The organism is Rhodobacter viridis (genome assembly GCF_003217355.1).
Classification (GTDB): Bacteria; Pseudomonadota; Alphaproteobacteria; order Rhodobacterales; family Rhodobacteraceae; genus Rhodobacter; species Rhodobacter viridis.
Genome location: NZ_QJTK01000001.1, coordinates 615,677 through 670,083 on the forward strand (window position 1 = coordinate 615,677; position 54,407 = coordinate 670,083).

Sequence of the window (54,407 nt, forward strand, 5' to 3'; positions counted from 1 at the left end):
AAGACGCCAGCCGATCTCTTGCGCGATCCGCCCGGAGGGGGCGATCGCGACCGCAAGGCCCGAGACGGCAAGGCCGAGGAAGGTGAAGCCCGCCAGAAAGACCGCGGCGGCCCGGTTCGAAAACGGTTGGGAAGCAAGGTGTGTCATCGCATCCTCCTGTCGTTTCCACTGATACGCAGAAGGGGGCGATTTCCGTCTATCCCCGCGGGCGGCTGACCTTGCCGCCGCCCACCAGCGCCGCAACGCCGGTCGTCGAGGGCCCTGAAGTCGGCAGGCCGCGGGCGACGCGGACGGCGAGATAGGCGAAGGCCTGCGCCTCGAGCATGTCGCCATCGAGGCCGATGTCTTCGATCGGCGCCACCGGACAGGGCAGCCGCGCGTCCAGTTCCGCCATCAGCGCCGCGTTGAGACGCCCCCCGCCCGAGACCAGAACGCATTCGGGCGGGCTCGGGAAATGCTCGAAACCGCGGGCGACCGCGGCGGCGGCACAGGCGGTGAGCGTTGCCACCGCATCCGCATCATCAAGCCGATCGACAAAGGACAAGGCCGCGCCGAATTCGTTGCGGTCGAGCGATTTCGGCGGCATGCGGAAGAAATGCCGATGACCGAGGAAAGCGGTCACGGCGGCCTCGTCCACCCGCCCTTTCAGCGCCAGCGCGCCGCCGATATCGGCCGCAGCCCCCAGACGATGCCGCATCAGATCGTCGATCGGCGCATTCGCCGGGCCGGTGTCGAAGGCGAGAACGGCCCCCTCGGCCTCGGGCGCCGCGTGGCGCGGATCGAGCCACGTGACGTTGCCGACGCCGCCCAGATTGAGAAAGGCGCAAGGCGTGGTGAGCCCGGCCCATCGCGCGCAGGCGAAGTGGAAGAAGGGCACCAAAGGCGCCCCCTGCCCGCCCATCTCGACATCCATCGAGCGGAAATCCCAGACGACCGGCTGGCCCAAAACCTCGGCCAGAACCGCGCCATCGCCCGCTTGATGCGTGCGCCGTTTCCCGTGCAGGGCGTTCGGATCATGCGCGAGGGTCTGGCCGTGAAAGCCCACCAGCACCTCGCCCGCCGCTTCGGGCAGGTCGGCCAGAAGACCCGAGAGCAGTTCGGCATGCGCGGTCTCGACCACCTCGGCGGCTTCGGCCACGCCATCCTCGCCCTGCCAGCGGCCAAGCGCCTGATGGATGACGCCGCGCTCGGCGGGGGTGTAGGGGCGATAGGCGCTGGGGCCGAAATCGAGGATCGCATGGCCGTCGGTCAAGAGCGCCGCCGCGTCGACCCCGTCAAGCGAGGTTCCCGACATCGTGCCGATGGCCCAGACCGGCCCCGTTTTTGCGCCCGTTTTCAACATCTCTTCCCCTTTTGCGCTTGCGCCGATATACGCATGGGGCCAGCCAAGGGACAAGCACGATGACTTATCATCCGAAATCGGAATTCCTGCGCGTCATTATCGAGCGCGGTTTTCTGGCCGATTGCACCGATCTTCAGGAACTCGACGCCGCTTTGGCGGGGGGGATGGTCACCTGCTATATCGGCTATGATGCCACGGCGGCCTCGCTGCATGTCGGGCATCTTCTGAATATCATGCTGTTGCGCTGGTTCCAGAAGACCGGGCACAAGCCGATCACGCTGATGGGCGGGGGCACGACGAAGGTGGGCGATCCGAGCTTCCGCAGCGAGGAACGGCCGCTGCTGACGCCCGAAAAGATCGACGAGAACATCGCCGGAATGCAGCGGGTCTTTGCGCGCTATCTTGATTACAAGGACGAAGGCAATGGCGCGCTGATGCGCAACAATGCCGAATGGCTTGATGATCTGAACTACCTCGACTTCCTGCGCGATATCGGGCGGCATTTCTCGGTCAACCGGATGCTGAGCTTCGAATCGGTGAAGTCGCGGCTCGATCGCGAGCAGTCGCTGAGCTTCCTCGAATTCAACTACATGATCCTGCAGGCCTATGATTTCCTTGAGCTGAACCGCCGCTATGGCTGTCTGCTGCAGATGGGGGGCTCGGATCAGTGGGGCAATATCGTCAACGGCATCGATCTGACGCGCCGAGTGCTGGATCGCGAGATCTTCGGGCTGACGACGCCGCTGCTGACCACCTCGGACGGGCGCAAGATGGGCAAGTCGCAGGGGGGCGCGGTCTGGCTGAGTGGCGAGATGCTGTCGCCTTACGAGTTCTGGCAGTTCTGGCGCAACACCACCGATGCCGATGTGGGGCGGTTCCTGAAGCTTTACACCGATCTGCCGGTCGCGGAATGCGAGCGTCTGGGCAAGCTCGAGGGCTCGGAAATCAACGGCGCGAAGATCATTCTGGCGAATGAAGTGACGCGGCTTCTGCACGGCGCCGAAGCGGCGGCCGCGGCCGAGGCCACGGCGCGCGAGGTCTTTGAAAAAGGCGGCGTGGGCGAGGATCTGCCGACGCTGAGCCTCGGCGCCGAGGAAGTGGCCGAGGGGATCAGCCTTGCGCAGCTCGTCGTGCGGTCGGGCCTCGCCAAGACCGGCAAGGACGGCAAGCGGCTGATTTCCGAGGGCGGGCTGAAAGTCAATGACGAGATCTGCACCGATGCCGGGCGGATGTTCGCGCCCGCCGATCTGGCCGCACCGGTGAAGCTGAGCGCGGGGAAGAAACGCCATGCGCTGGTGAGCCTGGGCTGAGCAAGGCCGGGGCTCTGCCCCGGACCCCGGGATATTTGAGGCAAGATAAAGGAAAAGGGCGCTCCTGACGGGCGCCCTTTTATCTTGCGTCAAATATCTCGGGGGTCAGGGGGCAGAGCCCCCTGTGCCAGCGTCATTCGATCGTGGCTTTGACGATGTAGTCCGGATCTTCGACGAGACCGTTCATCTCGGGCGCGCCCTTCTTCAGCTTGTCGACCAGATCCATGCCTTCGACCACATGGCCGACGATGGTGTATTGGCCGTCGAGATGCGGCGCAGCGTCGAACATGATGAAGAACTGGCTGTTGGCCGAGTCGGGGCTCGCCGAACGGGCCATGCCGACCATGCCGCGGGTGAAGGAGCGGTTCGAGAATTCCGCCGGAAGGTCGCCGTATTTCGACCCGCCCATGCCCGCCATCGACAGATCGCCGCCGCGCTTGCCGAATTGCACGTCGCCGGTCTGCGCCATGAAGCCCTCGATCACGCGGTGGAAGACCACGTCGTCGTAGGCATGTTCATTGGCAAGCTGGGTGATGCGCTCGACATGTTGCGGCGCGACATCGGGCGACAGGTCGATGACGACCTTGCCCGAAACGCCCCCCCCGATTTCAAGCACGAGGTTCGGACCCGGGCCGTCGGGCGCGGTGGTGCCATCCTGCGCCATCGCCCCCGTGGCCGCGAAGGCCAGTGCCGTGGCGAGAAGCAGCTTACGCATCGGCCGCCACCCGCACGGTGATCATCCGGTCCGGCGACGCCGGCGGCTCGCCGCGGGCGATCTTGTCGACGAATTCCATCCCCGAGATCACCTGACCGTAGACGGTGTATTGGCCGTTCAGGAAATTGTTGTCGGCGAAGTTGATGAAGAACTGGCTGTTGGCCGAATTCGGGTTCATCGAGCGCGCCGCGCCAAGCGAGCCGCGCGCATGCGGGACCTTGGAGAACTCGGCCTTCAGGTCGGGGTATTGCGACCCGCCCGTGCCGGCGCGGCGCGGGTTGTAGTCCTTTTCCATGTTCGCATTTTCGACGTCGCCCGTCTGCGCCATGAAGCCGTCGATCACACGGTGGAAGGCCACGTTGTCATAGGCGCCATCGCGGGCCAGTTGCTTCATCCGCTCGCAGTGCAGCGGCGCCACATCGGTGAGCAGCTCGATCACCACGGGCCCATCCTTGAGGGTGATGATGATGGTGTTTTCGGGATCCTTGATCTCGGCCATGGGGCTCTCCTGAATTTGGTCTGGGCGCAACTTAAGGGCTGGGAGGCGCCAAGGAAAGGGCAAAGCGGTGCGGGAATTTCGTCGCAGCCGGGCGAGTTTTCGGCCCCCAAGGGGGGGAGAGGCGTTGACGCCCCCCACACATCCGGGCAATTTTGCGCGAGCCGCAGGTGGACGGCCCCCACCTCGCGACCCACAACTGGAGAACGGACATGGCTTGGAAAACGCTCGACGAGATGGATCTTGCGGGCAAGGTGGTGCTGGTGCGCGTGGACATCAACGTGCCGGTGGAAAACGGGGTGGTGACCGACGCGACGCGGATCGAGAAGATCGCGCCCACGGTCAAGGACATCCTCGCCAAGGGTGGCAAGCCGGTGTTGCTGGCGCATTTCGGTCGTCCGAAAGGCAAGCCCGTCGCGGAAATGAGCCTGCGTCCGCTGGTGCCGGAACTGGCCAAGGCGCTGGGTGTGACGGTGAAATTCGCCGAGGACTGCATCGGCGCGCCAGCGAAGACCGCCGTGGCGGCGCTGGCCGCGGGCGAGGTTCTGCTCTTGGAAAACACCCGCTTCCACGCCGGTGAGGAAAAGAACGACCCCGAACTGAGCGCCGCGATGGCGGCGCTGGGCGAGATCTATGTGAACGACGCCTTCTCGGCGGCGCACCGCGCGCATTCCTCGACCGAAGGCGTGGCGCATATCCTGCCGTCCGCGGCGGGTCGTCTGATGGAAGCGGAACTGAAGGCGCTGGAAGCGGCGCTGGGCAATCCGGTGCGGCCGGTGACGGCGGTTGTCGGTGGCGCCAAGGTCTCGACCAAGCTTGATCTTCTGGGCAACCTTGTCAGCAAGGTCGACCATCTGGTGATCGGCGGCGGCATGGCGAACACCTTCCTGGTGGCGCAGGGCATCGATGTCGGCAAGTCGCTTGCTGAACGCGAGATGGCCGATACCGCACGCGAGATCCTCGAAAAGGCCAAGGCCGCGGGCTGCGCGATTCACCTGCCCGCCGATGTGGTGGTGGCGCGCGAGTTCAAGGCTGGCGCCGCGAACGAGGTCGTCGGCAATGCCGATTGCCCCTCGGATGCGATGATCCTCGACGCCGGGCCGAAGTCGGTCGAAGAGATCGCCAAGGTGTTCGAAGCCTCGAAAACGCTGATCTGGAACGGTCCGCTCGGCGCCTTTGAAATCGCGCCCTTCGATGCGGCGACGAATGCGGCGGCGCAGAAGGCGGCGGATCTGACCAAGGCGGGCAAGCTGGTGTCGGTGGCGGGCGGTGGCGACACTGTGGCCGCGCTGAACAAGGCGGGTGCTGCGGAAGATTTCAGCTACATCTCGACCGCGGGCGGCGCTTTCCTCGAGTGGATGGAAGGCAAGGAACTGCCCGGCGTTGCGGCGCTGACGAAATAAGCTTGCCCGATTGCGACGGGTTACGGTCGGGGCGCTGCGAAGCGCCCCGATTTTTTCATGACGGCTTCGCTGTTAGCGAAACCGGAATTGCATCCTTTGTCACAAGAGTTTAACCGGGTGCTGCAATTGCAAAGTCGCTGCCCGGAATGGTCCGGGCCCAGGATCGGGGGTCGAATATGGCGAAGACGATGATGGAACACATGCGCAAGGGCGAAGGCTTCATCGCCGCTCTTGACCAGTCGGGCGGCTCGACGCCGAAGGCGCTGCGGCTCTATGGCATCACCGAAGACGCCTATTCGAACGAAACCGAAATGTACGACCTGATCCACGCGATGCGCGCGCGGATCATCAAGTCGTCGGCCTTCACCGGCGACAAGGTGGTCGGTGCGATCCTGTTCGAACAGACGATGGACCGCGACATCGACGGCATCCCGACCGCCACCTATCTGTGGGAAAAGCGCGGCGTCGTGCCCTTCCTGAAGATCGACAAGGGTCTGGAAGAAGAAAAGAACGGCTGCCAGATGCTGAAGGCGATGCCGACGCTGGACGCGCTGTTGGAGCGCGCCGCGGAAGCCGGGATCTTTGGCACGAAAGAGCGTTCGGTGATTTCGGCCGCTGATCCGATGGGCATTGCCTCGGTCGTGGCGCAGCAGTTCGAAGTGGGCGAACAGGTTCTGGGCGCGGGCATGGTTCCGATCCTCGAACCCGAGGTGACGATCTCGATCGCCGACAAGATCGACGCCGAAGCGATGCTGCGCGATGCGCTGCTGGCCGGTCTCGAAACCGTGTCGTCGCCGGTGATGCTGAAGCTCAGCCTGCCGACGATCGACAACTTCTATCTGCCGCTCGTCGAGCATCCGAACGTGATCAAGGTCGTGGCGCTGTCGGGGGGCTATGCCCGCAACGACGCGAATGCGATTCTGGCCCGCAACAAGGGCATGATCGCGTCCTTCAGCCGCGCGCTGACCGAAGGGCTGACCGCGCAGATGACCGATGCGGAATTCGACGCGGCGCTCGGCGAAGCGATCGACAGCATCTACCGCGCCTCGATCGCCGGTTGATCTGCGTATAAGGTAATCCCGCGGGCCCCCATTGGGGGCCCGTTTGCGTTCCGGGCCTTTTCACGCCAGCGCCTTTGTGGCAAGGTTGTGCCAACGTCCGTCAGAGGCCGCATGAGAGGCACAGCATGAATCTTCCGAAAGGCCCAAGGGTCGCCCCCTTCGTCTTCTATTCCGCCGCCACCGTGCTTGGGCTCAAATTCGCCTTTGCCGCGATGCAGGGGCCGAATGGCATCTTCCATCGCGTTCAGGTCGATGCCGAGATCGAGAAACTGACGGTCGAGCGCGACAAGCTGAAAGCCGAGGAAGAGCGGATGGCGAATCTGACGCGGCGGTTGTCGGACGATTATCTCGACCTTGATCTGCTTGATGAACGCGCGCGCGAGGTGCTGGGCACGCTGCGCGGCGATGAAATCGTGATCCGTTAAGCGATCCTAAAGCCTGTTTTTGCGCCCGCACGGCTTCGTGCGGGCGTTTTGCGTTCACGCGATTGCATCTTTTCGTCGCATGCTGTAGAGAATGGTTTAACGTTGAACTATCACGACTTGGGAGGCTGTCCGATGGCGACACGCAAGACCCCCGAGACCGCGGCGCCCACGCGCCCCAATGTCTCGAAGGAAGAATTGCTCACTTATTACCGTGACATGCTGATGATCCGCCGGTTCGAGGAAAAGGCTGGTCAGCTTTATGGCATGGGCCTGATCGGCGGCTTCTGCCACCTTTACATCGGGCAGGAAGCGGTCGTCGTCGGCCTTGAGGCCGCGACGAAGCCGGGCGACAAGCGCATCACCTCGTATCGCGACCACGGCCACATGCTCGCTTGCGGCATGGACCCGAAGGGCGTGATGGCGGAACTGACCGGGCGCGAGGGTGGCTTGTCGAAAGGCAAGGGCGGCTCGATGCACATGTTCTCAAAGGAAAAGCACTTCTATGGCGGGCATGGCATCGTCGGCGCGCAGGTGCCGCTGGGCGCCGGGCTGGCATTCGCCGACAAATATCTCGGCAATGACAATGTGACCTTCGCCTATTTCGGCGATGGCGCGGCGAACCAGGGCCAGGTCTACGAGACCTTCAACATGGCGGCGCTGTGGAAGCTGCCGGTGATCTTCGTGATCGAGAACAACCAATACGCGATGGGGACGGCGCAGAAACGCTCGACCTCGTCGGCGGATATCTACATGCGCGGCGAAGCTTTCGGCATTCCGGGCGAGATCGTCGATGGCATGGATGTGCTGGCGGTGAAGGCGGCGTCGGAAAAGGCGGTTGCGCATTGCCGCTCGGGTGCCGGGCCGTACATTCTGGAAGTGAAGACCTATCGCTACCGCGGCCATTCAATGTCGGATCCGGCGAAATACCGCACCCGCGAGGAAGTGCAGAAGATGCGCGACGAGCGCGATGCGATTGAAAACGTGCGGGAATTGCTGATTTCCTCGGGTCAGGCAACGGATGATGACCTCAAGGCCATCGACCGCGAGATCAAGGCAATCGTGAACGAGGCGGCGGAGTTTTCGAAGGAAAGCCCCGAGCCTGCGCTCACCGAGCTTTGGACCGACATTTACGCCTGAGGAGAGAAGACGATGGCAATTGACGTTCTGATGCCCGCGCTGTCTCCGACGATGGAAGAGGGCACGCTGGCGAAATGGCTGGTGAAGGCGGGCGACGAGGTAAAATCGGGCCAGATCCTTGCCGAGATCGAGACCGACAAGGCGACGATGGAATTCGAGGCGGTGGACGAGGGCACGGTGGTTGAGCTGCTGGTGGCCGAGGGCACCTCGGGGGTGAAGGTGAATACTCCGATCCTGCGGCTGGCGGGCGAAGGTGTGGAAGCCGCCCCCGCGCCGAAAGCGGCGGCCCCGGTTGTGGCGGCCCCTGCCCCGGTCGCAGCGGCGCCAGTCGCGGCGGCTCCGGTGGCGGTGGTGTCGAAAGCCTCGGCGGATTGGCCGGAAGGCACGCCGATGAAGACGATCTCGGTGCGCGAGGCCCTGCGCGAAGCGATGGCCGAAGAGATGCGCGCCGATCAGACGGTGTTCCTGATGGGCGAGGAAGTCGGCGAATATCAGGGCGCCTACAAGGTCAGCCAAGGCTTGCTGGATGAATTCGGCGCGCAGCGCGTGATCGACACGCCGATCACCGAGCATGGTTTCACCGGCATCGCGGTCGGTGCCGCCTTTGGCGGGCTGAAACCGATCGTCGAATTCATGACCTTCAACTTCGCCATGCAGGCAATCGACCAGATCATCAACTCGGCCGCGAAGACGTTGTATATGTCCGGCGGTCAGCTCGGCTGTCCGATCGTGTTCCGGGGGGCAAATGGGGCTGCCGCGCGCGTTGCGGCCCAGCATTCTCAGGATTATGCAGCCTGGTATGCGCAAATTCCGGGTCTGAAGGTGGTGATGCCCTATTCGGCTTCGGACGCGAAGGGCTTGCTGAAATCGGCAATCCGCGATCCGAACCCGGTGATCTTCCTTGAAAACGAAATCCTCTACGGGCGCTCGTTCGAGGTGCCGGTGCTTGACGATTTCACCATCCCCTTCGGCAAGGCGCGGATCTGGCGCGAGGGGACGGATGTGACGCTCGTCAGCTTCGGCATCGGCATGGCGCATGCGCTTGATGCCGCCGACAAGCTGGCGGCCGAGGGCATCAGTGCCGAGGTGATCGACCTGCGCACCCTGCGCCCGATCGATTACGACACGGTTCTGGCTTCGGTGATGAAGACGAACCGCTGCGTCACCGTCGAAGAAGGCTGGCCGGTGGGCTCGATCGGCAACCATCTGTCGGCGACGATCATGGAGCGCGCGTTTGATTATCTCGATGCGCCGGTGATCAACTGCACGGGCAAGGACGTGCCGATGCCCTATGCGGCGAACCTTGAAAAGCTGGCGCTGGTGACCTCGGACGAGGTTGTCGCGGCGGTGAAACGCGTCTGCTATCGGTGAGGGAAAGATGGCTGTGGAAATCCTGATGCCTGCGCTCTCCCCTACGATGGAGGAGGGCACGCTGGCGAAATGGCTGGTCAAGGAAGGCGATGCGGTCAAATCGGGCCAGATCATCGCCGAGATCGAGACCGACAAGGCGACGATGGAATTCGAGGCGGTCGATGAAGGCGTCATCGGCAAGCTGCTGGTCGCCGAAGGGACCGCCGGAGTGAAGGTGAACGCGGCAATCGCGGTGCTGGTGGAAGAGGGCGGCAGTGCCGAGGTCGCACCCGCGCCGAAAGCCGCGACCCCTGCCCCGGTTGCTGTGGCTGCCGTTGCGCCCCTCGTTGCGGCGGTGCAGGTTGTGCCGAAAGCTGCGGGCACGCGGATCTTCGCCTCGCCCTTGGCGCGGCGGATTGCGGCCGACAAGGGGCTCGATCTGGCGACGCTGTCGGGCTCGGGCCCGCATGGGCGGATCATCAAGGCCGATGTCGAAAACGCGACGCCCAAAGCTGCGGCAGCCGCCCCTGTTGCTGCGGTGACGGCGGCCCCCCCTGCCCCCGCACCGGTCTCTGCCGCCGCAGTGGCAAAGCTTTACGAGGGTCGCGCCTATACCGAGGTTCCGCTCGATGGCATGCGCCGGGTGATTGCGGCGCGGCTGACCGAGGCAAAGCAGACGATCCCGCATTTCTATCTGCGCCGCGAGGTGCGTCTGGATGCGCTTTTGTCCTTCCGCGAGGAGCTGAACCGGCAGTTGTCGGCGCGGGGCGTCAAGCTTTCGGTGAATGATTTCATCATCAAGGCCTCGGCGCTGGCACTGCAGGCGGTTCCCGCGGCGAATGCGGTCTGGGCGGGTGATCGGGTGCTGCAGATGAAAGCCTCGGACGTGGCCGTGGCCGTGGCGATCGAGGGCGGGCTGTTCACCCCGGTCCTGCAGGATGCCGACACGAAATCGCTGAGCCAGCTGTCAGCGCAGATGAAGGATCTGGCCAAGCGCGCACGGGATCGGAAACTGGCGCCGCATGAATATCAGGGCGGCTCATTTGCGATCTCGAACCTGGGCATGATGGGGATCGAAAGCTTCGATGCGGTGATCAACCCGCCGCATGGTGCGATTCTGGCCGTGGGCGCGGGGGTGAAGAAGCCGATCGTGAACGCCTCGGGGGAGATCGAGGTGGCGACGATGATGTCGCTCACGCTCTCGGTCGATCACCGGGTGATCGATGGCGCGCTGGGGGCCGAGTTGCTGGCCGCGATCGTGACCAATCTGGAAAACCCGATGGCGATGCTCGCCTGAAAGGGCCGACCAATGTGACAGTGGCAGGGGAAACCCTGCCGCTTTTTCAGTTCAGGGGGTTACCCAGAAGAAGCGGGTCAGGTGATAAAAGATCGGCGCGGCAAAGATCACGCTGTCGAGCCGATCGAGGAAGCCGCCATGCGGCGCGATCAGATGGCCCCAGTCGCGCGTGCCCTTGTCGCGCTTGATCGCCGCCATGACGAGATCCCCGAAGAACCCCATCAGGGCAAGGACAAGGCTCATCCCCATCGCCTGCAATTGCGTGAAGGGCGTGAGCCACGACAGCGCGCCACCGGCCAGCACCGCCACAACGACACCGCCCACCGTGCCCTCCCAAGTCTTCGAGCCCGAAAGCGCCGGCGCAATCAGCCGCCGCCCGATCCCGCGGCTGATCGCATATTGCGCGATGTCGGAGATCTGCACGACAAGGATCAGGAAGCCGATCAGCAGAAGGGTGTGCCCCTCGAACCCCGGGATCTGCAGCCAGAGCAGCGCCGGAATGGAACTGACGCAGTAGATGCTGATCATCACCGCCCATTGCGTTTCGGCGACACGCGCCAGAAATTGCTCGGGCCGCCCCTGCAGCGCAGAAATGACCGGCAGCAGCAGAAAAACATGCACGGGCACGAACAGCGCGGCAAGGCTCGTCCATCCCGCGGCGACGAACGTATACTGCGCCGGCAAGACCAGAAAGAAACTTGCGGCCAGTGTCCAGTGATCGGCGACGCTCTTTGTCGTCAATGTCAGAAATTCCCGAAGCGCCGAAAATGACACGATCACGAAGAGGGCAATCACCCCCGCTTTCCCCGCCAGAAGCGCCAGCGCCATGAGAACGGCAAAGGCCCACCAGGCCGCAATGCGGGCATTCATCGTCTCGATGACCGGGTGCGATCCATCGGGCGCGATCGCCTCGCGCAGCACCTGACCAAGGATCGCCGCCAGAAACAGGACGACCCCAAGACCGAACAACGCGGGGGCAAGGCCGATCATCGGGCCGCCCCCAGATCCGCCAAGGCCGCCGCGGCGCGGGCCAGAAAGATCTCTTTCGGTTCATCGGGCACAATTCGGATCGGCGCCCCGAAAGTCACGGTGCAGATCAGCGGCACCGGGATCACCTTGCCGCGCGGCATGACGTGGTTCAGGTTCGAAATCCAGACCGGAATGAGGTCAACCGCAGGCCGTTGCCGCGCCAGATGAAACAGCCCGGATTTGAACGGCAGCAAAGCGTCATCCGAGGTGTTCCGCCGCCCCTCGGGAAAGATGATCAGCGCCGAACCCGCGTCCAGCGCCGTCAGCATCTGCCCGACCGGATCCTCGGTCCGCGCCTCGGGGCGACGGTCGATCAGCACGGCCCGAAACACGTCGCGCCCGGCAAAGGCACGCAGCGGCGAGGCCAGCCAGTAATCCAGCGCCGCCACCGGCCGGGTCCGCCCGCGCAGCACGGGCGGCAGCACCGTCCAGATCAGCACGAAATCCGCGTTCGAGGTGTGGTTGGAATAATAGACCCGCGGCCCGGGCAGCGGATCCGACCCCGACCAGATCGCCCGCGGCGCGGTCAGGATGCGGGCAAACAGCGAAATCGCGTCGCCCGCAAGTTTGGTGACGATCCGGTAGGGCAGCGCCTTGATCCGCTCAACCCCCGTCATGATCCGGTTCAGCCCTCGCAGTCACAACCGCGCAATTGCTGATCCATGTTGACCGAGGGCTGGGCGCAACCCGCCTCGCCGACGATCTTCGCGGGCACCCCGGCGACGGTCTTGCAGCGCGGCACATCGGCAAGCACCACCGAGCCCGCCGCGATCCGCGAGTTGTCGCCGACATGGATGTTGCCCAGCACCTTCGCGCCCGCGCCGATCAGCACACCATTGCCGATCTTCGGATGGCGGTCCTGTTCTTCCTTGCCGGTGCCGCCCAGCGTCACCGAATGCAGCATCGACACATTGTCGCCCACCACGGCTGTTTCACCGATCACGATCGAATGGGCGTGGTCGATCATCACGCCGCGGCCGATCCGGGCTGCCGGATGGATGTCGACGCCAAAGGCCTCCGAGGTGCGCATCTGCACGAAATAGGCCATGTCCTTGCGCCCTTGCCGCCACAGCCAATGCGCGATGCGATAGCTTTGCAGCGCCTGATAGCCCTTGAAGAACAGGATCGGCTGCAAGAACCGATGGCAGGCCGGGTCGCGGTCGTAAACCGCCACCAAATCCGCCCGTGCCGCCTGTCCAAGATCGGGATCGGCGCCATAAGCCTCGTCGGCGATCTCGCGGAGCAATTGCTCGCTCATCTCGCCCGAGGCCAGCTTGAGCGAAAACCGATAGGCCAGCGCCTTTTCCATCGTCGCATGGTGCAGAAGACCGGCATGGATCAACGCCCCCAGCAGCGGCTCCTGATTGACGGCATCATGCGCTTCCTCACAGATCCGCATCCACACCGGATCGATGGCAGCCACCTTCGCGCGGGTTTTGGACATGGCGCTCTCCTTGACTTTGGGTCAGCCTAACACAGGCTTCGCCCCTCAGATAGGGGAGTTGACCGCCCGTGCAAAGCCCCCGCGCACGCCAATGCTGAACGGCCGCGATCACCTCGGCCAGATGATCGATTTCGGCCTGATCCGGACGGAGCCCCCGCAGAGCCGGTTCCCGCAGCGCCCGCGCCATCAGCGAGCCATTGCCCCAGCGCGGATGCGACCGGGCGAGCCGCTTGCGGTAAAGATCGGCCCAATGCGCCTCGCGCAACCATTGTGCCAACACTGCGGGCCGTGCGGCGACCTCAACCGCCGCGACCGCGTGCGCCGCAATCAGCAGATCATCGATCAGGATCGGCCGCATGGCTCAGGTCGTGACCTCGATCACCGCGGCAAGCCCGGGGCCATAGGTGTCCGAGACCTGCGCAATGCTCACCGAAAAGGGCCCCGTAACGCCATCCGCCACCTGAAGTGCCGCAGGATAGGTCCAACTTGCCGTGCCCACCATCACCTCCCGCTTGACGGCCGTCCCCTCCAGCACCCGGATCAGATACAGCTCCGAGCTCTCGCCAAGCGGCACCTCGTAACCCTGCCAACTGTCGCCATCGATCCGCGTCCGACGTATCCAGCGAAACGTCCAGCCGCTTGCCTCGCGGTTCGCGCGCAGATGACAGGGGCTGAGCGGTCGCAACCCGACGCTGTCGAAAGCCTCGACCCGATGCACGAACGAGGGATCGTCATAAGACCGCGCCGCAGACCCGATCCGGTAATGCCGCGCCAACCCCCGAGACGCGCTCGGCAGGGCGATCTGCTCGGGCGCCCCGTCCAGAGCCACCACCACGCTCCCCTCGGGCCAGACCTCGGGCATCAGCGCATCGGTGCCCAACTGACCGCGCAACCGCAGCGAGATGTCCCAGATCCTGCCGCTCACCAGCGCCGCCTCGACGAACTGGAACACCTCCCACTTGCCCGAACTGCCGTCCCCGATCGCCATAGCATTCGCGCCATTGAGCACCCGCAGCGCCGTCGCCGAGTCCAGCGCCCCGCTCGCCAGCTTCACGCGCAGTGGCGCCCCACGGTCCCAGACCCCGGGCCCGGCCCGGTGCAGCGGCGTCAGCGTCTGCCCGATCACCGCCCGCGTGCCCAGCGTCGCATTCAGCGCATAGCCCGCATCCTCGTCCGCGGACCAGACCGCCACCGTCCCCGGCCAGGGCGTCGCCGTCACCGCCAGATGCGGCGCAATCGGATCCTCGTCGCCCTTCATCAGCGGCAGGTCGAGGAACACCGCCGTCACCGGCACCGGCGCCGCAAAGGGGCGGAGCGTCGCCGGATCCTCGACCTCGTCGGCAGGCGCATAAAGACCGGGTTCGACCCGCACCGCCTCGACCTGCAGCAGCCCGGCCCCTTCGACCCGATCGATCCGATAGCGCCGCTGCCCTTCGGCCAGATCAAGCGCCACCACATCGCCCGTGCCCAGATGCCCAAGCGAGGGCGGCAGCGCGAAGCGGGCACTGTCGCGCGCCACCCGTGCCTCGGCCAGCCAGCGCCCGACGATCCCCTGCGCCTGCGCCCGCGTCAGTGCAAGCGACAGCTCCGATCCCGCCGCAGCCCCCGCCGCCTCGTCGGGAAAGACCGCCTCGACCGCCTTGACTTCGAAATCGCCATCCGCCTCCACATAGGCGAGCCGCACCCGCCCCGCGATCTCCGCCTCGGCTGCGCGCACGGTCTCGACGACCGCATCGCCTTCACCAATGGCCAGATCCGCCGCACTCAGCACCGCATCGACCCGGCCGTCGCGCATCCGGAACACGAGCTTGCCCTCACGCTCGAGCACTTCGAATCCATAGGCCAGCATCAGCGCCTGCAGTCCCGCGCGCCCGGTCTGGTCGCCGGTCATCGTATAGCCGCGCACAAGGCCATATAGCGCGCTCACGTCGATCTCCTCGATCCCGGCCACGCTGCAGATCTCGGCCACGACATTCGCGAGCGGCTGCGACACTGCCCGCCCGGAAATCCAGTGCCCGCGCGGATAATTGTCGCCATCCGACCACAGCGTGGTATTCAGCGGAAACTGCGGCCAGGGCCGGGTATCCCAGGCCCAGACATGCGCCCGGCTCATGTCCAGCATCGGCCCGCCATAGACCTCCGAGACAGGGTTCTTCTCCGCATCCCCCCAATAGCGCGTCATCGCGCGCAGATATTGCATCTGGATCAGCTCGTCGCGCCGCCCGTCCGAATAGTACGGCAGGCTCGATTCCGAGCTTTTCGGATCCAGAAACTTGTTGGGCTGGTTCGTGCCCTTGTCGATCGCCGCGCAGCCCATCTCGGTGAACCACACGGGTTTGGACTGCGGCACCCAAGCCGTCGCCACCTCGGAGCGCAAGCCCCCCACCCGCTCATGGTGGTCACTCAGCCACCAGCTGCGAATGTCCTTCGCCCGCCAGATCCAGGGCTCGCCGTGCTCGCCATCGGTGATCGGCGTGCGGATCTGCGCGTCGCGATGTTCGGGTGCGGCATAATACCAGTCATGAAGCTCGCCGCCCTCGATGTTGGACTGCAGATAGTCCAGCGCATAGATCGCGCCCCAACCGGCATCGAGATGATCCTCGCCTTCGCGCCAATCCGAGAGCGGCATGTAATTGTCGATGCCGATGAAGTCGACATGCGCATCCGCCCAGAGCGGATCAAGGTGGAAAAACCGATCGCCATTGCCGGGCGCGAAACCCCAATATTCCGACCAATCCGCCGCATAGCCGATCTTGCATCCGGTCCCGAGGATCGCCTTGACCTCGGCCGCGAGTTGCTGAAATGCCGCCACCGCCGGAAAGCTGTTTCCCGGCCCCCGGATCTGGTTCAGCGCCACCATTTCGGTGCCGATGCAAAAGGCATCGACGCCCCCCGCCAATTTGCACAGATGCGCATAATGCAGGATGAAGCGACGCATTGACCATTCTTCAGGGCCGGAATAGACGACCTCCCCGCCCGAGATCGCGAAATCACCCGGTTCCGCCGTCCCGAAGAAACCCGCCACCTGCGCCACCGCCGCCGCCGTGCCATCCGGGCTGCCGTCCCGCCCCGGCGCAACCGAAAGCGTGATCCGCCCCCGCCACGGCAAGGTCGGCTGCTCGGCCGCCTCACTCCAAGGATCTGGCAGAGCATTCCCCGCCAGCTGTTCCATCAGGATGAACGGATAGAACATCACCGCCTTGCCTGCCGTGCGCAGGGCCACAATCGCCTCGATTACCGCAGCATCCGCGGGCGTGCCACCATAGACCGAGCTCCCCGACAGCCGCGGCACTTCCTCGGCTGCCGCCCTCGCCACTCCCGAGACCCGCCAGGGCATGTTGCTGCCATCCTCCAGCACCGAGGCAACCTTGGGCTTCACATCACAAGCCCCGCAACGCAGATCATCGCCAAACCAGCTCACCACCAGCGACACCGCCCCGCAGTTCGGCAGCTCCTCCTCCAGCCGCTCGAGCGCGGCGACCAGATCGGTCTGCCCCCCGGGCGCATTCTGGTTCGCCGCCACCTGCGTTGCAGTGACCCCGCTGCCCGTCGTCACATAGACCGGGGTCGTGGCCAGCGCATATTCCCCCGTGCCGGGGATCAGCGCCACCGCCTGCAGTCCCCGCGTCAGATCGGGCTCGGCCTCGGCCAGCGCCCCTTGCGCCGCGCGCACCACCTCGAAGCTGAACTGCGGCACCCGGTTGCCATAGGGGCCAAGCTGCAGATCCTCGATCACCACATAGGCGATGCCGCGATAGGCGGGCGCCGCCTCCGCCCCCTCGACCGCCGCAATCTTCGGGTCGGGCAGCTGATCCTCGGCCCCCTTGTAAACCCGCATGTTCAGGCTCGAGGCATCGATCTCGCTGCCATCCGCCCAAACCCGGCCAACGTGCAGGATCTCGCCCTCGCACAAGGCGAGCGCGAGGCTCAGCGAATAGCTGTAACTCGTGACCGAGGCCCGCGGCGCACCCTTGCCGCTTTTCTCCACCGATTTCGTCTCGAAGAACCGCGTCGCCCAGATCACCTGCCCCGGAACCCGCATCCGCCCCCAAAGCCGCCCGACCGCCTCGCCCTCCGAGGCGCTCGACAGCCGCAGCCGGTCGACCCGTCCGGTCTCGACACTTTGCGACCCCGATCCCAGAAGCCGCTGGTCGATCACCCGCCCCAAAGTGGCCCCCACGGCCCGCCCGATCACCGCCCCCGACAGGCCCAGAACCGTGCCGCCAAAGCCGCCGCCAATCGCGGCCCCCGCCGCCGAAAGCAGAATCGTCGCCATTCACCTGGCCCCCTCAGGAAATTGAAACCGCGCCACGATCCGGCGCGCCCACGGCTCCGACAGCGGGCTCTCGACCACACCATGGCCCGTGTAGGCATGCACGAAGCTCGCCCGCGCCCCGATCTCGGTGGCGATGCCCAGATGCTTGGCGACAGCGCCCGTGCGCATCCGGAACAGCAGCACCTCGCCGGGCGCCTCGGGCACACCGCCCCTCGGCAGGGCCACCAGATGCCGCGCCGCCGCCCGCCAGAGTATTTCCTCGCGCGCGGGCTCGGACCAATCGGCCGTATAGGGCGGCACCAGTTCCGGCTCGGCCCCGTAAAGCGCCCGCCAGACCCCGCGCAACAGCCCCAGACAATCCGTCCCCGCGCCCTGCACCGAGACCTGATGCCGATAGGGCGTACCAATCCACGCCCGCGCGATCGCCACCGCCTGTGGCCCGACCGCGCTCATCGAAACAGGCTCCCGCCGTCATTCGTGCCGCTCTGCACCGGATAGGAGACCAGCCAGTCTTCCCCCGGGATGTGAGGAAATCCGCGGAAATTCAGAAAGTTGTCGAATTTCAGCCGACAGGTCTCGGCACGCTTGTCACAGCCCGGTTCGATCCGCACCAGATCGCCCGCGACCGGATCGGCCCCCAGCCGCTGCCACAGCTCGATCAGCCGCGACCCGTCCGCCTGCAACCGGTCGTTTTTCACCACGCCGATCAGGCCCGCGGCCGCGCCGCCCAGCACGACCAACCGCCCCTTCTCGAACCAGCGATCCTCGAAGCCCGCCCCCTCGGCGATGCGCAGAACCACCGCCTCGTCGACATCGCCCAACGCCGCCTCCAGCGCATAGCCATCCTTCGTCAGATCGAAGCGGCACTTGCCATCGCCCAGAACGGCCGCACAGCGCGGGTGATAGATCCGCCCCCGCTCCAGCCCCAAAGCCTCGGTCAAGCCTCGCAACTCGGCCGTGAACCCGCCCGCGCCCCGCGACACCTCGCCCAATCGGCCGCGAAAGGTCAGCACCCGCGCGCTCGGTTCGGCCCAGTTCACCAGCCAGACCCGGACCTCGGCGCCATCATAGCGCCCGGCCAGAATGTCGGCCTCGGTGATCGCCTCGGAGCTCAGCGCGCCGTAACTCTCGGTATTGTCCACCGACAGCCCCGTACCCTGCATCAGCGCCTTAGCCGTCATGCCGCTGCCCGGCTCGAAGCCGATCCCCGCGAACGCAAGCGCCCGGTCATGATCGGTGAAGCCAAGCACCCGCCCATCCGACCGCGCCAGCGCCCAGGCCCGCGCCACCGTCGTCACGCCCTGCGCGAGATGCGCCTTCAAACTCTCCGGATACGCCATCAGATCCGCACCTCCAGCACCGGCACCTGCGGCAGATCCCCCGCCTGAAACGACTGCACCGAGACCGAGATCCGGTCGGTATCGAACCGCACCGGCACATCGAATTCGAACCCCGCCGTCACCCGCGCCCCCTTTGCCGGCGGCTCGTTGAAGATGACGATCCCGGTGCCATGATCGACGCCGAAATTCACCGCCTCGGCCTGATGATCCCCCGCAATGCCCAGCTTGACCGTGCCCTCGACCGGCTTCGCGATCGGCCGCACATAGCTTTGCCCGCCCGAGACATAGGTCTTGACCAGCTGAAACGCGGCCGTCACGCCATCCCCGATGCCGATCAACTGATCCTCATGCGCCACCGCCTTCGAGGCCGGACAGCTCTTGTAATCGGCCCAGTCCTTCCAGCGAAACCCGTGCAACTGCCCGCCCCGCGCTTCGAAAAACGCGATCAGCCGCTCGACATCATCCAGACTGCGCAACCCCACCCCGGCATCGTAATGCCGCCGCGAATGCGCCCAGGGGCTGTTGCGCTGCTCGAACCCGCTCGAGAGCGTGACGATCTCGGTGCGCCGCTCCGGCCCGCCGACCGAGCCGAAACTCAGATTGGCCGGGAACCGAACTTCATGAAATGCCATGCTTTCCTCCTCAGGCGTTGCGCGATCCCCGCGCGAGCGCGCGGTTCACCTGCGCCGCGATCTGCCCCTGACTGCGGGCAAACCCGGCCGTATCGGGCGTCGTCACGTTCATCACCACATTGACCACCCGCCCGCCCGCGGCCTGCACGCCCAATCGCCCGTCCGCGCCCCGTGCCAGCGGCATGATCGCCTCGGGCCCGGCCTCGCCCATCAGGCCCGTCACGCCCCGCATCGCAAAATGCGTGGGCGAAGAGACGACGCCCCCCTTGGCAAAGGGCAGCACCTGCCCTTGCGAAAAGGCCCCGCCCTTCGCAAAGCCGAAGACCCCGCCCAGCATCCCGCTGAGCGAGGTCGCAATCGCCCCGCCGATCGCATCCTGCACCGGCTTCATCGCCACCGAATAGGCCGCCTGCGCCATCCCCTCGGCCACCGAACTCAGCGCATCCGAAAGCTTCATGCCGTCGAAGATCACGCCATCGAACGCCCGCCGGATCGAGCGCCCAAAGCTTTGCGACAGGCTGCCCACCTCGCGGCTCGTGTAGGTCAGGCTTTCCCGCATCCGCCCAAGTTCATCACTGAAACTCGCGGCCACCCCCTCGGCGCCCCCCAGCGCCTGCTCCAGCTCCGCCGCCTGCTGGCTCAGCGCATCGAGCCCGTTGCCATCGATCATCGCTTATCCTTTCAGTTCGCCGTCGCGCGGCACATCGGGAAACCGCGCCGCAAGCTCCGCAAGCCGTCCGCGCGTCAAGGGCGGCGCCCCCGCCACCTCGCCCAGCATCACGGCCAGCTCCGCCGGCGTCAGCCGCCAGAAATCCCATGGCCGCAGCCCCAGCCCCTTCAGCCCGACCCGCAGCAGACCCGGCCAGTCAAGGCCACCGCTCACGATCCGCCCTGCCCCGGCACGGTGAAGGCGCGCGCCAGCAACTCGGCCGCGATCCGCGCCGCACCGACCGGCCCGCCGCCGATCTCGACCGTGCGCAGATCCTCCGCCCGTCCCTCCCAGCCGCCACCGCGCAGCCCCGCCACGATCAGCGCCAGCACGTCGCGGCTCGAAAACGCCCCCGTCTCGAACCGCCGCACCAGATCCATCAGCGAGACCTCGCCCAGCCCCGTCTCCAGTTCCGCAAGCGCACCCAGCGTCAGCTTCGCCACCCGCCGCTCGGCCCCCAGAACCACCTCGACCTCGCCCGCCCAAGGGTTCGCCATCATCGCCCTCAGATCGCCGTGAAGCTCAGCGCACCCGCCGAGGCCAGCGCGAGCTCGTAAGTCGCCTCGCCATTGTGGCTGCCCGCATAGTCGATCGAGGTGATCATGAACGGCCCCTGCACGATGCCGAAATCGGGGATGATCACCTGAAACTCGGGCACTTCGCCGTCGAAAAAGATCTGCCGCGCCCGCTCGTCGGTATCGGCGTCCTTGAACACCCCCGAGCCGGAAATCGCGGCCGAGCGCACCCCCGCTCCCCCCAGCAATTCCCGCCAGCCGCCCTGGCTTTCCAGCGAGGTCACATCGACCGTTTCCGCATTGAAGCTGATCCGCGTCGCGCGCAGCCCCGCGATGGTCTCGAATTGCCCTGACCCGTTCAGGTCGATCTTGATCAGAAGGTCCTTGCCGTTCTGCGCCGCCATGTCGTCACTCCAGATGTTGAAATTGCATCGCCCGAGCAGGCGTCAGCCCTCGACGCGCGCCCGACCCGAGGGCGTCAGCCCTCGACCCTCGCCCGAAAGGTCAGATCGATCCGCCGCGTGTCGGCCTTTTCCACCCGCCGCGCCTGCGCGCGCAGGAACCACAGCCCGACCAGCCGCCCGCGCGTCAGCATCAGATCGGCGCCGACGAGCGCATCCGAGACCGCCGCCGCCGCCGCCTTCGCCGTCGCAAATCCCGCCTCGTCGGTGATCACGGAAACGACGAAATCATGCGTCGCCCCATCGCCCGTCTTGTCCGAGGCATCGGCCACGTCCTCGGGCCCAAGGCTCACATAGGTGCCGACCAGCGTGCCCGGCGGCATCGCATCGTAAACCGCCGCCCCAACCAGCGCAGCCAAGGGCGCATCCGCCCGCAGATGCTGGTAAATCGCCGCCTGCAGCGCGCCCGCAACCGCATAGCTCATGCCACCACCTCCTCACGGGCAAAGCAGGTCAGGTAATGCCCCTCGCGGTCGCGCTCCGCGACGGCGAGGATGCGAAAGATCCGCGTGCCCTCGCGAAAGCGTTGCTCGGGCTTCGGGCGGCTGGCATGCCCAACAGGGGCCGCCCGCACGACGATGGTCCAGGGCACCGAGGCCAGCGTGACGAATTCTCCCGCCCGTTCGACCCCGCTGCCCGCCGTCACCTCGGCCCAGAGTTCGCCCTTGGCGACCCAGCTCAGCCGATGCCCGCCCGCGCCATCGGCGCCGCGCGTGGCCTCCTCCAGCACCAGCTTGCGGTTCAGCCGCGGCACGGTCATGGCCGCCCCCCCAGCACCCGCACCGTGCGCCAGCGTTCGATCAACGCCATCACGCCAAAAGGCATCGCGCCGCCCTCGGCCGCCCCGTCATGGCGCAACTCGTAATACTGCGCCGCGAGCAGGAACACCGCCTGCGCCAGATCGACCGGCAGCGCGCTCCAGCCCGCCCCGAACCCGGCGATGAAATCGATCTCGGCACGGCCATGCACCGGGATATCGGGCAGCAACGCCCCCAGCGCCTCGACCCGCGGCCGCGCCATGTCCTGCACCAGCCGCCAGCCCCCGGGCACCAACGTCGCGGCGCCCGCGCTGTCGACCAGCCGCAACGCAGTCACCGCACTCACCGGCGCAATCGGCAAGGTCTGCATCTCGCCCCAGCGCCAGCAGGTCAGAGAAAGCCGGAAGTCTCGGGAAATCAGCGCCTTGGCCGTGCGCCCCTCGATCGCGGCCATCGCCGCGCGCAGATAGGCCTGCAACGCCGCATCCTCGGCGCCCACATCGGCAAAGCCGGTGCCCAGCCGCAGATGGTCGCGGAATTCGGCCACCGGCAGCGCCGTCCCGGGCACCGCCGTCAGTTCGTTCAGCATCATGGAAATTCTCCGAAAGGCTGACCGCCCCCGGCGGTCCTGCGATTGGGCAGTCAGGCCCGGCGTTCGGGCGCGGCCCCCGCACCGCCACTCGGACGGAGGGAGCAGCTAGGCAGCGGCTCGAGACCCGCGCCCGCCCGCCGGCGAACCGGTGAGCCGGAGGTCACCCCCCGGCCCCTTCACCGCCCGTTACGAGGCGGCAAACTTCAGAAGCTTGATCGCGGCGAAATCGCTGACATCGCCACCGACGCGCTTGGAGGCATAGAACAGCACATGCGGCTTGGCCGAGAAGGGGTCACGCAGCACCCGCAGATCCGGGCGTTCCGCGATCGTGTAGCCATTGCCGAAATCGCCAAAGGCGATCGCATAGGCATTGGCCGCGATATCGGGCATGTCCTCGGCGATCAGCACCGGATAGCCCATCAGCCGCGCCGGTTCACCCGCCGACAGGCTGTCCGCCCAAAGGAACCGGCCGTCGGCATCCTTCATCTTGCGCACCGCGCCCGCGGTCTTCGAATTCATCACGAAGCTCGCATTGGCGCGGTACTCGGCGCCAAGCGCATAGACCAGATCAACGACCGCATCCGAGGCATTCACCGCCGCGAAATCGCCCGCCGCGCCCGTGGCGACATAGCCAAGGCTGCCCCAGGCCCAGGAGCCATTCGCCACCTTGGTCTTCGTCAGGAACCCGGTCGGCTTGTCCACCCCGTCGCCCGAAATGAAGGCCGCCGCTTCCGCCCGGGCGAATTTGTCGGCGATCCGCCCCGCCAGCCAGGTCTCGATATCAAAGGCGCTGTCATCCAGAAGCCGCTGCGACGCCTTCGGCATCGCCGCCAGCTCGTAAAGCGGAATGGTGATGCGGTCGATTTGCGGCGCGGCAGTCTCGGTCAGCGCCGCCACCTCGGTCGCCCAGCCCGAGCCCAGATCGGTCTTGTCCACCAGCACCTCGAAGGCGGTGGCCTCGACATTCACCACATTGGCGATCTGGCGCAGCGACGCGGTCGAGCGCAACACGCCGCGGATCGTCTCGGCGGTCTGCGGATCGACCAGATAGCCGCCATCGGCCGCCACCGCCGAGGTCATCCCCTTGCCCTCAAGCGTCAGGCCGCGCAGGCCCCCGTCATCGCCCGAGCGCAGATAGGCCGCGAAAGCCTTCTGATGCGGCGCCTCCTCCGAGGCGGCGGCGGCAAGGGCATGACGCCCGGCGAAAGTTCTGGTCTGCAGCATGGTCACACGCTCTTCCTGTTGTTGCAATCTCGTCTTCACGTCGTCCTGAAAGCCTTTGACTTCCTTCAGGAACCCGGCCAGCGCGGTTTTCACCTCGGCGGCCGGATCGGGGGCCTCGGGCATGCCCGATCCGGCCCGAGCCTTGGTCTCGGTCTTCATCCTCTCAACTCTCCTGCAGCAGCGGCGGGGCTCAGCGCGCCGCCAGTTCGGCCGTGGCCCTTGCCAGCGCCTCGGCCAGATCGCGCCAGTCAGCCGCCGCAAGGCTTTCGCCCTTCGCCGCCACCCGCGCCTCGCGAAGCATCGGGAAGGTCACCAGCGACACTTCCCAAAGCTCCAGTTCCGCAAGCAGCCGCTGGCCTTTTGCGTCCTTCTCGGCCGTGATCGTGCGATAGCCGATCGACAGCCCGTCGATCGCCCCCGCCTCAATCAGCGCCACCGCCTCGCGCGCCCGCGCCACCTCGGGCAAGAGCCTGCCCTTGACGTAAAGCCCGCGCGCATCTTCCCGGATCTCGTCCCAGACGCCGATCGGCTGCGCCGGATCATGCTGCCACAGCATCTTGACCGAGCCGCCCCGCGCCTTGATCGCCGCAAGACTTTTCGCATAAGCGCCCTTCGCCACCACGTCGCCGCCCTGATCGGGCAGACCGAACAGGCTCGCATAGCCCTCGATCCGCGTGCCGTCCTGCACCTGCACCGGTTGCGCGCCACAGAACTTCACCTCCAGCCCGCTCTCGCCTCTCTCCATTCTCCGCTCCTCACTTCGGGGCAAAATTCAAAATGCCCTGCACCGCCTGCGTCAGGATCACGGCGACGACGCCGTAAACCGTCATGAACAACCGCTTTTCCAGCCGCTCGATCATCACCTCGATCTTCTCGAGCCGCCGGTCCACCTGGGTGAACTGCAACTCCATGATCCGCTCGGTCGCCTCGAACCGCTGCTCATGCACCTCGAACGGCTCCTTGAGGTAGCGCGACCCCCCCACCACCATGCCTCACCCCTCCGCGACCGGCAGCAGCCCCAAAAGCACCCGTTTCTCGCTGTCGCTCAGAAAAGCGGCCGCGCCGATCCGTGACCAAAGCTGATCGCGCTCGGCGGAAAGCGCGGGCACCTGATCCAGATCCGGCTTCAACTCGATCGCGGCGCCCCAGAACCCCGACAGCCACCAGGCCAACGCCGCCGAAACCCGGGTCAGAAGCGGCAGCACGGTCAGCCGATAAAACGCCCGGTTCGCCTCGGCGTAATTGGCATAGGTCGCATCGCCCGGAATACCGATCAGCATCGGCGGCACCCCGAAGGCGAGCGCGATCTCCCGCGCCGCCGCCGCCTTCGTCTCGTGAAATTCCATGTCCGAGGGGCTGAACCCCATCGGCTTCCAGTCGAGCCCACCTTCAAGCAGCATCGGCCGTCCGGCATTCCGCGCGCCCTGATGATGCGTCTCCATCTCGAAGATCAGCCGCTCATACTGCTCGGGCGCCAGAACGCCCTGCCCATCCGCGCCCTTGTAGATGATCGCGCCACTGGGCCGCGCCGCATTGTCCAAAAGCGCCTTCGACCAGGCGCTCGCGGCGTTATGCACGTCCAAAGCCACCGCCGCCGCCTGCATGGGCGAAAGGCCATAATGATCATCGGTCGGATGGAAGCTCTTGATGTGACAGATCGGATCGGGATGGCCCGTCATGTCGAAGCGATGCTTGCGCCCGCCCACGGTGTAATCATACCCCACCGGCCAACCATCCGTCCCCGGCACCACCGCCATCCGATCGGATCGCAGCACATGCAACTCCTTCGGCACACCCGGCTCGGGGCAGACCGCCTCCAGATAGCCATTGCCCGACAGCAGGATCTGCCCGAACAGCGCCTCGAACAACTCCGCCCGCCCCTGCCCGGCATTCGGACGACGCAAAAGATCCAGCACCGGATGCACGTCGTAGCGCCGCTCGGCATCCTGACAGATCAAGGGCACCGCCGCCGCCGCCTCGGCAATCAGCTTGACCGAGCGGAACCCGACCGGATTGCCATTGAACCCCGCGCGCATCAGGCTGACCGTATCGCGCGGTCCCCAGACCGGCCGTCCCGCCCCCGAGGCCATCGCCACGATCCGCCCCGTCACCGAGGCCTTGCGCTCGACGGCCGTCTCGGTTGTCCCCTCCGGGGCCGCCCTGCGAAAGAAATTCAGTCCCATCCCGTTCTCCTCGTCGCGGCCCGGCCCAAGGCCCCGGCCAAAGAAAAAGGGCCGGGAAATCTCCCGACCCTTTCGGCACGTCATCAGCGGTCAAGAGCGGGGGTTTCACACCCCCGCACCCCCGTGAGGTATTTTCGGCAAGATGAAAGCAGCCTGCTTCTTCTTGGCCCAAATACGCCCTTGCGCCCTCAAAGCCCACGCACCTGCGGCCGGCGCCAATGCGCTGCGGGCTCGATCATCAATTCCGTCATCGCCCAGACCAGCGCATCCACCCGGTCGGGCGAGCCCTTGCCGGAATAGCCCTGCACGGTCATCCGGCACATCTGATCCTCAAGCGCGCCAAGCCGCCCGTCACGGCAATGCTTGACCCGGCCCTGCTCATACAAAGCCGCCACCGGCTCCGCCCGCGCCGATTTCCCCCGCGAGGCCCGCAGCGCCTTGAACGGCACCAGCGGATCGATCTGGCGCAGCACGCTCTCGACCATGTCGCCGCCCTGATTGACCTCGGCCACCAGCTTCTCGGCACCCCAGCGTTCCATCGCGGCAATCGCCGCCAGCGCCCAATCGGTCGGCCGACCGCGGACCGAGGCATCCTCCAGCACATAGGCCCGCCACTCGGCAACCGGGCCGCGGGTCACCGCGCCCGCCACCACGATCCCGCATTCGTCTGACCCCGCGCCCCCGGTCACGGCCGGATCGAGCGCCACCACCACCCGGTCCATCTCGGGCGGAGCCGCCAGCCGCAGCCCCTCCAGCTGCGCCGTGGTCCAAAGCGCCCCCTCGACATCCTCGAGCAGCACCCCCTCCAGCTCCTGCCGCCCAAGCCGCGTGCCCGCATAGCGCGCCTGCACCTCGGTCAGGAAGCTTTCCGCCAGATAGGCCCGGTTCGCCTCGGTCGGCGCATGGGTCAGCACCGTCGAGGGGTTGCTCAGGATCGCCTTCAGCACACCGACATTGCGCGGCGTCGTGGTGATCACCTGCTGCGGATGCTTGCCCAGCCGCAGTGCGAACTGCAGCATGTCCCAGGTTTCCTCGGCCTTTTTCCACTTTGCCAACTCGTCGACCCAGGCCGCATCGAACTGCGGCCCCCGCAGCGCCTCGGGCTCCTGCGCCGAATAGGCCTGCGCCGTCGCCCCGTTCGCCCAGACGAGCCTGCGTTTCGTCGCCTCCCACTCCGGGCGCCGGTCGGGCGGAGAGCAGGCCAGAATCCCGCTCTCGCCAAAGATCATCACATCGCGCACCTGATCGAAGGTCTCGCCCACCAGCGCCACCCGATGCGCCCGGCCGGGGTCGGCGGGCCGCGCGCCCTCAACCTGCGCGCGCACCCATTCCGCCCCGGCCCGTGTCTTGCCAGCCCCGCGTCCCCCCATGATCACCCAGCTCTTCCAGCCGCCCACGGGGGGCAGCTGATGGGGCAAGGCCCAGAACTCGAAGATCCAGGGCAAAGCCAGCAACGCATTGTCCCCAAGCCCGTTCAGAAAGGCGTCAACCTCCTGCGGCGTCGCGGAGGCAAGCCAGGCGGCGCCCGATCTCAGCCCGGGCAGAATCCAGGTCGAGCTCGCTTCCGGAGACGACTCCGGCCACTTGTCTGCGAAGTTTTTCAACGCGCACCCTTTCTTCCATCACCATCTGGAAGGCCGTGCGAAGGTCCTTGACCGCCTGCGCGGCGGCCTTGGCCTCCTTCATCTCGCCCTGGCGAACCCCTTTCATCGCCAGCGCCAGTTCCCCGGCAATTTCCCGATAAAGTTCCTCCGTCTCCTCCAGCAAATCCACCGGAGGAGTGTCCCCACCCTTGAACCCCATATCCATGTTCTGAGTTACCCGCCTCTCATGCCTGATCCGCACGAGCGAAATGAAAAAAGCGCACACGGTCTCCCGCGGCGCTTGCCCACCTCTCCTAGCATGACAGATATCTACCTTAGGGCGCGCGCAATGTCAAGCGCTAAATCCAAGGTTGCGCGCCGGAAAACGGAAAAACCCCGGGCAGTGCCGGGGTTTTTCTTCAGTTTCCGTCGGTTGCACCCTGACCTTGGGTCTTTTCGATCTCCCGCCAACGCGCGACGTTCTTGTTATGCTCCGCGATCGTCTCGGCAAAGGCATGACCGCCGGTGCCATCGGCGACGAAATACAGGTATTTCGTCGAATCAGGGTTCAGCGCCGCCTTGATCGCCGCCGCCCCCGGGTTGCAGATCGGCCCCGGCGGCAGCCCGTCGATCACATAGGTGTTGTAAGGCGTCTCGCGCCGCAGCTCCGACTGCCGCAGACCGCGGCCCAGCACGCCCTGCCCCTTGGTCACGCCATAGATCACCGCCGGGTCGGTCTGCAGCCGCATCCCCTGCGCGATCCGGTTGACGAAGACGCTCGCCACCCGCGCGCGCTCTTCGGGCACACCGGTTTCCTTCTCGACGAGCGAGGCCATCACCAGCGCCTCTTCGGGCGTGCCATAGGGCACCCCCGGCGCACGCGCGGCCCAGGCCGCCGCCAGAACCGCCTTTTGCCGCTCTTCCATCTCGGCGATCAGATCGGCCCGTTTCGCGCCGCGCTTCATCTCGTAACTGTCGGGCGAGAGGCTCCCCTCCGGCGGCAGCTTCGCCACCTCGCCGGTCAGGAAATCCGCCGATTTCAGCGCCTCGACCACCTGCCAACTGGTCACGCCCTCGGCCAAAGTCACCCGCAGCCGCACATCCGACATCGCCGCGTCCTCGGCAAAGCCCGCAGGCGCGGGCTCCAGCTTCGGATCGAACTTCGCCACCTCGACATAATCACCCACCGCAGGGTCCAGCTCGCGCAGGATCATCTGCTGGCCATTCACCCCGATGCGGTAATTCAGCTCGGTGCCGCAAGTCGAGGGCCCGCCCGCCGTGATCTGCTCGACAATCCCCGCCATCGAGGATCCGGGTGCGATCAGATAGGAGCCCACCTTCAGCTTGTCGGCCTTCTTGTCGTAATCGGCCCCGGCGCGGAAGATATAGGCGGAGGAAATCGCGCCCTTGTTCTTCAGCGTCTCCGACACATCGCGAAACTTCGCGCCGGGCTCGACGCGCAGACACATCCCCGCCGTCAGCGGGCCGGACCCGTCATACTGACGCTTCGCCCAGGTCACCACTCCCCCCAACACAACCATCAGAACAATCAACAGGGTGAGGAAGTTGGAGACGATGTTGCGCCACATCATCCGTTCACCTTGCCCAGGATCAGCGCCGCATTGGTGCCGCCAAAGCCGAAGCTGTTCGACATCGCGATGTCGATCTTGCGCTTCACCGCCGCCTTCGGCGCCAGGTCGATCTTCGCTTCGACCGCCGGGTTATCCAGGTTCAGCGTCGGCGGCGCGACCTGATCACGGATCGCCAGAATGCAGAAGATCGCCTCGACCGCCCCGGCCGCGCCCAGCAAATGCCCGATCGCCGATTTCGTCGAGGACATCGTCGCTTTCGAAGCCGCCTCGCCCAGAAGCCGCTCGACCGCGCCCAGCTCGATCGTGTCGGCCATGGTCGAGGTCCCATGCGCGTTGATGTAATCGATCTGGCTCGGCGCAATGCCCGCGCGCTTCACCGCTGCCGTCATCGCCCGGAACCCGCCATCGCCATCTTCCGAGGGCGCGGTGATGTGATAGGCATCGCCCGACATGCCATAGCCCAGCACCTCGGCATAGATCTTCGCGCCGCGCGCTTTCGCGTGTTCGTATTCTTCCAGCACGACGACGCCAGCGCCCTCGCCCATGACGAAGCCATCGCGGTCGACATCCCACGGACGGCTCGCCGCCGTCGGCTCCTCGGCCCGCTTGGTCGAAAGCGCCTTGCAGGCGTTGAACCCGGCAATGCCGATCTCGGAAATCGGATTCTCGGCGCCACCCGCCACCATCACATCGGCATCGCCAAGCGCAATCAGCCGCGCCGCATCGCCGATCGCATGGGCGCCCGTCGCGCAAGCCGTCACCACCGCATGGTTCGGCCCCTTGAAGCCGAAGCGGATCGAGACATGCCCCGAGACGAGGTTGATCAGCGCCGCCGGAATGAAGAACGGGCTGACGCGCTTCGGCCCCTTCTCCTTGATCAGGACGGCGGTTTCCGCAATCGTCTGCAGCCCGCCGATGCCCGAGCCGATCATCACGCCGGTGCGGCAGCGGTCCTCCTCGTCTTCCGGCTCCCAGCCCGAATCCTTCACCGCCTGCACCGCCGCGGCGACGCCATACAGGATGAACTCATCGACCTTGCGGCTCTCTTTCGGCTCCATCCACTGATCGGGATTGAACGTGCCCTCGGTGCCATCGCCGCGCGGCACTTCGCAGGCGTATTTCGTCACCACATTCGAGGCGTCAAAGCGCGAGATCAGACCCGCCCCCGACTGACCAGCCAGAAGCCGCGACCAGGTTTCTTCGACCCCGCAAGCCAGCGGCGTGACCAGACCCAGACCCGTGACGACAACCCGACGCATCGCAAACCCCTTTCGCGTTTCGTTAAGGCCTTCTACACGGGCCGCAAAAGCCGTGCAACGTCATGCGCCGCCGCAGGCATCACTTCGCCTGCCCCAAGGTAAACTCTGCGCGCTCGGGATACTCGGCCAGCACCTCATACTCCGCCCCCTCCCGCGTCAGATGCGAGCGCAGCAGCGCAAAGCCCGTCACCCGCCACTCCGGCAAGACCACATCGCCCCGGCTTTCCAGCAGATGCCCCAGCCGCGCCGCCTGCGTCTCGGTCAAGCCCTTGTTGAACCTCGCAATCGTCACATGCGGCCGAAACCGCCGCCGTTCCAGATCAATCCCCGCCCGCCGCGCGGCCTGTGCCAGTTTCGCCTGCAAGGCCTCAAGCGCCGGTTCGGGCCGCAGCTTCAGCACCAGCGCCCGGGTCCGATCACCGCCCTCGAGCACATCAAGCCCCGCCAGTCCCAGCGTGACCGGCGCAACCGAAATCCCGACCAGTTCCTCGTGCAGCAACTCCAGTTCCGGCGGTTCGACATCACCCAGAAACACCAGAGTCAGATGCAGCGCCTCCTCGGCCACGGCCCGCCCGCAGCCCAATTCGCCCTGCAAGGCCGCAATCGCGCCCCAAAGCGCCTCGGGAACCATGATGCCCAGAAAGACCCGCATCGCCCCTCCTTGTGTCCCTCAATCGTGCCCGAACTCCGTGCCGTGCGAAAGAGGGATCGCCTCAGAAACCGAAAGGGCTGGCGAAGGGTCCGCCAGCCCCGATGGCTTGATGAGACGGCAAGCCGATCAGAACGGCGACTGCGCCTCCGGCCCGCCACCACCGCCGCCGCCGCCGGTGCTCGCGACCGCAGGCGCGCTCGTGTTGACAAAACCACCGCTCGGACCGTAGGTGAAGCCACCGCCGCCGATGCCGTAGCCCAGATCGAGGCCGATATAGGCATCGTCATTCACATAGGCACCGCCAAAGGTGCCGCGCCAGGACTTGCTCTGAAACAGATAATCGACACCGGCCGTCGCAACGACGCTGTCGTCTTCGTCATCCGAAAACACCCGCAGGCCGACGCCGGATTGTACCTGACCGCCGCCGAAGGCGATCGACACCCCAAGACCCACGGCAGGGTCGGCACGGGCCGGCGCCGCCAACATCAGGGCCGCAACAGTTACGGCGAAAACAGCTTTGGACAGAACCATCACCAACTCCTTCTGACGAAATCCGGAGTTCAGCATGTATCTATTTTAACGATTCAGCAAGCGTCGCAGGTCCAGACAGCGCCAAAACGCAAACGACGCCCCGAGGGGCGCCGTTCGTCAAGCTCGAAAGCTCAAAAACCGATCAGGCGGCTTCGGTGATGAACTTCACCGCATCGCCGAAGGTCTGGATGGTTTCGGCGGCGTCGTCCGGGATTTCGATGCCGAATTCTTCTTCGAAAGCCATCACCAGTTCCACGGTGTCAAGGCTGTCGGCGCCGAGATCGTCGATGAACGAGGCGGTCTCGGTGACCTTGTCCTCTTCCACGCCCAGATGCTCCACGACGATCTTCTTCACGCGATCCGCGATGTCGCTCATGTTTCTTCCTCGTTTAGGGGGCCGAAACCCATCCTGTCAGTGCTCGTTCGAGCGGCTTCAACACCGGTTTTGCCGGGCTGCCGCGAGCCGAGGCTAACCCCCCGCTCGTCCCCGCCGCTCATATCACAGTGAAAGCACAAGGCAAGCCGTTTTGCTTTCGCCCCTGCCGCTGCGGCAGGGGCAACTCGTCACACCGGCGATCTCAGATCATCGCCATGCCGCCGTTGACGCTCAGCGTCGTGCCGGTGACATAGCCCGCCTCGGGCGAAGCCAGATACAGCACCGCCGCCGCGATCTCCTCGGCCGCGCCCATGCGCCCGGCCGGGATCTGCGTCAGGATCTTCGCCTTCTGCTCGTCATTCAGCTTGTCGGTCATCGCCGTGGCAATGAAACCGGGCGCGACGCAGTTCACGGTGATGCCGCGGCTGGCCACTTCATAGGCCAGCGATTTCGACATGCCGGTGAGGCCCGCCTTCGCGGCGGCATAGTTGCCCTGGCCCGGATTGCCGGTCTGGCCGACGACACTGGTGATATTCACGATCCGCCCCCAGCGCGCCTTCATCATGCCGCGCAGCACGCCGCGCATCAGCCGGAACGAGGCGGTCAGGTTGACGTCGATCACGCTCGCCCATTCCTCGTCCGACATCCGCATGAACAAATTGTCCCGCGTGATCCCCGCGTTGTTCACAAGGATATCCACAGATCCCATCGCCTCGATCGCCGCTTTGGGCAGCGCCTCCACGGACGCCGGGTCCGAGAGGTTCGCCGGGCACACAAAGGCCCGCTCGCCCAGCTCGGCCGCCAGTTTCTCAAGCGGCTCGACCCGCGTGCCCGACAACGCCACCTTGGCCCCGGCCGCATGCAGCGCCTTCGCCACCTCGCCACCGATACCACCCGAGGCGCCCGTCACCAGCGCCGATTTCCCAGTCAGATCAAACATCTGCAAGCCTTTCCTGTCATGGCATTCATCTTGCCACAAATACCTCGGGGTCCGGGGCGGAGCCCCGGCTTGGCCCGTTCAGCCCTTCAAGCCCGCCACATCCTCGGGCGTGCCAACGGCCTTCTGCGTGGTTTCCTTGGCGATGCGCTTGATCATGCCCGACAGCGCCTTGCCCGCGCCCACTTCGCAGAAGTCGGTCACGCCTTGCGACACCATCCACAGCACCGACTCGCGCCAGCGCACCGAGCCCGTGACCTGCGCCACCAGCAGTTGGCGAATTGTCTCGGGGTCACACACCGCCTCGGCGCGCACATTCGCCACGACCGGCACAATCGGCGCCGAGACCGTCACCGCCGCCAGCGCCTCGGCCATCCGGTCCGCCGCGGGCTGCATCAGCGCGCAATGGAAGGGGGCGGACACCGGCAGCATCACCGCGCGCTTCGCGCCCTTGCCCTTGGCAATCTCGACGGCACGCTCGACCGCCGCCTTGTGGCCGGACACGACGACCTGCGCCGGATCATTGTCATTCGCCGCCTGACAGACCTCGCCCTGCGCCGCGTCGGCCGCAACCTCGGCCGCCGTGGCGAAATCGAGTCCCAGCAAAGCCGCCATCGCCCCCACGCCCACCGGCACCGCCGATTGCATCGCCTCGCCGCGGATGCGCAGCAGCCGCGCCGTATCGGCCAGCGTCAACGCCCCCGCCGCGCACAGCGCCGAATATTCCCCAAGGCTGTGCCCGGCAACAAAGGCGGCCGAACCGATCTCGATCCCCTCGGCCTTCAGCGCCGCAACCGCGGCCAGCGAGGTCGCCATCAGCGCCGGCTGCGCATTCGCCGTCAGCGTCAGCCGCTCGATCTCGCCTTCCCAGATCAGCGCGCTCAGCTTTTCACCGAGAGCCGCGTCCACCTCGTCGAAGACCGCCTTCGCCGCCGGATAAGCCTCGGCCAAGGCCTTGCCCATTCCGATCGTCTGCGCCCCCTGACCGGGGAACACCCATGCCACGCTCATGCCCGCCTCCTTGGTAATGCTGCCGTTTCATACCGTGACGCTGCGTCCGGGGCAACCGCGGCGCCCGGGGTCAAGCGCCGCAGGCAAAAGGGCGTATTTGCACCAAGAAGAAGCCCCGGGTTTCTTCTTGGCTCAAATACGCCCCTTTCCACGACAAAAGAAAAGGGCGCCTCGACAGGCGCCCTTTCCCGAACCATCCCGCCAATCAGCAGGAGTAGTACATCTGGTATTCGACCGGGTGGGGGGTGTGCTCGTAAGCGTAGACTTCTTCCCACTTCAGCGCCATGTAGCCTTCCAGCTGGTCCTTGGTGAACACGTCACCGGCCAGCAGGAACTCGTGGTCCTTCTCGAGCTCGGTCAGCGCTTCACGCAAGCTGCCGCAGACGGTCGGGATCGCGGCCAGTTCTTCCGGCGGCAGATCGTAGAGGTCCTTGTCCGACGCCGGGCCCGGATCGATCTTGTTCTTGATGCCGTCGAGACCGGCCATCAGGAGGGCGGCAAACGCCAGATAGGGGTTCGCCGACGGATCGGGGAAGCGGGCTTCGACGCGCTTGGCTTTCGGCGACTCGGTCCACGGAATACGGACGCAGCCCGAGCGGTTGCGGGCCGAATAGGCGCGCAGCACCGGGGCCTCGAAGCCCGGGATCAGACGCTTGTAGCTGTTGGTGCCCGGGTTGGTCAGGGCGTTCAGCGCTTTCGCGTGCTTCAGGATGCCGCCGATGAAGTAGAGCGCTTCCTGCGACAGGTCCGCATATTTGTCGCCGGCGAAGAGCGGTTTCCCGTCTTTCCAGATCGACATGTTCACGTGCATCCCCGAGCCGTTGTCGCCCTTCATGGGCTTCGGCATGAAGGTCACGGTCTTGCCATAGGCATGCGCGACGTTGTGGATGACGTATTTGTATTTCAGGATGTTGTCGGCCTGTTCGGTGAGACCACCGAAGATCAGCCCGAGTTCATGCTGGCAGGTCGCCACTTCGTGGTGGTGCTTGTCGACCTTCATGCCCATGCGCTTCATGGTCGAGAGCATCTCGCCACGCAGGTCCTGGGCCTCGTCGACCGGGTTCACCGGGAAGTAGCCGCCCTTGTGGCCGGCGCGGTGGGCGAGGTTGCCCATCTCGACTTCGGCATCGGTGTTCCAGGCCGCCGCTTCGGCGTCGATCTGGTAGGCGACCTTGGCCGGGGTGACCGAGTAGCGCACGTCGTCGAAGATGAAGAATTCGGCTTCCGGCCCGAAATAGGCGGCGTCACCGATGCCCGAGGCTTTCAGGTAAGCTTCGGCTTTCAGCGCGATGCCGCGCGGGTCGCGCGAATAGGCTTCGCCGGTGTCCGGCTCGACCACGTTGCAGTGCACGCACATGGTCTTTTCGGCGTAGAAGGGGTCGATGTAGACCGAGGAGGCGTCGGGGATCAGCTTCATGTCCGACTGATCGATCGACTTCCAGCCCGCGATCGACGAGCCGTCGAACATGAAGCCTTCTTCGAAGAAGTCTTCGTCGACGAGGTCGGCGATCAGCGTCACGTGTTGCAGTTTGCCACGCGGGTCACAGAAACGGATGTCGACATATTCGACTTCCTCCGCCTTCATCAGATCGAGAGCCTTTTTGACTGCGCTCATTTGCAAATTACCCTTTCGTTGAGCATGGGTTCCGGGCAAGCCCGTTGCGGTTCAGGGCCGAAGGCCCGAATGTCTAATCTCAGACCGCGTCTTCACCGGTCTCGCCGGTGCGGATGCGGATCGCCTGTTCGATGGAGGACACGAAGATCTTCCCGTCGCCGATCTTCTCGGTGCGCGCGGCGCCGATGATGGCTTCGATGGCGGCATCCACCATCTCGTCGGGCAGCACCATCTCGATCTTCACCTTGGGCAGGAAGTCGACGACATATTCGGCCCCGCGATAAAGCTCGGTGTGGCCTTTTTGCCGTCCGAAGCCCTTCACCTCGATCACGCTCAGCCCCTGGATTCCAGCTTCCTGAAGCGCCTCCTTCACTTCATCGAGCTTGAAAGGCTTGATGATCGCCTCGACCTTCTTCATGCCGACTCCCCCTTTCGATCTTGCGCACTCGTCTCACCACTTTCCACGCCGCCCCGCAATCGGCTAGCTTTTGCCCCGGGTGCCGCACCGGGGGATTCCCCCGGCAGCGATGATGATTTGAGCGGTTAGCATGTTTATTGTGCGAAATGGAAACTCTTCGGGCGGCAAATGACGGAAATCTTGACGAGTGATGAAATGCGCAGCCTCGAGAGAGCCGCCATTGCCTCCGGCCGCATCAGCGGCCTTGATCTGATGGAGCGCGCCGGAACCGGCGTGGTCGAGGCGATCGGCGAGGCCTGGCCCGATTTTCGCACCCCGGCGGATGTGCCCCGCCATGCGGTGGTGCTCTGCGGCCCGGGCAACAATGGCGGCGATGGTTTCGTGGTCGCGCGCCTGCTGCGCCGCCGCGGCTGGAAGGTGACGCTCTATCTTTATGGCGACCCCGAGAGGCTGCCGCCGGACGCGCGCACCAATCACGACCGCTGGCGTCGCATCGGCACGCTCTCGGCCCTGCCCGCCGCGCCCGATTTCAGCACGGCCGATCTGGTCGTCGATGCGCTCTTCGGCCTCGGGCTGACACGGCCGCTGACCGGCTTCGGCCCGATCTTCAGCGCGCTGGCCACGGCCGGACGCCCGGTGCTGGCGATTGACCTGCCCTCGGGGCGTGACGCGGATGCGCTGCCCGATTCCGTCGGCTGGCCCTCCGCGCCCTGCTCGCTCGCCGTGACCTTTCACCGCGAGAAACCGCTGCACGCCCGCCTGCGCGCCGAAGGCATCGGCGTCATCGTCAAGCCGATCGGGCTCTGACGCAAATCTTCACCCTTTCCACACCAACGCCTGACTATATGGTGCGGAAGGACCGACCGCGCCGGAGACCGCCATGATCCGCCAGATCACCCTGACCGAGGAGATGCGCTCCCGCCTCGCCAAACCGGCTGCGGCGCATAAATACGACCACGGCCATGCGATGGTTCTGGCGGGAAGCCCCGGCAAGGGCGGCGCCGCCCGTCTGGCCGCCCGTGCGGCGCTGCGCGTGGGCGCGGGCCTTGTGACGCTCGCCTGCCCGCAGATCAGCCTGGCCGAGAATGCGGCCCAGCTGAATGCGATCATGCTGACCGCCCTGCCCGATGCCTATTCCCTGCGCGGCCATTTTCAGGATCCGCGGCTGAATGCGCTTTGCCTCGGCCCCGGGCTGGGTCAGCCCCGCGCGCTTGAAATGGCCCCGGCCGCGCTTTGGCTGCGCCGCCCGACCGTGCTTGACGCCGATGCGTTGACGGCCTTCACCGCCGATCCGCGCCCGCTCTTTACTGCGCTGCACGAACAGGTGGTGATCACCCCGCATCTGGGCGAATTCCGCAGGCTCTTCCCCGATCTTGCCCATGCCCTTGAAGACGGCTCGCTGACGCTGGTCGAAGCCGCCCGCCATGCCGCCGATCGGGTCAAATGCACCGTGCTGCTGAAAGGCCCGGAAACCGCCATCGCGCATCCTTCGGGAGAGGCCGCAGTGCACAGCGCGACAGGCAGCCGCGCCGCCCCCTGGCTTGCGACCGCGGGATCGGGCGACGTTCTGGCCGGAATCATCGCCGGTCTGATGGCGCGCAACTTCTCGCCCTTCGAAGCCGCCTGCACCGGCACCTGGCTGCATGTCGAGGCCGCGCTGAGCTTCGGCCCCGGCCTCATCGCCGAAGACCTGCCTGAGGAGCTGCCGAAAGTCTTTCGCGCGCTGAACCTCTGATCCGCAGTTTGAAACCGCGAAAAGGGCGTATTTGATCCAAGAAAAAACCCGCAGCCTTTTTCTTGGTGCAAATACGCCCTTTTGAAGCCTTGGTTACGCGCGCACGGCCAGCGGCGTACAACCGATCTCGACCCCGTCGGCATAGATCACCTCGGGCGCCTCGAAATGCAGCGCGAACAGCCGGATCTTGCGGCCGCTGAGGCGGGTGATGAATTGCCCGTCGATCAACCGCTCGACCGGGACCAGCGCCTGCGGCGCCCCGAACATCACCTGCGCCCGCCAGTCGCGCAGAAGCACCCGCGTGCCCGCGCCCAGAACCATCGCCTGCCCCGGCCGGTCATGGCCAAGCGCCCCGGGCGCGATCGCGACAAGCCGCGACACCAGCGGCAGGCTCGACAGCCCGCGCAGCACCCGCAGACCCGCGCGGGTGACGATGCGATCGCCAAGGTTCAGAAACTCGACCGGCAGGAGCCCATCCATGGTCGCCACGCGCGACCCCATGGCAATTCCGGCCACCCCATGCGCGCCCTCGGCGCTCTTGCGGGTATCGAAGGTGAATGACGGCGCAGAAGACGCAGGACCCTTGGCCCCGCCGTCATCGCGCCCCGTGGCCTGCCTGTCCATCGGGTCTTCCTGCTCTCGTGCCGGTTTCCGGCTGTTCTGGTCTTGCGGCCTTTGCGGCTCTGATCCCAGACTAGGCCAAGCCCCCGGCGCTGACGAGGGGAAAGGTTAATCAAACCTATTTTGCAGATAGACCTGTTGCCCCCCCTACACAGGGGGCAGCAGAGTTGCTAAAAGAGAGACAAGTGCGGGTGTGGCGGAATTGGTAGACGCACCAGATTTAGGTTCTGGCGCCTTGGCGTGGGGGTTCGAGTCCCTTCACCCGCACCATACGGGGTCCGGCTCGCCGCGAGGGCTCAGTTTTGCGCCGCCTCCCCGCCGGAGCGGCATTCCCGGTTCAGATAGCGATCCACCTTGTCCAGCAGGCTTTCCCGCGCTTGCGTGCCACCAAAGCCGTGCCCATCGGCTTTCGAGACCGCCTTCACCCCGGTCCCGAAGCCCCCGGCACTGATGAAACGGGTTCCGCTCGCCGTCGGGGGCGCAAAGGCCTGCTGCGCCATGTCCCGCGCCAGCGCCTCGACTTCCTTGTCGTAAAGCTTCGCAATCTCCTTGCAATCGAAGAGGGTCGGATCTTCGGGCAGATGCGACAAGTCGACCTTGCGCGACTCCCATTTCTGTCCGCCCAGCACCGTCACGCCCCCCATGAGGGCCATCGACGCAAGGATCATCAAAATTCCGCGTAGCATTCAATTCTCCTCACCAGTACTACCTGCGCGCGAATCTTGCAGGCCACATTCCCCTCATAATGGCATAAGCGGCTATTCGATACCCTTTCAAGATGCGATCAATTTGCGGCTTTTCACCTTGCCAGCAAGGTCGCCAGCCCCTAGAAGGACGGCTGAAATTTTGCCTGAGCGCGCCCGCGGGGGTGCGCCCGAACCAGAGGAAACCCCATGCAGGTCACCCAGACCCTCAACGAAGGCCTCAAGCGCGGCTATACGATCACGCTGACCGGCGCCGAACTGGATGCGAAAGTCACCGAGAAGCTGATCGAGGTGCAGCCCGAAGTCGAGATCAAGGGCTTCCGCAAGGGCAAGGTGCCGATGGCGATGCTGCGCAAGAACTTCGGCGACCGCGTTCTGGGCGATGTCCTGAACGAATCCGTCGACGGCGCGATCAAGGATCTGCTCGAGCAATCGGGCGACCGTCCGGCGCTGCAGCCGAAGGTCGAGATGGAAAACGGCAAGGACTGGAAGCCGGGCACCGACGCGATCTTCACCGTCGCCTACGAAGCCCTGCCGCCGATCCCGGAATTCGACCGCACCACCGTCGCGCTCGAGCGTCTCGTGGTGAAGGCCGATGAGGCTTCGGTCGCCGAAGCGCTCGAAAACCTCGCCAAATCGGCGCAGTCCTTCGAGGACCGCAAGAAAGGCACCAAGGCCAAGGACGGCGACCAGGTCGTGATCGACTTCGAAGGCTTCCTCGGCGACGAACCCTTCGAAGGCGGCAAGGGCGAGGAATACCCGCTCGTGCTCGGCTCGGGCTCGTTCATTCCGGGCTTCGAAGAGCAACTCGTCGGCGTGAAAGCCGGGGAAGATGCCGAAGTGAAAGTGACCTTCCCGGCCGAATACGGCGCCGCGCATCTGGCGGGCAAGGAAGCCACCTTCAAATGCCACGTCCATGCGGTGAAGGCCCCGAAACCGGCTGAACTCGACGACGAGCTGGCGAAGAAATTCGGCGCCGCCGATCTGGAAGCCCTGAAGGGCCAGGTCGCCTCGCGTCTGGAAGCGGAATACAAGGGCGCCTCGCGCGCGATCCTGAAACGCGCCCTGCTCGACATCCTTGACGCGCAGGTGAAATTCGACCTGCCGCCGTCGCTGGTGGAAGCCGAAGCCGGTCAGATCGCGCACCAGCTCTGGCACGAAGAGAACCCGGATCACCACGGCCACGACCACGGCGCCGTCGAGCCGACCGAAGAGCACAAGACGCTGGCCGAGCGCCGCGTGCGTCTGGGCCTGCTGCTGGCCGAGCTTGGCCGCAACCAGAAGATCGAAGTGACCGACGCCGAGATGACGCAAGCGGTTCTTGCCGCGGCGCGTCAATACCCGGGCCACGAGCGCGAATTCTTTGAATTCGTGAAGGGCAACGCGCAGATGCAACAGCAGATCCGCGCCCCGCTCTACGAAGAAAAAGTGATCGATTTCATCGTTGCCGGCGCTGCCGTGACCGAGAAAGAGGTCAGCAAGGAAGAGCTCCAGAAAGCGATCGAAGCGCTCGACGAGCTCTGATCGTCACCGGACAGTGACAGAAAGGCCGCCCTCTCGGGCGGCCTTTTTCATTTTCGGGGTGCATGGCGGCTCAATTCACCGACAGGAATTTCGCGGCGTGACCGTGGCCGATCGACAGAATCGACGGCAGCGCCACAGGATCGAAGACCGAGCGCGAGACCTCGAGCCCATCCGAAATCTGCACCGGCGTGTTGCGTCCGAAATCCGGCATCACCCTCGCCAAGGGCGCGGGCAACTCGTGCCGTGCGTTCAAAATTCCCAAAGTCAAACCCAATAGGATCAGGGCAGCGATCCTGAATTCCATACCATCCTCCTCGCAGTCCCCGGGTCCGCTGCCTGTCGGCACGGGAGGGGCCTGCCGGTCCTGAACAACTCGAAAACGCCTCCAATCGAGGCCTTGCAACCTTGGCGGCAAAATCCGGCAGGAATTGGAAACAGTTTAGTCAAATTTTGTGCATTTGCCCTGAAACGGCCACGCTTCGCGCGACCTCACATCGGCGCAAAACAAAACCGCGCCCCGAGGGGCGCGGTTGCAACTCTTCCGGTTGGAAGGGTCTTATTCTTCGTCGGCAGCCGCGGCGCCGACTTCGTCGAAGAGCTCGGCGATTTCGAACTCGGCCGCCGCATCGGCTTCCGCCGCGAGCTGCTGGATCGATTTGCCGGCCGCCTGGATGGCAGCTTCTTCGGCCGAACGGGCGACGTTGATGGTGATCGTCGCTTCGACTTCCGGGTGCAGGATCACGTGCACTTCGTGCAGACCCAGTTCCTTGATCGGGGCTTTCAGCGCGACTTGACGCTTGTCGACCGAGAAACCGCCAGCGGTGGCCGCTTCGGCGGCGTCACGCGGGGTGACCGAACCGTAAAGCGCACCGGCGTCCGAAGCGGAGCGGATGACCACGAACTTCTGACCGTCGAGCTTGGCGGCAGCCGCTTCAGCTTCTTTCTTGGTCTCGAGGTTGCGGGCTTCCAGCTGCGCCTTGCGGGCTTCGAAGCTCTTGATGTTGGCGTCGTTGGCGCGCAGCGCCTTGCCTTGCGGCAAGAGGAAGTTGCGGGCGTAGCCGTCGCGCACTTTCACCACGTCGCCCATTTGGCCAAGCTTGGCCACGCGTTCCAGAAGGATGACTTGCATGTTCAGGTCTCCTTACTTCACGGCGTAGGGCAGCAGGGCGAGGAAGCGGGCGCGTTTGATCGCCTGCGCCAGTTCGCGCTGTTTCTTGGCCGAGACGGCGGTGATGCGGGCGGGAACGATCTTGCCGCGCTCGCTGATGTAGCGTTGCAGCAGACGGACGTCCTTGTAGTCGATCTTCGGCGCGTTATCGCCCGAGAACGGGCAAACCTTGCGGCGACGGAAGAAGGGTTTGGTAGCCATGGGTCACTCTCCTCGGATCAACGACGCTCGGGACGCGGGCCGCGATCTTCGCGGGGGCCACGATCTTCGCGCGGGCCACGGGGGCCACGGTCGCCACGATCACCGCGGTCGCCACGCTCTTCGCGGTCGCCACGGTCGTCACGCTTCTGCATCTGCACCGAGGGGCCCTCGTCATGGGCGTCGACCTTGATGGTCAGAACGCGCATCACGTCGTCGTGCAGACGGGCGAGACGCTCCATCTCCTGCACGGCGGCCGAGGGCGCGTCGGTGCGCAGGAAGCCGTAGTGGCCCTTGCGGTTCTTGTTGATCTTGTAGGCCATGGTTTTCACGCCCCAGTATTCGGTGCCGAGGATCTTGCCCCCGTTGTCACCGATCACGGTCGAGAAATGTTCGATCAGGCCTTCGGCCTGCGCGTTGGAAAGGTCCTGACGCGCAATGAGGACATGCTCGTAAAGCGGCATGTAGGCTCCTGTTTCACAAGGCGGCTTCATAGGGGGCCAAGACTTCCGCAGCCCACCACGAGAGGCGTCGCCGGTTCATATCATGGCGGAAGTCAGGGGCTTCTAGGCGGTCGGCCCCCGCAATGCAAGCGAAATCCCCGGGAAACCAAGGGTTATTTCCGCGCCGCCAGCACGATCCCGGTCAGGATCAGGCCGAAGCCCGCCGCATGATAAAGGCGCAGCGGCTCATGCAGCAGCGCCGCCGACAGGATCGCGCCATAGACCGGCAGCAGGTGGATGAACTGCCCCGCCCTTGCCGGACCCGCCATCTCCACCGCCTTCGTGTAGAAGAGATAGGCCAGGACCGAGGGCACGATGCCGATATAGACCAGCGCCGCGATCGAGGCGGGCGTCCAGACCGGCACCCGGCCCGAGGCGATCTCGAAGGCCAGAAACGGTGCAAGGATCGGCAGCGCCAAAGCGATCTGCACCGCCAGCAGGCCGATCCGGTTCACCTCGGGTGGGAAGAGCTTCAAGCCCATCGTGTAAAGCGCCCAGGCGACCATCGCGGCAAAGATGATCAGATCGCCGCGCTCGAAGTTCAGCGCCACCAGATTGTCGACCGAGCCCTTGAGGATCACCACCGCAACCCCGGCGGTCGAGACGAAAAGCCCAAGGATCGCCCAAAGACCGAGCCTCTGCCCCCAGAACATCGCCCCCAAGGCCATGATCAAGAGCGGAATGGTGGAATTCAAGAGCATCCCGTTCGTCGCGGTCGAGGTCTGCAGCCCCCAATAGACGAGCGAATTGAACGCCGCGACGCCGGGCAAGGTCAGCAGCAGGATCCGGCCGAAATAGCGCCGGTAGAGCGGAAAATCGCGGCGCAGATGCGGCCAGGCGAAGGGCAGCAGCGCCACGAGCGCGATCGACCAGCGCCCGAAGGACAGCGCGACCGGGGGCAACTCGCCGCGCGAGGCCCGCGCGACGATGAAGTTTCCGGCCCAGAAGAGCGGCGGCAGAGCCAGCACCGCCCAAAGCTTCCAGCCGCCTTTCGTCTCGCTCATCCCCGCCTCCCGCGCTTTGGCCTTGGTTTGGGCCGAAATGGCGGCGGGGGCAAGGGGCGTGCTAGGCCACGGGGATCAGATCGCCCGCAAAGGCGGTGCGGGCAAGCGCGCGGGCATCTTCGAAGACCTCCATGCTTTCAAAGACATAGTCGAAGAAGCTGCGTTGCGTCTCGACCTCGATCTCGTAGATGTCGATGGGGCTGAAGCGCGGATCGCAGATCACCCCCTCCTTGATCCAGCGGTTCACCATCACCATCCGGTCGCGTTCGGCGTGATAGATGCCGTTGAACGCCACCTCGGTCTTCAGGTCTTCGAGCGCGGGTTTGCTTGTCGGCAGATCGCCGAGCCAGGTGCGGTTGACCGGCCGCACCACGAAGATGCTCTTGGCGGCCGAGAGTTCGCTCAGGATGATCGGCCGGTAATAGACGCCGTCGATCGCGGTGAAGTCACCCTCGAAGCCGTATTCATAAAGCCAGAGCCCGTCACGCACCGCCTCGGGGGTGATTTCCTTGTAGACCGTGTGGCTGCGGTAGGGCTTGCGATCGCCCGGCTCGATGCCGATCTGCGCCTGCGCCGAGGGATTGATATGCACGTATTCGGTGCCGGTGCGCGGATCGAAGCTGTTGAACAGGATGCCGATTCCGGTGGCGTTGAAGGCATCGGAAATCTTTTCGAAGAAGCTTTCGTCAAACAGCGGCACCAGCGTCCGCGCGGGCACGAGGCTCGCCATTTCGCGCAGGTAGAAGACATCGCCGCGGCTGCGCGAAATGCTGTCGAGACAGGCCGAGACATTCTGCATCATGTCGATCGGCCATTCGAAGAACGAGGGCCGGAACACCCCGCTTTTGCCATACATCGCCAGATGCATCAGATCGGCGTCGCGCTGCCCGAAGGGCTGCTGCTCGGCGATCGCATCGGCCAGCTGCGTCTCCAGATCGTCGCCGCCCGCCTCGAGCGCGCGCAGGTAAAGATAGACCCAGTAGATCTGCCCCGAGGTGCAGGAAATCGCGCGCGGATGCACGCCGCCCTCCAGCGCCGCCTGCAGGAAGCCCGCGCCATGCGCATTGTTGCCCGCAAGCCCGCCAAGCGCGAAGGCGACATCGGTTTCCGAGGTTTTCATGACCTTTTCCAGCACCGGCTCCGGGGCGGGTTTCGCGCCGCTTTCGGATTTCGAGGGCGCGGCGGGTTTCGGCTTTGCCGCGGCGTCCTTGGCGGCGTCCTTGGCCGCTTCCTCCTTCGCGGCCGCGTCCTGCGCAGCAGCGGCGGCGGCGGTCTCCCGGGCGGCGGCCTCCTGCGCGGCCACCTCGCTTGCCGCGGCACGGGCTGCAGCCTCTTTCGCCACCGCTTCCTTGGCGGCGACTTCCTTTGCCTTTGCCTCTTTCTCGGCCGCCTCTTTGGCAGCCGCCTCTTTCTCGGCGGCGTCCTTCAGCGCCGGATCGGCAGCGGGCTCGGTCGGAGCGGCCGGGTTCGCGGCCGCCTCGGTCTGCGTCTGATCCTTTGGTGTCTGCTCGTCCATCGTGTCCCCCTGCAGGCATGCACACCCAGTTTCACCCGCGTCGCGCCGATTCCAGCCCGAACGCGATATCGCATAGGTTGAGTGTATCGCTGCCGTGCAGAAAAGTCACCTTCGCAGTTGCAGCATTTTCATGACAGCTCAGCCGACAAGCGCCTGCACGATCCGCGCGAGCCGGGTGGCAAGCGTGCCATAGGGCGGCATCAGCGGGTCGAGAACGGCAAAACGGTTCTCAAGCACCGGCTTTTCATGGGAAAAAGCTTGGAACCCCCAATGCCCATGCGCCGCGCCAAGACCGGAATTGCCCACCCCGCCGAACGGCAGATTGAGGTGGAGGAAATGCGCCAGCGTCACATTCACCCCCACCGCGCCCGAGGTCGTCGCCCGGCAGACCCGCGAAATCAGCGCCCGGTCGCGGGCAAAGACGTAAAGCGCGAGCGGTTTTTCCCCCGCTTCGATCCCCGCCAGAACGGTGTCGAGATCGTCATAGGCGATCACCGGCAGGACCGGGCCGAAGATCTCCTCGCGCATCAGGCTCGCGGTTTCGGGCACGTTCGAAAGCACCGTCGGCGCCAGATAACGACTGGCGGCCTCGGCATCGCCGCCCGCGATCACCTGCGCCCCCTGCCCCACGGCCTCGCTCACCATCGCGCGCAGCCGCTCGAAATGCTTCGCACCGATCAGCCGCGCGAAACTGCGCGAGGTCTGCGGATTGGCGCCATACATCCGCGCGATTTCCGCCCGCAGCGCCTTGGCAAAGGCATCTTGCTGCGCCCGCGGCACGAAGACATGATCGGGCGCGATACAGGTCTGACCCGCATTGGCGAACTTGCCCCAGGCCACCATCCGCGCCGCCTTTTTCAGATCGGCATCGGGGCCAAGGAGGACGGGCGACTTGCCGCCCAGCTCCAGCGTGACCGAGGCCAGCGTCTTCGCCGCCGCCGCCATCACCACCTTGCCCACCGCAGGCGAGCCGGTGAAGAAGATATGGTCAAAGGGCTGCGCCAGAAGATCGGTCGAAGTCTCGATGCCGCCTTCGACGACCGCAACCAGATCGGCGGGCAGGCAGGCCGCGACAATCTTCGCGATCAGCGCCGAGGTGGCCGGGGCCATCTCGGAGGGTTTCACCACCGCCGCATTGCCCGCGGCGATCGCGCTGACCAAAGGTCCCAGCGCCAGACACAGGGGATAGTTCCACGGCGCGATGATCAGCACCGTGCCTTTCGGCTCGGGCCGGATCGTCGCCCGCGTGCCGATCATCGACAGCGTCGGGCGCACCCGGCGCACCCGCGCCCAAGCCTTCAGATGCCGCGCGGAATGGCGGATCTCCGACAGGATCGGGATGATCTCGGAAATCCGCACCTCGACCGCGGGCTTGCCCAGATCGGCGGCCAAAGCAGCCATGATCTCGGCCTCGCGGGCGCGGATCTCCGCGGCAAGGCGCTTCAGCACCGCGCGGCGCTTTTGCAGCGTGAACTCGATACGCCGCCGGGCGTCGCCCGCACTCAGACGCGCATAGGCCTCGGCGGCGGCACTCATGCCTGCACCACGACCTGGCGCTGCGAGCCAAGCCCGGTGATCCCAAGCTCGATCACATCGCCCGGACGCAGGAACTTCGGCGGCCTCGATCCCATGCCGACGCCGGGCGGCGTGCCGGTGGTGATGATGTCGCCGGGTTCCAGCGTCATGAACTGGCTCAGGTAATGCACGAGGAAGGCCACGCCATAAACCATCGTCGCCGTGGTCCCGGTCTGGCGCCGCACGCCATTCACATTCAGCCACAGATCAAGCGCCTGCGGATCCTTGATCTCGTCCTTGGTCACCAGCCACGGACCGAGCGGCGCAAAGGTGTCATGGCTCTTGCCCTTCACCCATTGCCCCGAGCGTTCGATCTGGAAGCCGCGTTCGGACACATCGTTGCAGATCATGTAGCCCGCGACGTGATCCATCGCGTCTTCAAGGCTCACATATTTCGCCCGCGTGCCGATGACGAAGGCCAGCTCCACCTCCCAGTCGAGCTTTTCCGAGCCGCGCGGGCATTCCACATCATCATCCGGCCCGCAGATCGACGAGGTCGCCTTCATGAAGACCACGGGCTCCGGCGGCACGGTCAGACCGGCCTCCTCGGCGTGATCGGCGTAATTCAGCCCGATCGCGATCAGCTTGCCCGTCCCCGCGACCGGAGCGCCCAGCCGCGCGCCTTCGGGCACGATCGGCAGCTTGCCCGCATCCGTCCAAAAGAGTTTCGACAGGCCTTCGTCGCTCAGCGCCTTGCCATCGATATCGCGCACCACACGGGACAGATCACGGATCGTGCCGTCGACGTGCAGGAGACCGGGCCTTTCCGCGCCCTTTGCTCCATACCGAACCAGTTTCATTCCAACTCCCGATATTCCATTCTGCCGTCTCGAAGCTTCGGCGCAGACGCACAATCTGCGATAGCAACACGGGCCAGAGCAAGAGAAAGCCCGGGGTTCCCCCCGGGCAAGGTGCAGTGCTTTTTGTCGCAGGGGTCAGGCAGCCTCGGCTCCTTCCGGCAGCTTCGCGCCGGTCATGAAGGCGACGGCATCCGACATCGTGTATTGCTTCGGATCGATGACGCAAAGACGCCGCCCAAGCCGGTGGATATGGATGCGGTCGGCAACCTCGAAGACATGCGGCATGTTGTGGGAAATCAAGATGATCGGGATGCCGCGGGCCTTCACGTCGAGGATCAGCTCCAGCACCCGGCGGCTTTCCTTGACACCAAGGGCCGCGGTCGGTTCGTCAAGGATGATCACCTTCGAGCCGAAGGCCGCCGCGCGCGCCACCGCGACGCCTTGCCGCTGCCCGCCCGAGAGGGATTCCACCGCCTGATTGATGTCCTGAATCGTCATCAGACCAAGCTCGGACAGCTTCTCCCGGGCGATCCGCTCCATCTGCGGGCGATCGAGCATGCGGAACAGCTTGCCCATCATACCGGGGCGGCGCAGCTCGCGGCCCATGAACATGTTGTCGGCAATCGAGAGCGCAGGCGACATCGCCAGCGTCTGATAGACCGTCTCGATCCCCTTCGCCCGCGCATCAAGGGGCGAGGCGAAGTTGATCGGCTGGCCCTCGAGCCGGATCTCGCCCTCATCTGGAATAACTGCGCCCGACAAGGCCTTGATGAGCGTCGATTTTCCCGCCCCGTTGTCGCCGATCACGGCGAGGATCTCGCCCGGATACAGTTCAAAGTCGCAATGATCGAGCGCGGTGACCTTGCCGTAGCGTTTCGTCAGACCGCGTGCCGTCAGAATGGGATCCATCACGCCGCCGCCTTTCTGATCCATTGATCCACCGCGACCGCCGCGATGATGAGAGAGCCGATGAGAAGGAAGGTCCATTGCGGGTCGGTGCCATACATCCGCAGACCGAGCGTGAAGACGCCGACGATCAGCGCGCCGAACATCATCCCCAAAATCGAGCCGCGCCCACCGAAGAGCGAGATGCCGCCAATCACCACCGCGGTGATCGAGTTGATGTTTTCGAGCTGCGCCGAGGTCGGAGACACGGACCCAAGACGCCCGATCAGCGCCCAGCCCGCCAGCCCGCAGATGAGGCCCGAAATCGTGTAGACCGAAATCAGGATCGACTTGACCTTGACCCCCGCCAGTTCCGCCGCGTCCGGGTCATCGCCCACCGCATAGACATGGCGGCCAAAGGCGGTGTGGCGCAGGACATAGGCCAAGACCGCAACGATCGCGATCATCAGGATGGCGCCGAAGTTCAGAACCGCCCCGCCGATGCGGATCGTTTCGCCGAAGAATTGCAGGATCGGCGCCTTTTCCTCGATATCCTGCGCGCGGATCGTCTCGTTCGCGGAATAGATGAAATTCGCCGCCAGCACGATCTGCCACATGCCCAAGGTGACGATGAAGGGCGGCAGCTTCATCCGCGCCACCATCGTGCCGTTGAGGAACCCGATGAACGTGCCCACGCCCAGCCCGCACAGCACCGAGATCGGCGCCGGGATGCCATAGCGAAAGGTGAATTGCCCCATGATCACCGAAGACAGAACGGTGATCGCCCCCACAGACAGCTCGATCCCCGCGGTCATCACCACAAGCGTCTGCGCCGCACCGACGATGCCGGTGATCGCCACCTGTTGCAGGATCAGCGTCAGCGCATAGGCGGAAAAGAACTTGTGCCCCAGCAGCAGGCCAAAGCCGATGATCGAGGCCACCAGCACGATCAGCGGCACCAGCGCGGGCGTCTGGTGCAGCGCATATTGCAGCTTTTGCACTGGTGTCTTGGTCTCGGCGAATTCGGCAACCTTCGCAGGCGCCGCCTCGATCACCCTCTCGAAGCCCTGCGGCCCCCGTGTTTCACTTGCCATGCTCTCCTCCCGGCTGCCCAGCCACCCCCGGGCCGGGTGTGCGAAGGGGCGGCTGCCGCCGCCCCCTCCCGTTTCGCGAGTGGTGTTCGTCTCAGCCCCAGCAGATGCCAAGGCCCGCCTTGCTGTCGATCGAGGGCACGCCCTCGACCGGTTTGTCGGTGATCAGCTGCACGCCGGTGTCAAAAAAGGTCTTGCCCTCGGTCGCAGCGGGTTTGGTGCCGTCCTTGGCAAAGGCGGCGATCGCCTCGATGCCTTTCGAGGCCATCAGCATCGGATATTGCTGCGAGGTGGCGCCGATCACGCCGCCTTCGACGTTCTTCACGCCCGGGCAGCCGCCATCGACCGAGACGATCAGCGTGCCCTGATCCTTGCCGACGGCCTTCAGCGCTTCATAGGCGCCCGCCGCGGCCGGTTCGTTGATCGTATAGACGACGTTGATATCCGGGTCTTTCGCCAGAAGGTTCTCCATCGCCTTGCGGCCACCTTCCTCGTTGCCGGCGGTCACGTCATGGCCGACGATGCGGGCGTCGGTCTCGTCGCCCCATTTGTTCGCATCGCCGAGATCAATGCCGAAGCCCTGCAGGAAGCCCTGATCGCGCAGCACGTCGACGGTGGGTTGTGACACGGCCAGATCGAGCATCGCAATCTTCGCATTGGCCGCCGCGTCGCCAAGGTTCGCCTTGGCCCATTGGCCAATCAAGAGCCCGGCCGAGAAGTTGTCGGTGGCGAAAGTCATGTCGGCCGCATCCATCGGATCGAGCGGCGTATCAAGCGCGATCACCAGAATCCCCGCCTCGCGCGCCTTTTGCACCGTGGGCACGATCGCCTTGGTGTCGGACGGCGTGATCAGAATGCCCTTGGCGCCATCGGCAATGCAGGTTTCGATCGCGGCGACCTGCGCTTCGTTGTCGCCATCCACCTTGCCCGCGTAGCTTTTCAGCGTGATCCCCAGCTTTTCCGCCTCGGCCTGCGCGCCTTCCTTCATCTTGACGAAGAAGGGGTTGGTGTCGGTCTTGGTGATCAGGCACGCGCCGGTTTCGGCGAAGGCCCCGCCCGCAAGGGCAGTCATGGCAACAGCCGACGCCCCCAGCAGGGCCAGTTTGCGCATCATCACGGTCTCTCCTCCCGTTTTTGCGTTTCGCGTTCGCGGCCCCTCCTCCGGGGCTCTGCTCGAACTTTGGCGCGAGTCGGCGCTTCGGTCAATAGATAACTCATGTTGATTTATTATTTGATAGCGCAATCAACCCGCCCCCTTTTCCGCAGGTCGCGAAGCCGCTAGGCTTGCCCCCGGAAGGAGCCCCCATGTTCGATCTGATCATCTTCGACTGCGACGGCGTGCTGATCGACAGCGAGATCATCTCGGCACAGATGCTGATTGCGGAACTCGCGCTGAATGGCGTCGAGATCGATCTGGATTACGTGGCGACGCATTTTCTGGGCCGCTCCTATCCGACCGTGTTGAAACAGATCCGCACCGAATTCGGGCTGGATCTGCCCGCCGATTTCGAGGCGCGCTACCGCGAGCGGCTGCTCGCTGCCTTTGAACGCGAGATGAAGGTGATGCCCGGCGTGACCGAGTTGCTCGACCGCCTCGCCCTGCCCTGGTGCGTCGCCACCTCGTCGTCGCGCCCGCGGGCCGAGCGCTCGCTCGAAATTGCCGATCTTGCGCAACGGGTTGGCCCCCGGCTTTACACCGCAAGCCAGGTCGAGCGCGGCAAGCCCGCCCCGGATCTCTTCTTTCTCGCCGCCAGAGAGATGGGCACCGATCCCGCCCGCTGTCTGGTGATCGAGGACAGCCTGAACGGCATCCGCGCGGGGCTGGCCGCCGGCATGACGGTCTGGCGCTTCACCGGCGGCAGCCATCTGCGCGGCCGCGACCTGACCCCGCCCGAGGATGCCCGCCCGGCCCTCGACTTCGACGATTTCGCCCGGTTCGAGACGCTTTGGCCCGGGTCCCTGCGCACAAAGACATGACGACCATGACCGACCCCGAGATCACGCCCCAGGACGAAGCCGCCCGCGCCGGATGGCTTTACTACGTCGGCGGCCTGACCCAGGATCAGGTCGCGGCCGAGCTTGGGGTCTCGCGCCAGCGGGCGCAGCGGCTGGTGGCGAAGGCGATGGCCGACGGGCTGGTGCATGTGCGGCTTGAACACAAGATTTCCGCCTGTCTCGATCTCGAGGTCGATCTGACCCGCCGCTTCGGGCTGAAACTCGCGCGCGTCGTGCCCGCCCTGCCCGCGGGGCTCGAGACCTCGCATGCGACCGCGCCCGCCGCGGCGCAGGTGCTGGAACGCTATCTCGCCCAGCCCGAGCCGCTGATCATCGCCTTCGGCACCGGCCGCTCGCTCTCGGCCATGGCGTCGGAGGTGATCCGCACCCCGCATGCGCCGCATCGCATCGTCTCGCTGATTTCGAACATCGCGCCCGACGGCTCGGCCAGCTTCTATGACGTCATCATGCGGATGGCCGACAAGCTGCAACTGCCGCATTACCCGATGCTGGTGCCCGTCATCACCGACACGATCGCCGAACGCGCGCTCTTCAACGCGCTGCGCCCGGTGCAGGCGGTGATGGAGCTCGCCGCGAACGCCGATGTCACCTTCGTCGGCATCGGCCAGATGAACGGCGAGGCCCCGCTTTACAAGGACGGCTTCATCACCCGCAGCCAGCTCGAAGACTTGCAGCGCGCGGGCGCCGTGGGCGAGATCGTCGGCGGCATCTTTGACGCCGAGGGGCGCTACATCGACACCGAGACGACGCGCCTGATCGGGTCGTTCCGGATTCCCGCAGGACGGGAAAAGCCGGTGATCGCCATTGCCGCGGGCCTGTCGAAGATCGGCGCGATGCGGGCCGCCCTGAAGGGGCAACTGGTCAACGGCCTCGTCACCGACGAATCGACGGCGCGGGCGCTTCTGGCCTGAGGCGCTTCGCAAACCGCTCAAGAAGCGTCGCAATCCGGTTTTTTATCGCCCAAAAATTTCCCCGTTGACAGATGCGTGACCTTCTGTGAACATTTTCTCATTGGTTGGGCATTTGCTCACACTCTGGGAGGAGAACCATGAAGATCACGATCCGGGCGCTCATGGGCGCCTGCGCGCTTTCTGCGCTTGCAACTGCTGCGTTTGCGGAAACCACCATCACCGTCGCGACCGTGAACAACGGCGACATGGTCCGCATGCAGGGCCTGATGGACGAATTCTACAAGGCGAACCCCGACATCAAGGTCGAGTGGGTGACGCTTGAGGAAAACGTGCTGCGTCAGAAAGTGACGACCGACATCGCCACCAAGGGCGGTCAATACGACGTGATGACCATCGGCACCTACGAAGCGCCGATCTGGGGCAAACAGGGCTGGCTGCTGCCGCTCGACTTCCCGGCCAGCTACGATGTCGATGACCTTCTGCCCGCGATCCGCAACGGTCTGACGGTTGATGGCAAGCTTTACGCCGCGCCCTTCTACGGCGAAAGCTCGATGATCATGTATCGCACCGACCTGATGGCCGAGGCCGGGCTGACGATGCCCGCCGAGCCGACCTGGGACGACGTGAAGGCCGCCGCGAAAGCGATGACCAACAAGGACAAGGAAATCTACGGCATCTGCCTGCGCGGCAAGGCCGGTTGGGGCGAGAACATGGCGTTCCTGTCGGCGATGGCCAACAGCTATGGCGCCAAATGGTTCGACATGGATTGGAAACCCCAGTTCGACGGCGGGCCGTGGAAGGAAACGCTCACCGACTATCTCGACCTGATGACGAATTACGGGCCGCCCGGCGCCTCGAACAACGGCTTCAACGAAAACCTCGCGCTGTTCCAGCAAGGCCATTGCGGCATGTGGATCGACGCGACGGTCGCCGCCTCGTTCGTGACCAACCCGAAGGACTCGGCCGTGGCCGACAAGGTCGGCTTCGCGCTCGCGCCGAACAAGGCCGGTGTTGCCAAGCATGGCAACTGGCTCTGGGCCTGGAACCTCGCCATTCCGGCGGGCACCCAGAAAGCGGATGCGGCTCTGAAGTTCGTCGAATGGGCGACGTCGAAAGAGTACACCGCCCTTGTGGCGTCGAAAGAAGGCTGGGCGAACGTTCCTCCGGGCACCCGCACCTCGCTCTACGAGAACCCGGAATACCAAAAGGTTCCGTTCGCGGCGATGACGCTGAACTCGATCAACGCGGCTGACCCGACCCACCCGACCGTGGACGAAGTGCCTTATGTCGGCGTGCAATTCGTGGCGATCCCGGAATTCCAGGGCATCGGCACGGCGGTCGGCCAGCAGTTCTCGGCAGCACTTGCGGGCACCACCTCGGCGGATGACGCCCTGGCCGCCGCGCAATCGCTGACGACGCGCGAAATGACCAAAGCCGGTTACATCAAGTAAGACCCCCGGGGTGCGGCCGTCAGGCAGCGCCCTTGGGACAGACGGGGAGGCCCAGGCCTCCCCGCACCCGGTCGGGCTGGGCCAATCGCCCGACCGGCACCTCGGCGGGGCGGCCTTCCATGCCGCCCGCCATTCCCCCTCTCATGCCGGAGCAGTCGATGTCGACCCAAGCCTCGCGCACCGCAGCCCGTCTGATGATCTCGCCTGCCGTGATCCTGCTTCTGGGCTGGATGATCGTTCCCCTTGCCATGACGCTGTGGTTTTCGATGCAGCGCTACAACCTGCTCATGCCCGGCATGGGCGGCTTCACCGGCTTCGACAACTACAGCTATTTCCTGACCGATCCGGCCTTCTTCGACGCGATCAAGAACACGCTGGTGCTGGTTCTGGGCGTCCTTGCCATCACCACGGTCGGCGGGCTTTTGCTGGCGCTGCTGCTGGATCAACCCTTCTGGGGCCAAGGCATCGTGCGCGTCCTTGTCATCGCGCCCTTCTTCGTCATGCCCACCGTTTCGGCGCTGGTCTGGAAGAACATGTTCATGAACCCGGTAAACGGTGTCTTCGCCCATCTGGCGAAGAGCATCGGCCTGCAACCCTATGACTTCCTTGCGCAATCACCGCTTGCCTCGATCGTGCTGATCGTCGCTTGGCAGTGGCTGCCCTTTGCCACGCTGATCCTGCTCACCGCGCTGCAATCGCTCGACAGCGAGCAGCTCGAAGCCGCCGAAATGGACGGCGCCGGTCCGATCTCGCGCTTTTTCTACGTGATGCTGCCGCACCTCGCCCGCGCCATCACCGTGGTGATCCTGATCCAGACGATCTTCCTGCTCTCGACCTTCGCCGAGATCCTCGTCACCACGAACGGCGGCCCCGGAACGGCCTCGACCACGCTCACCTATCTCGTCTACGTCCAGTCGCTGCTGCAATTCGACGTGGGCTCGGGCGCGGCGGGCGGCATCGTTGCAGTCGTTCTGGCCAATATCGTCGCGATCTTCCTGATGCGGATGATCGGCAAGAACCTGGAGAATTGAG

General features: G+C 65.3%; 61 protein-coding genes and 1 tRNA gene (1 of these 62 cut by a window edge). 15 read left to right on the forward strand and 47 right to left on the reverse strand.

The genetic code is table 11. The annotated features are described in order from the left end of the window. Positions 1-147: the 5' portion of a DUF4405 domain-containing protein gene (locus tag C8J30_RS02935; RefSeq protein ID WP_110804195.1), read on the reverse strand. The gene continues 270 nt to the left of window position 1, outside the view; the window shows 147 of its 417 coding nt (coding positions 1-147); the start codon lies at positions 145-147; its stop codon lies off the left edge, out of view. A gap of 49 nt (positions 148-196) precedes the next feature. After that, positions 197-1,342, reverse strand: a complete 1,146-nt coding sequence (locus tag C8J30_RS02940) for an anhydro-N-acetylmuramic acid kinase (RefSeq protein WP_110804196.1) — start codon at positions 1,340-1,342, stop codon at positions 197-199. A gap of 59 nt (positions 1,343-1,401) precedes the next feature. Between C8J30_RS02940 and tyrS the strand changes: the two genes are divergently transcribed. Then, positions 1,402-2,652, forward strand: coding sequence for a tyrosine--tRNA ligase (tyrS, locus tag C8J30_RS02945; protein WP_110804197.1), 1,251 nt, complete (start codon positions 1,402-1,404; stop codon positions 2,650-2,652). 133 nt (positions 2,653-2,785) lie between these two features. Here the strand turns inward: tyrS and C8J30_RS02950 are convergent, their stop codons facing one another. Together C8J30_RS02950 and C8J30_RS02955 are read right to left on the reverse strand one after the other, a co-directional pair. Beyond that, positions 2,786-3,367 (reverse strand): peptidylprolyl isomerase, encoded by a 582-nt coding sequence (locus C8J30_RS02950; RefSeq protein WP_110804198.1) that lies wholly within the window; start codon positions 3,365-3,367, stop codon positions 2,786-2,788. Further along, a complete protein-coding gene (locus C8J30_RS02955; protein ID WP_110804199.1) occupies positions 3,360-3,866 on the reverse strand; it encodes a peptidylprolyl isomerase in 507 nt (168 codons plus the stop codon). The genes C8J30_RS02950 and C8J30_RS02955 overlap by 8 nt, the downstream gene beginning before the upstream one ends. Before the next feature lie 209 nt (positions 3,867-4,075). On the opposite strand from C8J30_RS02955, the gene C8J30_RS02960 reads away from it, so the two are divergent. The 6 genes from C8J30_RS02960 (at position 4,076) to C8J30_RS02985 (ending at position 10,536) form a co-directional block, all read left to right on the forward strand. Continuing rightward, positions 4,076-5,266 carry a phosphoglycerate kinase gene (locus C8J30_RS02960; protein ID WP_110804200.1) on the forward strand — a complete coding sequence of 397 codons (1,191 nt, stop codon included), beginning with the start codon at positions 4,076-4,078 and terminating at the stop codon, positions 5,264-5,266. A gap of 176 nt (positions 5,267-5,442) precedes the next feature. Continuing rightward, positions 5,443-6,327, forward strand: coding sequence for a fructose bisphosphate aldolase (locus tag C8J30_RS02965; RefSeq protein WP_110804301.1), 885 nt, complete (start codon positions 5,443-5,445; stop codon positions 6,325-6,327). Between the two features lie 125 nt (positions 6,328-6,452). Then, positions 6,453-6,752, forward strand: coding sequence for an FtsB family cell division protein (locus C8J30_RS02970; RefSeq protein ID WP_110804201.1), 300 nt, complete (start codon positions 6,453-6,455; stop codon positions 6,750-6,752). A 132-nt stretch (positions 6,753-6,884) separates the two neighbouring features. Beyond that, positions 6,885-7,889: a pyruvate dehydrogenase (acetyl-transferring) E1 component subunit alpha gene (gene pdhA, locus C8J30_RS02975; protein ID WP_110804202.1), complete on the forward strand. Its 1,005-nt coding sequence runs from the start codon at positions 6,885-6,887 to the stop codon at positions 7,887-7,889. Positions 7,890-7,901: 12 nt separating this feature from the next. After that, positions 7,902-9,260 (forward strand): pyruvate dehydrogenase complex E1 component subunit beta, encoded by a 1,359-nt coding sequence (locus tag C8J30_RS02980; RefSeq protein WP_110804203.1) that lies wholly within the window; start codon positions 7,902-7,904, stop codon positions 9,258-9,260. A gap of 7 nt (positions 9,261-9,267) precedes the next feature. Beyond that, a complete protein-coding gene (locus tag C8J30_RS02985) occupies positions 9,268-10,536 on the forward strand; it encodes a pyruvate dehydrogenase complex dihydrolipoamide acetyltransferase (protein ID WP_110804204.1) in 1,269 nt (422 codons plus the stop codon). Between the two features lie 51 nt (positions 10,537-10,587). Here the strand turns inward: C8J30_RS02985 and C8J30_RS02990 are convergent, their stop codons facing one another. From C8J30_RS02990 to C8J30_RS03135, 30 genes are all read right to left on the reverse strand, one after another. Continuing rightward, positions 10,588-11,526 carry a phosphatidate cytidylyltransferase gene (locus C8J30_RS02990; RefSeq protein ID WP_110804205.1) on the reverse strand — a complete coding sequence of 313 codons (939 nt, stop codon included), beginning with the start codon at positions 11,524-11,526 and terminating at the stop codon, positions 10,588-10,590. After that, complete coding sequence (locus C8J30_RS02995; RefSeq protein ID WP_181420748.1) at positions 11,523-12,182, reverse strand: lysophospholipid acyltransferase family protein; 660 nt, start codon at positions 12,180-12,182, stop codon at positions 11,523-11,525. The genes C8J30_RS02990 and C8J30_RS02995 overlap by 4 nt, the downstream gene beginning before the upstream one ends. Before the next feature lie 8 nt (positions 12,183-12,190). Further along, positions 12,191-13,009 (reverse strand): serine O-acetyltransferase, encoded by an 819-nt coding sequence (gene cysE, locus C8J30_RS03000; RefSeq protein WP_110804206.1) that lies wholly within the window; start codon positions 13,007-13,009, stop codon positions 12,191-12,193. Continuing rightward, positions 12,951-13,367: a DUF7742 family protein gene (locus C8J30_RS03005; protein ID WP_110804207.1), complete on the reverse strand. Its 417-nt coding sequence runs from the start codon at positions 13,365-13,367 to the stop codon at positions 12,951-12,953. Before C8J30_RS03005 ends, cysE begins: the two co-directional genes overlap by 59 nt. A 3-nt stretch (positions 13,368-13,370) precedes the next feature. After that, positions 13,371-17,285: a baseplate multidomain protein megatron gene (locus tag C8J30_RS03010; protein WP_110804208.1), complete on the reverse strand. Its 3,915-nt coding sequence runs from the start codon at positions 17,283-17,285 to the stop codon at positions 13,371-13,373. Continuing rightward, complete coding sequence (locus C8J30_RS03015) at positions 17,286-17,738, reverse strand: C40 family peptidase (RefSeq protein ID WP_110804209.1); 453 nt, start codon at positions 17,736-17,738, stop codon at positions 17,286-17,288. It abuts the gene before it with no gap. Further along, positions 17,735-18,625: a DUF2163 domain-containing protein gene (locus C8J30_RS03020; protein WP_110804210.1), complete on the reverse strand. Its 891-nt coding sequence runs from the start codon at positions 18,623-18,625 to the stop codon at positions 17,735-17,737. The genes C8J30_RS03015 and C8J30_RS03020 overlap by 4 nt, the downstream gene beginning before the upstream one ends. After that, positions 18,625-19,257, reverse strand: a complete 633-nt coding sequence (locus C8J30_RS03025) for a DUF2460 domain-containing protein (RefSeq protein ID WP_110804211.1) — start codon at positions 19,255-19,257, stop codon at positions 18,625-18,627. The genes C8J30_RS03020 and C8J30_RS03025 overlap by 1 nt, the downstream gene beginning before the upstream one ends. Positions 19,258-19,267: 10 nt before the next feature. Then, positions 19,268-19,927 carry a phage tail tape measure protein gene (locus C8J30_RS03030; RefSeq protein ID WP_110804212.1) on the reverse strand — a complete coding sequence of 220 codons (660 nt, stop codon included), beginning with the start codon at positions 19,925-19,927 and terminating at the stop codon, positions 19,268-19,270. 3 nt (positions 19,928-19,930) lie between these two features. Next, on the reverse strand, positions 19,931-20,140 hold the full coding sequence (locus C8J30_RS03035; RefSeq protein ID WP_110804213.1) for a rcc01693 family protein: 210 nt from the start codon (positions 20,138-20,140) through the stop codon (positions 19,931-19,933). Continuing rightward, positions 20,137-20,463 carry a gene transfer agent family protein gene (locus C8J30_RS03040; RefSeq protein ID WP_110804303.1) on the reverse strand — a complete coding sequence of 109 codons (327 nt, stop codon included), beginning with the start codon at positions 20,461-20,463 and terminating at the stop codon, positions 20,137-20,139. Before C8J30_RS03040 ends, C8J30_RS03035 begins: the two co-directional genes overlap by 4 nt. 8 nt (positions 20,464-20,471) lie before the next feature. After that, positions 20,472-20,885: a phage major tail protein, TP901-1 family gene (locus tag C8J30_RS03045; RefSeq protein ID WP_110804214.1), complete on the reverse strand. Its 414-nt coding sequence runs from the start codon at positions 20,883-20,885 to the stop codon at positions 20,472-20,474. Between the two features lie 74 nt (positions 20,886-20,959). Then, a complete protein-coding gene (locus C8J30_RS03050; protein WP_110804215.1) occupies positions 20,960-21,367 on the reverse strand; it encodes a DUF3168 domain-containing protein in 408 nt (135 codons plus the stop codon). Then, positions 21,364-21,702, reverse strand: a complete 339-nt coding sequence (locus tag C8J30_RS03055; RefSeq protein ID WP_110804216.1) for a head-tail adaptor protein — start codon at positions 21,700-21,702, stop codon at positions 21,364-21,366. Before C8J30_RS03055 ends, C8J30_RS03050 begins: the two co-directional genes overlap by 4 nt. Beyond that, entirely contained in the window at positions 21,699-22,292 is a 594-nt protein-coding gene (locus tag C8J30_RS03060; protein WP_110804217.1) for a head-tail connector protein, read from the reverse strand. The genes C8J30_RS03055 and C8J30_RS03060 overlap by 4 nt, the downstream gene beginning before the upstream one ends. 186 nt (positions 22,293-22,478) lie before the next feature. Then, positions 22,479-23,675, reverse strand: a complete 1,197-nt coding sequence (locus C8J30_RS03065; RefSeq protein WP_110804218.1) for a phage major capsid protein — start codon at positions 23,673-23,675, stop codon at positions 22,479-22,481. A gap of 31 nt (positions 23,676-23,706) precedes the next feature. Continuing rightward, entirely contained in the window at positions 23,707-24,261 is a 555-nt protein-coding gene (locus C8J30_RS03070; RefSeq protein WP_110804219.1) for an HK97 family phage prohead protease, read from the reverse strand. Positions 24,262-24,271: 10 nt separating this feature from the next. Beyond that, on the reverse strand, positions 24,272-24,505 hold the full coding sequence (locus C8J30_RS03075; protein ID WP_181420749.1) for a GTA head formation protein, RCAP_rcc01685 family: 234 nt from the start codon (positions 24,503-24,505) through the stop codon (positions 24,272-24,274). Positions 24,506-24,508: 3 nt separating this feature from the next. Beyond that, on the reverse strand, positions 24,509-25,699 hold the full coding sequence (locus C8J30_RS03080) for a phage portal protein (protein WP_110804220.1): 1,191 nt from the start codon (positions 25,697-25,699) through the stop codon (positions 24,509-24,511). Positions 25,700-25,887: 188 nt separating this feature from the next. Beyond that, positions 25,888-27,234, reverse strand: coding sequence for a DNA-packaging protein (locus C8J30_RS03085; protein ID WP_110804305.1), 1,347 nt, complete (start codon positions 27,232-27,234; stop codon positions 25,888-25,890). Continuing rightward, on the reverse strand, positions 27,185-27,508 hold the full coding sequence (locus C8J30_RS03090; protein ID WP_110804306.1) for a hypothetical protein: 324 nt from the start codon (positions 27,506-27,508) through the stop codon (positions 27,185-27,187). The genes C8J30_RS03085 and C8J30_RS03090 overlap by 50 nt, the downstream gene beginning before the upstream one ends. A gap of 193 nt (positions 27,509-27,701) precedes the next feature. Further along, complete coding sequence (gene mltG / locus C8J30_RS03095; protein ID WP_181420758.1) at positions 27,702-28,871, reverse strand: endolytic transglycosylase MltG; 1,170 nt, start codon at positions 28,869-28,871, stop codon at positions 27,702-27,704. Beyond that, entirely contained in the window at positions 28,871-30,133 is a 1,263-nt protein-coding gene (gene fabF, locus C8J30_RS03100; protein ID WP_110804222.1) for a beta-ketoacyl-ACP synthase II, read from the reverse strand. Before fabF ends, mltG begins: the two co-directional genes overlap by 1 nt. Before the next feature lie 79 nt (positions 30,134-30,212). Then, positions 30,213-30,785, reverse strand: coding sequence for an RNA 2',3'-cyclic phosphodiesterase (thpR, locus tag C8J30_RS03105; protein WP_110804223.1), 573 nt, complete (start codon positions 30,783-30,785; stop codon positions 30,213-30,215). A gap of 126 nt (positions 30,786-30,911) precedes the next feature. Continuing rightward, the gene (locus C8J30_RS03110) at positions 30,912-31,316 is read right to left on the reverse strand and encodes a hypothetical protein (protein ID WP_146227853.1); all 405 of its coding nucleotides are present in this window, start codon (positions 31,314-31,316) and stop codon (positions 30,912-30,914) included. A 142-nt stretch (positions 31,317-31,458) separates the two neighbouring features. After that, on the reverse strand, positions 31,459-31,692 hold the full coding sequence (locus C8J30_RS03115) for an acyl carrier protein (protein WP_013067402.1): 234 nt from the start codon (positions 31,690-31,692) through the stop codon (positions 31,459-31,461). Positions 31,693-31,894: 202 nt separating this feature from the next. After that, positions 31,895-32,632, reverse strand: coding sequence for a 3-oxoacyl-[acyl-carrier-protein] reductase (gene fabG, locus C8J30_RS03120; protein ID WP_110804225.1), 738 nt, complete (start codon positions 32,630-32,632; stop codon positions 31,895-31,897). Between the two features lie 78 nt (positions 32,633-32,710). After that, entirely contained in the window at positions 32,711-33,640 is a 930-nt protein-coding gene (gene fabD, locus C8J30_RS03125; RefSeq protein ID WP_110804226.1) for an ACP S-malonyltransferase, read from the reverse strand. Positions 33,641-33,845: 205 nt separating this feature from the next. Then, the gene (glnA, locus tag C8J30_RS03130) at positions 33,846-35,255 is read right to left on the reverse strand and encodes a type I glutamate--ammonia ligase (RefSeq protein WP_110804227.1); all 1,410 of its coding nucleotides are present in this window, start codon (positions 35,253-35,255) and stop codon (positions 33,846-33,848) included. A 79-nt stretch (positions 35,256-35,334) separates the two neighbouring features. Beyond that, the gene (locus C8J30_RS03135) at positions 35,335-35,673 is read right to left on the reverse strand and encodes a P-II family nitrogen regulator (RefSeq protein ID WP_110804228.1); all 339 of its coding nucleotides are present in this window, start codon (positions 35,671-35,673) and stop codon (positions 35,335-35,337) included. 168 nt (positions 35,674-35,841) lie between these two features. Here C8J30_RS03135 and C8J30_RS03140 point away from each other — a divergent pair, with 168 nt between their 5' ends. Next, positions 35,842-36,480: an NAD(P)H-hydrate epimerase gene (locus tag C8J30_RS03140; protein ID WP_110804229.1), complete on the forward strand. Its 639-nt coding sequence runs from the start codon at positions 35,842-35,844 to the stop codon at positions 36,478-36,480. 73 nt (positions 36,481-36,553) lie between these two features. Further along, on the forward strand, positions 36,554-37,408 hold the full coding sequence (locus C8J30_RS03145) for an NAD(P)H-hydrate dehydratase (RefSeq protein WP_110804230.1): 855 nt from the start codon (positions 36,554-36,556) through the stop codon (positions 37,406-37,408). A gap of 93 nt (positions 37,409-37,501) precedes the next feature. Here C8J30_RS03145 and C8J30_RS03150 read toward each other — a convergent pair whose 3' ends face one another. Continuing rightward, a complete protein-coding gene (locus C8J30_RS03150; protein WP_110804231.1) occupies positions 37,502-38,032 on the reverse strand; it encodes a Hint domain-containing protein in 531 nt (176 codons plus the stop codon). A 184-nt stretch (positions 38,033-38,216) separates the two neighbouring features. On the opposite strand from C8J30_RS03150, the gene C8J30_RS03155 reads away from it, so the two are divergent. After that, positions 38,217-38,299 (forward strand) — tRNA-Leu (locus C8J30_RS03155). Positions 38,300-38,325: 26 nt separating this feature from the next. Here C8J30_RS03155 and C8J30_RS03160 read toward each other — a convergent pair. Beyond that, positions 38,326-38,715, reverse strand: coding sequence for a hypothetical protein (locus C8J30_RS03160; protein ID WP_146227854.1), 390 nt, complete (start codon positions 38,713-38,715; stop codon positions 38,326-38,328). A gap of 207 nt (positions 38,716-38,922) precedes the next feature. On the opposite strand from C8J30_RS03160, the gene tig reads away from it, so the two are divergent. Then, positions 38,923-40,257, forward strand: a complete 1,335-nt coding sequence (gene tig / locus C8J30_RS03165; protein ID WP_110804233.1) for a trigger factor — start codon at positions 38,923-38,925, stop codon at positions 40,255-40,257. 70 nt (positions 40,258-40,327) lie between these two features. On the opposite strand, the gene C8J30_RS18285 is transcribed toward tig, so the two are convergent. The 11 genes from C8J30_RS18285 to C8J30_RS03215 all read right to left on the reverse strand — a co-directional run bounded on the left by C8J30_RS18285 (position 40,328) and on the right by C8J30_RS03215 (position 50,108). Beyond that, a complete protein-coding gene (locus C8J30_RS18285; protein ID WP_146227855.1) occupies positions 40,328-40,561 on the reverse strand; it encodes a hypothetical protein in 234 nt (77 codons plus the stop codon). Positions 40,562-40,813: 252 nt separating this feature from the next. Beyond that, positions 40,814-41,386: a 50S ribosomal protein L9 gene (gene rplI / locus C8J30_RS03170; protein ID WP_110804234.1), complete on the reverse strand. Its 573-nt coding sequence runs from the start codon at positions 41,384-41,386 to the stop codon at positions 40,814-40,816. Between the two features lie 12 nt (positions 41,387-41,398). Next, positions 41,399-41,626, reverse strand: a complete 228-nt coding sequence (gene rpsR / locus C8J30_RS03175) for a 30S ribosomal protein S18 (protein ID WP_013067733.1) — start codon at positions 41,624-41,626, stop codon at positions 41,399-41,401. Between the two features lie 17 nt (positions 41,627-41,643). Continuing rightward, positions 41,644-42,087 (reverse strand): 30S ribosomal protein S6, encoded by a 444-nt coding sequence (gene rpsF, locus C8J30_RS03180; protein WP_110804235.1) that lies wholly within the window; start codon positions 42,085-42,087, stop codon positions 41,644-41,646. Between the two features lie 152 nt (positions 42,088-42,239). Then, positions 42,240-43,130: a DMT family transporter gene (locus C8J30_RS03185; RefSeq protein WP_110804236.1), complete on the reverse strand. Its 891-nt coding sequence runs from the start codon at positions 43,128-43,130 to the stop codon at positions 42,240-42,242. A 61-nt stretch (positions 43,131-43,191) separates the two neighbouring features. Beyond that, the gene (locus tag C8J30_RS03190; RefSeq protein ID WP_110804237.1) at positions 43,192-44,646 is read right to left on the reverse strand and encodes a hypothetical protein; all 1,455 of its coding nucleotides are present in this window, start codon (positions 44,644-44,646) and stop codon (positions 43,192-43,194) included. Positions 44,647-44,784: 138 nt separating this feature from the next. Then, positions 44,785-46,182: an aldehyde dehydrogenase family protein gene (locus C8J30_RS03195; RefSeq protein ID WP_110804238.1), complete on the reverse strand. Its 1,398-nt coding sequence runs from the start codon at positions 46,180-46,182 to the stop codon at positions 44,785-44,787. Continuing rightward, entirely contained in the window at positions 46,179-47,021 is an 843-nt protein-coding gene (locus tag C8J30_RS03200; protein ID WP_110804239.1) for a fumarylacetoacetate hydrolase family protein, read from the reverse strand. Before C8J30_RS03200 ends, C8J30_RS03195 begins: the two co-directional genes overlap by 4 nt. Positions 47,022-47,156: 135 nt before the next feature. Beyond that, positions 47,157-47,954 (reverse strand): ATP-binding cassette domain-containing protein, encoded by a 798-nt coding sequence (locus C8J30_RS03205; protein WP_181420750.1) that lies wholly within the window; start codon positions 47,952-47,954, stop codon positions 47,157-47,159. After that, positions 47,930-49,000, reverse strand: a complete 1,071-nt coding sequence (locus C8J30_RS03210; protein ID WP_110804240.1) for an ABC transporter permease — start codon at positions 48,998-49,000, stop codon at positions 47,930-47,932. The genes C8J30_RS03205 and C8J30_RS03210 overlap by 25 nt, the downstream gene beginning before the upstream one ends. Before the next feature lie 91 nt (positions 49,001-49,091). Next, on the reverse strand, positions 49,092-50,108 hold the full coding sequence (locus C8J30_RS03215; protein ID WP_110804308.1) for a sugar ABC transporter substrate-binding protein: 1,017 nt from the start codon (positions 50,106-50,108) through the stop codon (positions 49,092-49,094). A 194-nt stretch (positions 50,109-50,302) separates the two neighbouring features. On the opposite strand from C8J30_RS03215, the gene C8J30_RS03220 reads away from it, so the two are divergent. From C8J30_RS03220 to C8J30_RS03235, 4 genes are all read left to right on the forward strand, one after another. After that, positions 50,303-50,974 (forward strand): HAD family hydrolase, encoded by a 672-nt coding sequence (locus C8J30_RS03220; protein ID WP_110804241.1) that lies wholly within the window; start codon positions 50,303-50,305, stop codon positions 50,972-50,974. Continuing rightward, a complete protein-coding gene (locus C8J30_RS03225; protein WP_394341897.1) occupies positions 50,971-51,924 on the forward strand; it encodes a sugar-binding transcriptional regulator in 954 nt (317 codons plus the stop codon). Before C8J30_RS03220 ends, C8J30_RS03225 begins: the two co-directional genes overlap by 4 nt. 137 nt (positions 51,925-52,061) lie before the next feature. Further along, positions 52,062-53,375, forward strand: a complete 1,314-nt coding sequence (locus C8J30_RS03230) for an ABC transporter substrate-binding protein (protein WP_110804242.1) — start codon at positions 52,062-52,064, stop codon at positions 53,373-53,375. Between the two features lie 158 nt (positions 53,376-53,533). Next, positions 53,534-54,406: a carbohydrate ABC transporter permease gene (locus C8J30_RS03235; RefSeq protein WP_110804310.1), complete on the forward strand. Its 873-nt coding sequence runs from the start codon at positions 53,534-53,536 to the stop codon at positions 54,404-54,406. The last annotated feature ends 1 nt before the right edge of the window (position 54,407 follow it).

Bases quoted from the DNA above. Each gene is read 5' to 3' on its own strand.
- C8J30_RS03075 (WP_181420749.1), bottom strand. From the start codon at position 24,505: ATGGTGGTGGGGGGGTCGCGCTACCTCAAGGAGCCGTTCGAGGTGCAT.
- C8J30_RS02980 (WP_110804203.1), top strand. From the start codon at position 7,902: ATGGCAATTGACGTTCTGATGCCCGCGCTGTCTCCGACGATGGAAGAG.
- fabD (WP_110804226.1), bottom strand. From the start codon at position 33,640: ATGAGCGTGGCATGGGTGTTCCCCGGTCAGGGGGCGCAGACGATCGGA.
- C8J30_RS03235 (WP_110804310.1), top strand. From the start codon at position 53,534: ATGTCGACCCAAGCCTCGCGCACCGCAGCCCGTCTGATGATCTCGCCT.
- C8J30_RS02950 (WP_110804198.1), bottom strand. From the start codon at position 3,367: ATGCGTAAGCTGCTTCTCGCCACGGCACTGGCCTTCGCGGCCACGGGG.
- fabG (WP_110804225.1), bottom strand. From the start codon at position 32,632: ATGTTTGATCTGACTGGGAAATCGGCGCTGGTGACGGGCGCCTCGGGT.
- C8J30_RS03110 (WP_146227853.1), bottom strand. From the start codon at position 31,316: ATGGTTCTGTCCAAAGCTGTTTTCGCCGTAACTGTTGCGGCCCTGATG.
- cysE (WP_110804206.1), bottom strand. From the start codon at position 13,009: ATGTCCAAAACCCGCGCGAAGGTGGCTGCCATCGATCCGGTGTGGATG.
- C8J30_RS03020 (WP_110804210.1), bottom strand. From the start codon at position 18,625: ATGGCGTATCCGGAGAGTTTGAAGGCGCATCTCGCGCAGGGCGTGACG.
- C8J30_RS03160 (WP_146227854.1), bottom strand. From the start codon at position 38,715: ATGCTACGCGGAATTTTGATGATCCTTGCGTCGATGGCCCTCATGGGG.
- C8J30_RS02990 (WP_110804205.1), bottom strand. From the start codon at position 11,526: ATGATCGGCCTTGCCCCCGCGTTGTTCGGTCTTGGGGTCGTCCTGTTT.
- fabF (WP_110804222.1), bottom strand. From the start codon at position 30,133: ATGCGTCGGGTTGTCGTCACGGGTCTGGGTCTGGTCACGCCGCTGGCT.
- C8J30_RS02965 (WP_110804301.1), top strand. From the start codon at position 5,443: ATGGCGAAGACGATGATGGAACACATGCGCAAGGGCGAAGGCTTCATC.
- C8J30_RS03225 (WP_394341897.1), top strand. From the start codon at position 50,971: ATGACGACCATGACCGACCCCGAGATCACGCCCCAGGACGAAGCCGCC.
- C8J30_RS02960 (WP_110804200.1), top strand. From the start codon at position 4,076: ATGGCTTGGAAAACGCTCGACGAGATGGATCTTGCGGGCAAGGTGGTG.
- C8J30_RS03145 (WP_110804230.1), top strand. From the start codon at position 36,554: ATGATCCGCCAGATCACCCTGACCGAGGAGATGCGCTCCCGCCTCGCC.
- glnA (WP_110804227.1), bottom strand. From the start codon at position 35,255: ATGAGCGCAGTCAAAAAGGCTCTCGATCTGATGAAGGCGGAGGAAGTC.
- C8J30_RS03090 (WP_110804306.1), bottom strand. From the start codon at position 27,508: ATGGATATGGGGTTCAAGGGTGGGGACACTCCTCCGGTGGATTTGCTG.
- C8J30_RS03200 (WP_110804239.1), bottom strand. From the start codon at position 47,021: ATGAAACTGGTTCGGTATGGAGCAAAGGGCGCGGAAAGGCCCGGTCTC.
- C8J30_RS03050 (WP_110804215.1), bottom strand. From the start codon at position 21,367: ATGAGCTATGCGGTTGCGGGCGCGCTGCAGGCGGCGATTTACCAGCAT.
- C8J30_RS03040 (WP_110804303.1), bottom strand. From the start codon at position 20,463: ATGGCGAACCCTTGGGCGGGCGAGGTCGAGGTGGTTCTGGGGGCCGAG.
- C8J30_RS03220 (WP_110804241.1), top strand. From the start codon at position 50,303: ATGTTCGATCTGATCATCTTCGACTGCGACGGCGTGCTGATCGACAGC.
- C8J30_RS03060 (WP_110804217.1), bottom strand. From the start codon at position 22,292: ATGATGCTGAACGAACTGACGGCGGTGCCCGGGACGGCGCTGCCGGTG.
- C8J30_RS03135 (WP_110804228.1), bottom strand. From the start codon at position 35,673: ATGAAGAAGGTCGAGGCGATCATCAAGCCTTTCAAGCTCGATGAAGTG.
- C8J30_RS03045 (WP_110804214.1), bottom strand. From the start codon at position 20,885: ATGGCGGCGCAGAACGGCAAGGACCTTCTGATCAAGATCGACCTGAAC.
- C8J30_RS02955 (WP_110804199.1), bottom strand. From the start codon at position 3,866: ATGGCCGAGATCAAGGATCCCGAAAACACCATCATCATCACCCTCAAG.
- C8J30_RS03030 (WP_110804212.1), bottom strand. From the start codon at position 19,927: ATGATCGATGGCAACGGGCTCGATGCGCTGAGCCAGCAGGCGGCGGAG.
- tig (WP_110804233.1), top strand. From the start codon at position 38,923: ATGCAGGTCACCCAGACCCTCAACGAAGGCCTCAAGCGCGGCTATACG.
- rplI (WP_110804234.1), bottom strand. From the start codon at position 41,386: ATGCAAGTCATCCTTCTGGAACGCGTGGCCAAGCTTGGCCAAATGGGC.
- C8J30_RS03070 (WP_110804219.1), bottom strand. From the start codon at position 24,261: ATGGAGAGAGGCGAGAGCGGGCTGGAGGTGAAGTTCTGTGGCGCGCAA.
- C8J30_RS03080 (WP_110804220.1), bottom strand. From the start codon at position 25,699: ATGGGACTGAATTTCTTTCGCAGGGCGGCCCCGGAGGGGACAACCGAG.
- C8J30_RS03065 (WP_110804218.1), bottom strand. From the start codon at position 23,675: ATGAAGACCGAGACCAAGGCTCGGGCCGGATCGGGCATGCCCGAGGCC.
- C8J30_RS03205 (WP_181420750.1), bottom strand. From the start codon at position 47,954: ATGGATCAGAAAGGCGGCGGCGTGATGGATCCCATTCTGACGGCACGC.
- rpsR (WP_013067733.1), bottom strand. From the start codon at position 41,626: ATGGCTACCAAACCCTTCTTCCGTCGCCGCAAGGTTTGCCCGTTCTCG.
- C8J30_RS03010 (WP_110804208.1), bottom strand. From the start codon at position 17,285: ATGGCGACGATTCTGCTTTCGGCGGCGGGGGCCGCGATTGGCGGCGGC.
- C8J30_RS03005 (WP_110804207.1), bottom strand. From the start codon at position 13,367: ATGCGGCCGATCCTGATCGATGATCTGCTGATTGCGGCGCACGCGGTC.
- C8J30_RS03025 (WP_110804211.1), bottom strand. From the start codon at position 19,257: ATGGCATTTCATGAAGTTCGGTTCCCGGCCAATCTGAGTTTCGGCTCG.
- thpR (WP_110804223.1), bottom strand. From the start codon at position 30,785: ATGCGGGTCTTTCTGGGCATCATGGTTCCCGAGGCGCTTTGGGGCGCG.
- C8J30_RS03140 (WP_110804229.1), top strand. From the start codon at position 35,842: ATGACGGAAATCTTGACGAGTGATGAAATGCGCAGCCTCGAGAGAGCC.
- C8J30_RS03115 (WP_013067402.1), bottom strand. From the start codon at position 31,692: ATGAGCGACATCGCGGATCGCGTGAAGAAGATCGTCGTGGAGCATCTG.
- tyrS (WP_110804197.1), top strand. From the start codon at position 1,402: ATGACTTATCATCCGAAATCGGAATTCCTGCGCGTCATTATCGAGCGC.
- C8J30_RS02940 (WP_110804196.1), bottom strand. From the start codon at position 1,342: ATGTTGAAAACGGGCGCAAAAACGGGGCCGGTCTGGGCCATCGGCACG.
- C8J30_RS03195 (WP_110804238.1), bottom strand. From the start codon at position 46,182: ATGAGTGCCGCCGCCGAGGCCTATGCGCGTCTGAGTGCGGGCGACGCC.
- C8J30_RS03185 (WP_110804236.1), bottom strand. From the start codon at position 43,130: ATGAGCGAGACGAAAGGCGGCTGGAAGCTTTGGGCGGTGCTGGCTCTG.
- C8J30_RS03215 (WP_110804308.1), bottom strand. From the start codon at position 50,108: ATGCGCAAACTGGCCCTGCTGGGGGCGTCGGCTGTTGCCATGACTGCC.
- mltG (WP_181420758.1), bottom strand. From the start codon at position 28,871: ATGTGGCGCAACATCGTCTCCAACTTCCTCACCCTGTTGATTGTTCTG.
- C8J30_RS03055 (WP_110804216.1), bottom strand. From the start codon at position 21,702: ATGACCGTGCCGCGGCTGAACCGCAAGCTGGTGCTGGAGGAGGCCACG.
- C8J30_RS03150 (WP_110804231.1), bottom strand. From the start codon at position 38,032: ATGGACAGGCAGGCCACGGGGCGCGATGACGGCGGGGCCAAGGGTCCT.
- C8J30_RS03230 (WP_110804242.1), top strand. From the start codon at position 52,062: ATGAAGATCACGATCCGGGCGCTCATGGGCGCCTGCGCGCTTTCTGCG.
- C8J30_RS03210 (WP_110804240.1), bottom strand. From the start codon at position 49,000: ATGGCAAGTGAAACACGGGGGCCGCAGGGCTTCGAGAGGGTGATCGAG.
- C8J30_RS18285 (WP_146227855.1), bottom strand. From the start codon at position 40,561: ATGGAATTCAGGATCGCTGCCCTGATCCTATTGGGTTTGACTTTGGGA.
- rpsF (WP_110804235.1), bottom strand. From the start codon at position 42,087: ATGCCGCTTTACGAGCATGTCCTCATTGCGCGTCAGGACCTTTCCAAC.
- C8J30_RS03190 (WP_110804237.1), bottom strand. From the start codon at position 44,646: ATGGACGAGCAGACACCAAAGGATCAGACGCAGACCGAGGCGGCCGCG.
- C8J30_RS03015 (WP_110804209.1), bottom strand. From the start codon at position 17,738: ATGAGCGCGGTCGGGCCACAGGCGGTGGCGATCGCGCGGGCGTGGATT.
- pdhA (WP_110804202.1), top strand. From the start codon at position 6,885: ATGGCGACACGCAAGACCCCCGAGACCGCGGCGCCCACGCGCCCCAAT.
- C8J30_RS02985 (WP_110804204.1), top strand. From the start codon at position 9,268: ATGGCTGTGGAAATCCTGATGCCTGCGCTCTCCCCTACGATGGAGGAG.
- C8J30_RS02995 (WP_181420748.1), bottom strand. From the start codon at position 12,182: ATGACGGGGGTTGAGCGGATCAAGGCGCTGCCCTACCGGATCGTCACC.
- C8J30_RS02970 (WP_110804201.1), top strand. From the start codon at position 6,453: ATGAATCTTCCGAAAGGCCCAAGGGTCGCCCCCTTCGTCTTCTATTCC.